We start from the raw sequence: 51,956 nt of genomic DNA on the forward strand, positions 1-51,956 counted from the left end.
GTGCCGCGGGCCCGGCCCTGCGGTGTCCCCGCCCGGCGGCGGGGACACCGGCCCCGCTACCGGCCGGCCACGACCTCCCGGAGGGCCGCCACCCAGTCGTCCGCCAGCCACCGGGCGGTGGCCTCCTCGAACAGCCGGGTGTCGTACTTCAGGAAGGCCTTGTAGCCGTCCTCGTCCCGGTAGACCTCCAGGGCGAGGGGATACTCCCCCGGGTAGGGCAGGTCGTCGAAGGCCCGGAGGTCCAGGTCGCCGGGAGCGGTGGGCGCCCCGTTGGTCAGCAGCTCCGCGCCGTCGAAGTTCTGGAACAGGAAGTTGGTCCGCACCAGCGGTCCGTCCCCGTCGCCCCGGGCCCGGACGATCTCGGCCAGCGGGTAGGCGCCGTGCTCGATCCCGGCCAGCACCCGGCGGTGGAGGGAGCGGAGCAGCCCGGCGACGTCCTCCGTGGCGGTGGACCGGATCGGCAGGCAGTTCGCGAACTGGCCGACGACGTCCTGGAACCGCTCCTCGTAGCGGGCGGCCGTGGTGACCCCCGCGATCAGGTCGTCCTGGCCGGTCACCCGGTGGAGGAAGCGGGTGTAGCCGGCGAGCAGCACGGTCGAGGCGCTGACCCGGTGGCTCCTGGCCGTCGTGGCGACCGAGTCGGCCAGCTCCCGCGGCAGCCGGGTCACGACCACGTCCGCGCGCGGCAGCCGCCCCGGGACCGGCGGGCGGTCGTACGGCAGGTCCAACCGCCCGTCCGCGCCGGCCAGTTCGGCCAGCCAGTGGTCCCGGTGCCGCTGCCCGCGCGGGCCGGCCAGCAGCTCCTCCTCCCAGGCGGTGTAGTCGCCGAACTCGGCGCTCCGCAGCCGTCCCCGGCCCCGGTAGGCGTCCTTGAGGGTGCGGACCAGCAGGGCCGTCGAGGTCCCGTCCAGCAGGATGTGGTGCGCGGTGACCAGCAGGAGCCGGCGGCCGTCGGGCAGGGCGGCCAGGTGCGCCCGGACCAGCGGACCGGCGGCCAGGTCGAAGGGCGCGCCGACCAGTTCGCGCAGCGCGGCCAGCCGGCCGTCCCGCGTGGTGGGCGTGAGGTCGACCCGTTCGAAGGACGGGCCCCGGGCCGGATCGACGTCCAGGTACGGGACGCCGTCCCGCTCGGCGACCACCGCGCCCAGCAGCGGGTGGATCCGGGCCTGCTCCCGGACCGCGCGTTCCAGCGCCGCCTCGTCCGGGTCGCCGTGGACCTCGAACAGGAGCGGGAGGTGGTAGGCGACGGAGTCCGGGCAGCGCACCTGGTCCCGGTACATGGTCAGTTGGCCGCGGGACAGCGCCCAGCGCCGGCCGGGTTCACCGGTGCTGTCGGTGGTGTCGGGGGCGCCGGCCAGGCGGGCGCAGAGGGCGTCGACGCTCTCGGCCTCGAACAGCAGGGTGGGGGAGACGTCCTCGCCGAAGTCCTCGCGCAGGGCGTTGGTGAGCTGGAGGACCAGGATCGAGTCCAGGCCGTAGTCGGTGAGCGGGGCCGAGGAGTCGATCCGCTCGGCCGGGATGCCGAGCACGGTCGCCGCCTTGGCCAGGACCAGCGCCGCCGGATCGGCCGGCGGCCGGGCGGTCAGGGTGTCCACCGGCCGGGCGGGCCGGGCGTCGACGGGCCGGCTGTCGACGGGCCGGGCGGGCCGGGGGTCGACGGCGGGCGCCTGCGGTCGGGCCGGCGGGGTGTCGACCACCCGGGCCGGCGGCCGGGCCTCCGAGCGTCGGTCGGGCGCCGCGGACGTCTCCCGTCCACCTCCCGCCGGTGCCGCCGGTGCCGCCGGCACCCGCTGCCGGGCCACCCCGTCGCTCTCCGCCGCGATCACCTGCTGCCCCAGCGGGAGCGCCCGGGACACCGGGAACACGACGGTGCGGAAGCCCTCACCGGCCAGCACGTCCCGCCAGTTCCCGGGCGACAGCGCCGGCGAGCCGGGGATCCGCAGCGACCGGTCGTCGAACAGCCACCAGCCCTCCAGCAGGCCGAAGGTCACATGGCTGAACAGGTCGAACGCCGAGAGCTCGTTCAGCAGCAGCCAACCGCCGGGCCGCAGCGCGGCCTTGGCGTTGCGCAGGGTGTTGCGGGTGTCCTTGGTCGCGTGCAGCACGTTCGCGGCGATGACCAGGTCGAAGGCGCCCTCGGCGACCTCCTGCCCGGCCAGCGGCCGTTCGATGTCGAGCAGCCGGCAGTCCAGGTACGGGACCTCCGGCCCGTACGAGGCCCGAGCGTGGTTCAGGAAGGCCTTGGAGACGTCCGTGTAGACGTAGCGCTCGATGCTGTCCCGGTACGGCTGGAGGGCGGCGAACATCCCCACGCTGGTGCCGCCGGTGCCCGCGCCGACCTCCAGGATCCGCAGCCGGGCGCCCGGGTCCCGGCGCAGCCGGTCGGCGACCAGACCGGCGGCGGTGGCGGCCATGGCGCGGTTGAACAGGTCGGCGGCGCGGTTGTCGCGGTAGCAGCCCTCCACCAGCTCCATGGAGCCGCGCGGGAACATCACGTCGGTGGGCCGGACGCGGCCGGTCAGGATCCCGGGCAGGGCCCCGAGCATGGCCGCGGCCAGGCGCAGCTCCGCCGCCCGGTCGGGGTCCGCGGACCACCGGGCGCACTGCCGCTCCCACCGGGCCAGCACCTGGTCCGCTGGCTCCGCCGGCGCCAGGAGCCGCTGGGCGTGCTCCCACCACTGGGCGTACTGCGGCAGGACCGCCGCGCGGTCGACGTCGGCCAGCTGGGCGGCGAGGACCTTGGCGAGCCACGGGTCCCGCTCGGCCCGCCGCCACCGGACGACCTCGTCCAGGGCGGCGTCCGTCTCGTCGACGCCGGCCGGCAGCGTGCCGGGGCGCGGCAGGACGGCCGGGCCGTGCGCGGAGACCCGGGTGGCGCGGTCGAAGTTGGGCAGGGTGTTGCGCCGGTCGGTGCGGACGTAGGCGAGCTGCCGCTGCGGGCCGCCGAGCAGGGCGGCCAGGGCGGCGAGCCCCTCCGGCGGTTCGATCGACACCAGCCCGACCCGGGTCATCCGCTCCCGGTAGAACTCGGAGGTGACGCTCCCGAGTCCGCCCCACCAGCCCCAGTTCATGACCCGGACCGGGGTGTCCCAGTGCTGCCCGAGGGCGTGCGCGTAGGCGTCGCTGAAGGTGCAGCCGGCCGCGTAGTTGCCCTGGCCGGCGGCGGTCGTGAAGGACTGCATGGAGGACAGCAGGACCGCGAAGTCGAGCGGTTCGCCGTCGAAGGCCTCGGCCATGGCGGTCGTCACGTCGACCTTGGCGGCCAGCGCGGCGCGCAGGTCGGCCTCGTCCATCCGCGCGACGGTGCTGTCCCGCAGCACCAGCGCCGCCTGGACGACGCCGTGCACCCGGGGGTGGCGGCGCCTGACCTCGGCCAGGACCCGGCGCAGCGCGGCCGGGTCGCCGGCGTCGGCCTGGAGGTAGCGGACGTGCTCCGGTCCTCCGGCGGAGCGGATCCGGTCCGCCACGGTGGCGTCGTGCGCCCGGCGGCCGATCCAGGTGACGTGGGCGCCGTGGTTCCGCACGACGTGCCGGGTCCACGCGGAGCCCAGCCCGCCGGCGCCGCCGATGACGACGTACACGCCGCCCTCCCGGTACACCGGCCGCTCCGGGGCCTCGCACGGGGCCCAGCGGCGGGCCAGCCACTGGCCGGTGCGCCGGACCCAGGAGTCGTCGGGGGACTGGGCGGGCAGGGCGGTGAGGTCCGCGGGCCAGCCGGAGCCGTCCAGGTCGACGCGGCGGACGGTCCAGTTGCCGTACTCCCGGCCCAGCGAGCCGAACAGGCCGTGCAGCCCGGCGTGCGCGGGCTGGACCTCGTCGTCCGCGTGGGTGGCGAGCGCACGGGTCGTCACCAGGGTGATCCCGAGCGGCCTGGCGTCGTAGCCCGCCGCGACCAGCGCCTTCACCAGGCGGAACGCGGCGACCACCCCGTCCTCCTGCGCGGCGGTGTAGCCGGCGGCGTCGGTGGGCGCGAGGTCGGCCTCGGGGGCGGCCCACACCAGGTGGTCGACCGGTCCGAGTCCGCGCAGCGCGGCGGTGGCCTCCTCGACGCTCGCCGAGGCCGGCAGCGGCCAGTGCAGCGCGCCGTCGAGCGGGGCCGGGCCGCCGACGACCAGGACGCGGTCCGCGCCGGAGGGCACCGGGGCGCCGTCCGCGGGGATCGGGTCCCAGACCGGGGCGTAGAGGGCCGGTTCGACGGCGGTTTCGACGGCGGCCTCGACGGCGCCTTCGACGGCGGGCTCGGGCCGGTCCGCGCCGGCCGTTCCGGTAGGGGCCTCCGGGCGGGGTTCGGTGCGGCTCCCGGTCCGGCGGGAGCTGTAGCCGACCAGCCGTACCCGGACCTCGCCGTCCTCGTCCACCAGATCGATGTCGAGCCGGCCGAGCGGTCCGGCCGCCAGGCCCCGCACCACGGCCGTCATGGTCGGGGTGCAGGGGGCGAACAGCTCGAGCCGCTCCAGCGCGAACGGCACGGCGGTGTCCCGCAGTTCGGTCAGGTGCGCCGCGACGGTGGCCTGGATCGCCGAGTCCAGAAGGGCCGGAGTGAGCGCGCCCGGCTCGGCCGCGTCGGGCAGGACCAGGTCGGCGAGCACCGTGTCGGGGCCCACGTGCGCCTGCCGGACGGCCCGCAGGCTCGGGCCGTGCTCGATGCCCATCGACCGCAGGGCCTGGTGGATCCGCTCGCCGGGCACCGTCTCCGGGCACCGCGCGCGCAGCGCGGCGAGGTCCACCCGGGCCGGGCGCGGGGCGTCGGAGGGGGCCAGGGTGCCCTCACTGCGGACCGTCCCGCCGGTCGACAGCGTGAACCGACGGCCGCCGCGGGCGTCGGTGCGCAGGTCGACCAGCACCTCGACGGGTTCCGGCCCGACCTCCAGCGGCCGGACCCACGTCACGTTGGTCATCCGGACGCGGGTGCCGCCCAGGGCCCGACGGGCCAGTTCCAGGTGGGCGACGGCGGGCAGGATGTGCCGGCCCTGCACGACGTGGTCCCGCAGCAGCCCGTCTGTACGGGACAGCGTGACGCGGTCGCGGTCGCGGTCGCGGCCCGCCGCCGGCCCGTGCCGGTCCGGGGCGAACGGGTAGGTCGGCAGCGGGACGAGGCGTCCCCCGGCCGGGGCCGGCGCGTCCCCGACCGGACGGGCGGGCGCGATGCCGTCGAGCACCGCGACCAGTTCGGCGGTGTCGCCCGCCAGGCACTCGAAGCGGTGCTCGAACCGCTTCCGGCCGACCCACAGGGTGTGGGCGAGGTCGCGCAGTTCCACCGAGGGGTGGGCCCGCAGGTGCGCCGCGAGCCGGCGCCGCTGCTCGGCGAGCTGCTGCTCCGTCCGGGCGGACAGGACCACGGGGTGGTCCGCCCTCGGCGCCGGGGGCCGCTCGGCCGACGGCGCCTCCTCGATGACGACGTGGGCGTTGGTGCCGCTGGCCCCGAAGGAGCTCACCACGCCGCAGCGCGGGCCGGCGGCGGGGGCCGCCCAGTCACGGGTCCGGGTGTTGACGTAGAACGGGCTGCCGGCCAGCGGGACCGCCTCGTTGGCGGTCTCGAAGTTCAGCGCGGCGGGGATCCGCCGGTGCCTGAGCGCCAGCAGGACCTTCAGCACGCCCGCGATGCCGGCGGCGAACTGGGCGTGTCCGATCGTGGTCTTCACCGAGCCCAGCGCGCAGTACTCGGTGCGGTCGGTCCGGGCGCGGAAGACCCGGTCCAGGGCCCGGAACTCGATCGGGTCGCCCAGCGGCGTGCCGGTGCCGTGCGCCTCGACCAGGCCGATCCGCTCCACGTCGACGCCGGCCCGCTCGTACAGCCCGCTGATCAGGCTCTCCTGGGAGACCGAACTCGGGGCGGTGATGCCGTTGGTGGCGCCGTCCTGGTTGACCCCGACGGCGGTGATCACGCCGTGGACGTGGTCCCCGTCCGCCAGCGCGTCGGCGAGCCGCTTGAGCACCACCACCCCGACGCCCTCACCGGGGACGAAGCCGTCCGCCCGGTGGTCGAAACTGTGGCAGCGCCCGCTCGGGGAGAGCATCCCCGCGCGGCCCGCGAGCCCGTACAGCCGAGGCGTGGACTGGACGAACACCCCGCCGGCCAGGGCCATCGAGGTCTCGCCGGACCAGAGGTCCTTGCAGGCCAGGTCGAGCGCCACCAGCGAGCTGGAGCAGGAGGTGTCGACGGCGATCGCCGGGCCCTTGAGGTCCAGGGCGTAACTGACCCGGCTCGGGATCACCGAGGCCATGTTGCCCCACAGGGCCTGGGCCGGCGCGTCCCGGTCGAGCAGCTCCAGGTAGTCCCCGGCCCAGGCGCCGACGTACACGCCGCACGGCCGCCGGTCCATCCGGCCGGCGTACCCGGCGTCCTCCAGGGCCTTCCACGACTCCTCCAGCAGCAGCCGCTGCTGGGGGTCCATCGCGGCGGCCTCGGTGCCGGAGATGTTGAAGAACAGCGCGTCGAACTCGTCGATCCGGTCGAGGAACCCGCCCCGGGTGCACGCGCTCAGGCCGTCGAGGCGGAAGCGGGTGGCGTCGGTGACCAGGTCGTCCCCGTTCTCCAGCCGGGTCCACAGCTCGTCCAGCGAGCCGGTGCCCGCGAACCGGCCGCTCATGCCGACGACCGCGATCGGGCCGCGGTCCACCGGGCCGGGGGCGGCCACCGGCTGTCCGGTGGCGGGACGGCGGCTGGTGGCGGGACGGCGGTCGGTGGCCGGGGCGCCGCCGTCGGCGGCTCCGGCGTTCGGCGCGGCGTCAGGCGCGGCGCCCGGTGTGGCGTCGAGCGCGGCCGAGGGCCGGGCCCCGCCGCCGGTCCGGGCCGGCACCATGGCGTCCCGGTGCTCGGCGAGCAGGTGCGCGGCCAGCCGGTCGACCGTGCTGTGGTCGAAGACCACGGTGGTCGAAAGGTCCAGCGAGAGCGCGGTGTTGAGCTCGTGGACCAGCCGGACGGCGAGGATGGAGTCCAGGCCCAGATCGGCGAACGCCGACCCGTCGAGGACCTCGCCGGCCTCCATCGCGAGGGCGGCGGCGACCTTCTCCCGCACCAGCGCGGGCACCAGCCCGTCCAGGTCGGCGGGTTCGGCCGGTTCGTTAAGACCGGCCAGCTCGTCCAGGTCGACCGGTTCGGCGGCCGCGGGGGGAACGGGTGCCGCGGGGGGAACGTCCCCGGACCGGGCCAGGTCGCCGATCCAGAACCGTTCCGCGGCGAACGGGTAGGTGGGCAGGGCGATGGTCCGCCGCGCCTCCCGGTGCGTGCTCCGCCAGTTGATCGCGACGCCGGACGCCCACAGGGCCGCGACCTTGGACAGCTCCCCGGCGGCGCTCCACCGCCGGACGAGCAGCTCCTGGAGCTCGCCGTCCGCGGTGAGTTCCGCGAGCAGCCCGTCGGGCGCCATCCCCGCGCTGCCCCGGAGCCCCCGGCCCTCGCGCAGCGCGTCCCGCAGCTCCCCGGTGGAGGAGACCACGACCGCGTACCGCTCGGCCATCGCCTCCCGGCCCACCTGGAGGGTGTACGCGAGGTCGGCCAGCGGGGTGTCCGGGGCCCGGTCGAGGAACGCGGCCAACCGGTCGACGGAGGCGGCGAGTCGGTCGGGGGTCCGGGCGGAGAGGACGACGACGTGTTCGGCGCCGTCCTCGGTGCCGTCTGCGGGTTGCACGGGGTACTCCTCGACGATCACGTGCGCGTTGGAGCCGCCGGCACCGAAGGAGGACACCGCCGCGATCCGCGGGCCCTCGCTGTGCCAGGGCGCCGCTTCGCGCTGGAGCCGGAAGGGGGACGACCCGAAGTCGATGTTCGGGTTGGGCTGTTCGGCGTTCAGGGTGGGGACCAGTTCCCGGTGCCCGAGCTGCAGCAGCACCTTGGTGAGGCCCGCCACGCCGGCGGCGGCCTCCAGGTGCCCGATGCCGGACTTCACCGAACCGAGCGCGCAGTACTGGCGGTCCTCGGTGTCCTGCCGGAACGCCGCGGCCAGGCCGGCGACCTCGATCGGGTCGCCCAGCTCGGTGCCGGTGCCGTGTGCCTCGACGTACCCGACCTGCCGCGCCGAGACGCCGGCCCGGTCGAGCACCTGACGGATCAGCGCGGCCTGGGCGGTCGGGCTCGGCACGGTGTAACCGGTGCTGCGCCCGCCGTGGTTGACGCCGGTGGCGCGGATCAGGCCCAGCACCCGGTCCCCGTCGGCCAGGGCCCGGGACAGCGGCTTGAGCAGCACGCAGCCGACGCCCTCGCCGGGGACGAACCCGTGGCCGCCGGCGCCGAAGCTGCGGCAGTACCGGTCGGGCGAGAGCATGCCGGAGCGGCACAGCTCGACGTAGTCCAGCGGGTGGGTGTAGACGTTGGCGCCGCCGGCCAGGGCGACCTCGCAGGCGCCGCTGCGGAGTTGCTCGCAGGCCTCGTGGATCGCGGTCAGCGAGGCCGAGCACATGGTGTCCACGGTCAGGCTCGGCCCGCGCAGGTCGAGCAGGTAGGAGACCCGGGCGCTCAGCGAGGCGAACGACAGCCCGGGGACGACGAGTTCACCCGAGGGCAGCCGGCCCGCAGGGTGCCGGGCGTGCCCGACCTTGGTGACGCCGGCGAACACCCCGACCCGGTGGTCGTGCTGCTCGGCGAGGCGGGCGCGGGTGTACCCGGCGTCCTCCAGCACCTCCCAGGCGGCCTGGACGAACAGCCGCTCCTGCGGGTCCATCGCGTAGGCGTCGCGCGGGGCGATGCCGAAGAACCTCGGGTCGAAGTCGGCGAAGCCGTCCAGGAACCCGCCCCACTTGCTGTAGCTGCGCCCGGTGGTCGCGGCGGTGGTGCGGTCGGGTTCGAAGAAGCCGTCCAGCGGCCACCGGTCGATCTCGCGGACGCTGTCGCGGCCGGCCCTGAGGTTCTCCCAGAACTCGCCCAGGTCGGCGGCGCCCGGGTAGCGGCCGCTCAGCCCGATGACGGCGATCGGCTCGTCGGGGCCGGCGGGGCGCCCGGCGGTACGTCCGACGGCGGGTTCCCCGGCGGGGACGGTCCGTCCCGAGGGGGCCGCCGGGGCGGGCCAGGTCGCCCGCTCCGGTACGGGTTGCGGTACGGGCTCCGGGCGGCGTGCGCCGCCGAGCCGGGCGGCCACCGCCCGCAGGTTCGGCTGCTCGTAGAACAGGGTCGAGGAGGCCTCGGGGTAGAACGGGGCCAGCGCACGGTTGAGCTGGATCACCATCACCGAGTCGAGACCGATGTCGACGAACGGCCGGTCCGGGTCCACCGCCTGCGGGGGCAGCTTGCTGACCTCCGCGAAGACCTCCCGCAGGTGGTCCAGCACGGCGCGGTCCGCGGTGCGGCCCCCGGACGGTGCGGGCGCGGGCGGAGCGGCAGCGGCAGCGGCCGGGGCGGGCGAGCCGTGGTGCACCCACACCCGGTCCGCCCCGGTGTGCCAGGCGTCGACCAGGGCGGCGAGGCCCGTCGGCGTCGGCATCGGGACCAGCCCCCGGTCCTCCCACAGGTAGGCCAGGGTGCGGTCGTCGACGGTCATGCCGCCGTCCTGCCACAGCGGCCAGGCCACGGAGAGCGTCCGGCCCCGCCGTTCCCCCCGGGCGACGGCCGCGTTGCGGGAGGCGGCGAACTCGTCGAGGAAGGCGTTGGCGGCCGCGTAGTCGCTCTGCCCGGGGTTGCCGGTGACGGCGGCGCCGGAGGAGTAGGCCAGGACGAACTCCAGCGGGCAGTGCGCGGTGGCCCGGTCGAGGTGGACGAGGCCGTCCGCCTTGGCGCCGAGCACCTCCTCCCACTGCGCCGCGGTCTTCTCCGCGACCAGGGCGTCGCGGACCACTCCGGCGGCGTGCACCACCCCGGTGACCTCGCCCGCCTCGGCGACGAGGTGGCGGACCTCCTCCCAGCGCGAGAGGTCGGCCCGCACGTAGCGCGCGACCGCGCCGGCCTGCCGCAGGTCGGCCAGCAGCGCCTCCACCCGCTCGTCGGCCGGCGACCGGCCCGCGAGGACGAGGGTGGGCCGGCGGACGTCGGCGGCGATCCGGCGGGCCGTCGCGGCGCCGATGCCGCCGGCGCCGCCGGTGACGAGGTAGACGCCGCCGTCCCGCCACGGCGGGGCGGAGCCGGTGGCCGGGGGAGCGACGGGGGTCCAGCCGAGGGTCTGCCGGACGCCGTGGCGGTAGCGGACGAGGTCGTCCGCGCCGTCGGCGTTCTCCGTGACCGCGGTGGCCGGGTCGACGCCCGCGGCGCCGTCCAGGACGATCACCTGGCCGAGGACCCCGGGGTCCTCCTTGGCCACCGAGCGCAGCAGGCCGGCCAGGGCCGCCGAGTCCGTGACCACCTGGACCAGCACCGTGCCCTCCTCGGCCGCCAGGCCCCGGACGGTCTCCAGCAGCTGCCAGGACAGGTCGCGGAACCGGCTCTCCGGCCGCTGTTTGGCGGTCTCCAGCCGGATCGCCCCGGGGACGTCGCCGTCGACCCCGCACAGCACGACCGCGCGGCGGTCGTGGCGGCGGCCCGGCGCGGCGGGGGCCGGAGCCCAGGCCGGGACGGACAGGACCGTGACGGCCTCAGGGGCGGCGCCGGGAGCGGCGGCCGCTTCGGTGTCCGGTGCCGCGACGGGCGCCGGGGCGGGCTCGGCCTCCGGGTGCCAGAAGCGGTCCCGGGCGAAGGGGTACCCGGGCAGGCGCACCCGGCCGGGCGTCGGCCCGCCGGTCCAGGCCGACCGGTCGAGGGCCTCGCCCGCGAGCCAGCGCGCCGCCGGACCGGCGGCCTCGCCCCGGTCGCCGGTGGCGACGAACGCCCGCAGACGGTCGGCGAGTTGGGCCACGCTGGACACCGTCCAGGCGATCCGCTCGGCCATCTCCTCCCGGCCGGCCAGGAGGGTCCAGGCGACCGAGCGCAGGGACACCCCCTCCGACCGCTCCAGGAAGGCCAGCAGGTCCCGGGCCCGGTCGGTCAACTGCCCCGGGGTGCGCGCCGAGAGCGGCACCAGGACGTCCCCGGCGGGCTCCTCCCGGTCCGCCCGGACCGGGACGTACTCCTCGACCACGACATGGGCGTTGACGCCGCCGAAGCCGAAGCTGCTCACCCCGGCGCGCCTCGGCCCGTCCCGGCCGTCGCGGTCGCGCGGACGCGGCCAGGGCTCGTTCTCCCGGACCAGGTGGAAGGGCCCGTCGTCGAGTTCGACGAACGGGTTGACCCGCCGCAGGTGCCGGTTCGCGGGCAGCACCCCGTGCCGGAGCGAGAGCAGCACCTTCAGCAGCCCGGCGATGCCGGCGGCGGACTCCAGGTGCCCGATGTTGGTCTTGACCGATCCCAGGCCGCACGCGCCGTCGTCGCTCCGGCCGAGCCGGCGGAAGGCCGTGCGCAGCGCGCGGACCTCGACCGGGTCGCCGAGGGCCGTGCCGGTGCCGTGGGTCTCGATGTAGCCGATGGTGTCCGGGTCGAGGTCGCCGACGGCCGCGGTGACCAGCTCGGCCTGGGCGTCGGCGTTCGGCGCGGTGAGCGAGTTGGCCCGTCCGCCGTGGTTGTAGGCGCTGCCCCGGAGCACGCCGAGGATCGCGTCGCCGTCCCGCTCGGCCGCCGCCAGCGGCTTGAGGACGACGGCCCCGACGCCCTCGCCGCGCACGTAGCCGTTCGCGTCGGCGTCGAAGGTGCGGCACAGGCCGTCCGGGCTGAGCATCCCCGCGCGGTGGGCGCTGACGAAGGTGCCGGCGTCGAGCAGGACGTTCACCCCGCCCGCGATCGCCAGGTCGCAGGCGCCGGACCGGATGGCCTCCATGGCGCGGTGCACCGCCACCAGCGAGCTGGAGCAGGCGGTGTCGATGGGCTCGCTCGGGCCGCGCACGTCGAGCAGGTAGGAGATGCGGTTGGCCAGGATCGAGTGGTTGGTGCCGGTCGCGGTGAAGGCGTCCGGCCGCACCCCGCGGGTGCTGAGCAGGGTCGCGTAGTCGTTGTTGGTGACGCCGATGAACACCCCGGTGTTGGAGGGGAGTTCGCTCGGCCGGTGGGCGCTGTCCTCCAGCGCCTGCCACACCGTCTCCAGCACCAGCCGGTGCTGCGGGTCCATCAGTTCGGCCTCGCGCGGCAGGATCCGGAAGAACGCCGCGTCGAAGGCGTCGACCTCGTCGAGGGCGCCCATCCGCCGGGGGAAGTCCAGGGCGGTGATGGCCCGGCGCTGCTCCTCGTCGTAGCGGTCCAGCGGGAAGGCGGTGACGGAGTCCCGCCCGGCCAGCAGGTTCGCCCAGAACTGGGTGAGGTCGCGGGCGCCGGGGAAGCGTCCGGCCGCGCCGATCACGGCGATCGGCGTGTCCGGGGCCCGTCCGGGCCGGTCCGGGAGGGGACGGCGCCCGGTGGCGGGGGCCGTCGCGGAGGCTGTCACGGGGGTCGTCACGGCGGCGGTCGCGGGGACGGCTGCCGGGACGGTCGCGGGGCGGGCCGCCGGTCGGCGCGGCGCGGCCGAGGCCCCGTGCTCCGCGACCAGGTGGGCGCCCAGCGCCTCCAGGGTGCTGAGGTCGAAGAACACGGCCGGGCTGACCTTGGCGCCGAAGCGCTCCTCGATCTGCTTGGCGAAGTAGACCAGGGAGATCGAGTCGAAGCCGAACTCGTCCATGCCGGTCCGGGGGTCGAGCTCCTCCGGCTCGAACTTCAGCAGCCCCGCCGCGATCTCGCGCAGCACCTCCACGACCCCGTCCGCACCCGAAGGTCCGGACGTGCCCTCCGCCGGCGCGGGAGTACCCGGCTCGGGGCGGAGTACGGCGGGCCGGGGGGCCCGGCGGGCCGCCGGTGGCGTCCCCCCGGTGCCGCACAGCACGCCCTCCAGCGCGCCGAGCACCTCGCCCGAAGCGTCGGCCAGGAGGATCCGGTCGGCGCCGAGGAGGACGTGGGCGACCGGCCCGCCGGACCGGACGGTGACCCGGTCGATCCGGTGCGGCGCGACCCGCTGCCAGTCCGGGTGCCCGGCCCGGCGGGCCGTCCACTGCACGCCCAGGGCGATCGCCGCGAGGACGGACGGTTCGACGGTCACGTTCCGCCGGGCGTGGTCCTGCTGGACGCCGGGGCGGGACAGGTGCAGGACGCTGCTGCCGTCCGGGGCGGCGGACACCGCGTCGACGGCGCAGGAGGCGGCCCGGGGGACGACGCCGCCCTCGGCCAGTTCGGCCAGGAGGCCCGCCCGGTCCAGCACCTGCCGCAGGCCGGTGAGGTCGATCCGGCCGGTGGGCGCGTCGGCCGCCCGGACGGTGAACTCGACGGCCGGCGGCCCGTCCCCGGCCCGCACCAGGCCGTGGCCGTCGGCGAACTCCGTGACGAGGCGGTCGGTGGCCGACCAGTCGACCGGCCGCAGCACCCGCAGGTCCTGGACGGCCGGCTCGGCCGCGTACCCGCTGACCTTCGCGGTGGCGAGCGCGAGGTCCACGGCGAAGGTGGACACCACGACGGGGAGCCCGTCCTGGCGGTAGGTGTAGTCCTGGAGGTCGTCGAGCCGCAGGTCCGCGGCGTAGCGCAGGCCGTGGACGTCGGACTCGTTGCGCCCCAGGAAGGGGTGCAGCCGCTCGCGGTGGGCCAGCGGGGCGAGCACGGTCGGCGCGTCCTGGTCCACCTCGACCCAGCAGCGCACCCGGTCGAAGGGGTACGGGGGCAGCGGGACCCGCCGGGCCGTGGGCAGCCGGTCCCAGTCGACGCTGCGGCCCGCGAGCCAGGTCCGGGCGATCTCGTGCTCCGGCAGGTCCCGGCGGCCCGCCGCCCAGCCGTCCAGGGCGGCCAGGGCGGCCGCCTTGTCGGCCGCCACGAAGGCCCAGCGGTGCGGCAGTTCGTTCCTGCCGACCCGCAGGGTGAAGGCGATGTCGGGGAGGTCGGCCTCGCGGGCCCCGGCGAGGTGGTCGCGGAAGACGGCCAGGTGGCGTCCGAGGGCGTCCTCGTTCATGGCGGAGAACACGAACAGCTGCTCGCCGAAGGGCTCCTGGCGCTCCGGCCGCGGCGGGTACTCCTCCAGGATGATGTGGGAGTTCATGCCGCCGGCGCCGATCGAGGTGAGGCCGGCCCGGCGCGGGTGGGTGACCTCCCGGCCGTCGACCGTGGTGACGACCGGCTGCCAGTCGGCGAGGGTCTGCTGGACCCGGAACGGGGTGTCCGCGAAGTCGATGTCCGGGTTGAGCTCCGCGCTGTGCAGGGACGGCACCAGCTTGCCGTGCCGCAGCTGGAGCAGCACCTTCGCCAGGCCCACCATCCCGGCGGCGGCGAGCAGGTGGCCCATGGTGGCCTTGACCGAGCCGAGGGCGCAGAACTGCCGGTCCTCGGTGTACTTCCGGAACGCCGAGGTGAGGGCGCGGACCTCGATCGGGTCGCCCAGGGCGGTGCCCGAGCCGTGGCCCTCGACGTAGCCGATCGTCCTCGGGTCGATCCCGGCGTCCTCGACGGCCTTCTCGATCGCGCGGGCCTGCATGCCGGGGCTCGGCACGGTGAAGCCGTTGCGCACACCGGCGTTGGACAGGGCGGTGCCCTTGATCACGGCGTACACGTGGTCGCCGTCGCGCTCCGCGTCGACCAGCGGCTTGAGCACCACCGCGCCGACGCCCTCGCCGAGGATGGTGCCGTCCACGCCGACGCCGAAGCTGCGGATCACGTCGGAGGTGCCGGTGGTGAAGTGCTCCTGCGAGGAGGTGATCAGGTTGTACGGGTGCAGCAGCAGGTTGATGCCGCCCGCGACCACCATCCGGCACTCGCCGGCCCGCAGCATCTGCACGGCCTGGTGGACGCAGGTCGAGGAGGCCGAGCACATGGTGTCCACGAAGATCGATGGCCCGGTCAGGCCGTAGAAGTAGGACAGCATGTTCGGGATCGTCCCGGTGTAGCTGCCGCTCTGCGGGGCGCCGCGGGTGAGGCTGTTCTGGAAGCCGTACAGGTTGTAGTGGTTGCTCATCGTCCCGACGAGCACGCCGACGTCGCCCTGGTAGCGGCGCCGGATGGTCTCCCGGGAGTAGCCCGAGTCCTCCAGCGCCTGCACGCCGGCCTGGAGGAACAGCCGCACCTCCGGGGACATCTGCTCGGCCTCGCGCTTGGAGATCCGGAAGTACCGGGGGTCGAAGGCGTCGATGTCGCGCAGGAAGGTCCCGGTCCGGATCACGCTCTTGCCGGGCACGGCCCGGTCGCTGTCGTGGACGACGCGGTGGTCCCAGCGGTCGGCGGGGACCTCGGTGAAGCTGTGCCGGCCGTTCTCCAGCAGCTCCCACAGCTCGTCGAGGGTGTCGGCGCCGGGGTAGCGCCCGGAGACCCCGATGATCGCGATGTCGTGCCGGTCGTCGCGGTCCCGGTGCGGGCCGGACGGCTCCGCGCGGGCCTCGGGGGCCTCGACGGCAGAGACGGCGCTGACGGCGGCAGGGGTCCGGGCGGGTACCTCGACGGGCTCCGGCTCGGGTTCGGCCCGCGGTGCCGCCTCGCCGAGGACGGCCTCCAACTGCTCCCGCCGGGACTCCACGAAGTGGGCGGCGACGTCGGCGATGTTGAGGTACTCGAAGAAGATGGTCTTGGACAGCGGCCCGAACAGCTTCTCCAGCTCGGCGGTCACGCCCATGATGCTCAGCGAGTCGATGCCGTACGCGACGAGGTCGGTGGCCGGGTCGAGGTCCTCCGGCCGGTGCCGGAGGACCTCGGCGACGATCCGCCGCAGCAGCTCCTCGGTCCGCTCGGTCAGGTCCCCGCCGTCGCCGCCGGGTACCGGGCCGGCGGGTGCGGCGGTCCGAACCGGTGTGCCCGGTACGGCGGTTCGGACCGGTGAGGCGGGCCGGGCCGCGAGCGTGGCGCCCGCGCCGTAGCCGACCACGACGTGCGCCGGGGCGTCGGCGCGCAGCGCCCCGCCGAGCGCGCGCAGCCCGTCCTCGGTGGGCAGCGGCTCCCAGCCCCGCTCGCGGCGCATCGCCTCCCGGCCGGCCGCGTCCATCGTCATGCCGCCGTCGGCCCACAGCGGCCAACTGACCGCGACGGTACGGCCGGTGCGCTCGCCGGCGTCGACCAGGGACTGCCGGTGCGCGGCGAACGCGTCCAGGAAGGCGTTGGCCGCGGCGTAGTCGGACTGGCCGGGGTTGCCGTACACCCCGGCGACCGACGAGAAGAGCACGAAGTGGTCCAGGTCGAGGTGGCGGGTGGCGGCGTCGAGGTTGAGCGCGCCGCGGATCTTCGGCGCGCCCACGGTGCGGACGTCGGCCAGGTCCTTGCGCACCAGGTACTGGTCGCGCAGGACGCCGGCCGCGTGGACGACGCCGTCGAGCGAGCCGTGGTCGCGCAGGATCGTCTCGACCGCGGCCCGGACCTCCTCGGCGTCGGCCACGTCCACCGGCAGGTGGTGGGCGTCGACGCCGTCGGCGCGCAGCTCGGCGAGCGGGCCGGTGGCGGACCGTCCGCTGAGCACCACCGTGGCCCCGGCGCGGCCGAAGTAGCGGGCCAGGTGCGGACCGAGGCCGCCCAGGCCGCCGGTGATCCAGTACACCCCGCCGGTCCGCAGCTCCGGGACGGCCGGGCCGGCCGCGAGCGGGGCGTCGACGGGTTCCAGCACCTGCCGGACCCCGTCGGCCCGGCGGCGGACCTCGCTGTCGGCGCCCTCGTCCGCGCACTCCTCGGCGACGATCCGCTCGACCGTCGCCGGGTCCGCGCCCTCCAGGCCGTCGACGCGCACCACCCGGCCGGTGACCAGCGGGTTCTCCAGGGCCACCGTGCGGAACAGCCCCGCCAGCGGCCGGTGGAAGTGCGCGGGGGCCCGCCCGTCGACCAGCACCACGAACCGGTGCTCGGTGGTGGGCCGGGTGAGCAGCAGCTCCCGGACGGCGGCGAACACCGTGTCCGTCATGGCCTCGACGCCGTCGGCCGGGGCCGAGGGGGCGACGCCCGGCAGCTCCGGGGTGTGCGGGGTGCGGGCCGGGCCGCCGGGGACGGCCGGCCGGTCCGTCCACCGGGTGGTGGCGGTGACGACGCGCGGGCCGGTGCCGGTGGTGCGCTGGGCGAGCCCCCGGACCGTGGCGTGCACGGTGCCCTCGTGGTCGCACAGGTCGATGTCGAAGGTGGCCACCGCGCCGGAGCCCCCGGAACCGCCGGTCCGCCGGATCCAGGCCCAGCTCTCGGCCGGGCACGGCCCGTGGACCAGGACCTCGTCCAGGGCCAGCGGCAGGGTCGGCCCGGCGGTGTCCGGCATCAGCGTGACGGAGACCTGGAAGGCCGCGTCCAGCAGGCTCGGCGGCAGCAGGTGTCCGCCGTCCTCGGGCTCGGTCGGCCGGATGCGGGCGAGTGCCCCGTCCGGGCCGGTGCGCAGCTCCCGCAGCGCGCGCATGGCCGGGCCGTACTCCAGGCCCTGGGCGTGCAGCCGCCGGTGGACGGCGGCGGGCTCGGCCGGGTCCGGGCAGGAGGCGCGCAGCGCGGCCAGGTCGAGCGGGGCCGGCGGCGCGGGCGGGACGAGCTCGGCGCGGCCGGTGCCGTGCTCCGTGCCGTCGCGTACGAACGCGACGGCGATCCCGTGGTCCCCGGGCGTCAGTTCGACCTGGACGTCGACGGGTTCCTCGTCGACGGTGATCGGCCGCACCCAGGCCAGGTCGTGCAGCCGGACGGTCCCCGTCCCGGTGGCCGAGAGCGCCACGGCGGCCCGGGCCATCTCGACGTAGGCGGCGGCGGGCAGCACCCGCCGGCCGCCGACCCGGTGGTCGTCGAGGAAGGGTTCGGCGCCGGTGAACGTCGAGGTGTAGCGCTGCTGCGCCAGGTCGGAGGTGTTGCGGTGGACGAGGGGGTGCAGCTGCCCGGCGGGGGCGACGGGCTCCGGCACGCGGTACCAGTGCCGGTCCCGCGCGAACGGGTAGGTGGGCAGCCGCACCCGCTGGGCGCCGGGGTGGTGCGGCCAGTTCGCGTCGCCGCCCGCCAGCCAGTCGGCGACCGCGGTCATCAGCTCGGGGCCGGCGCCGGCGGGGTTGGCGGCGTCGCCCGCCGGGAGCTCGCCGGACACCAGCGTCCCCAGCGCGGCGACGAGTTGGTCCCGGTCGGCGACGACGAGCGCGGCCCGGACGGCCAGCGGTTCGCGGCCCACCCGCAGGGTGTGGGCGATGTCGGCCGGCGACTGCTGCGGCAACAGCGCGGACTCCGGCGCGAGCAGGTGCTCGCGCAGCAGTCCGGCGAGCACCCGCAGCCGCTCGGGGCTGCGCGCCGACAGCGGGACGACGTACGGGCCCGGCGCGCCGGCCGAGGAGGTGCGGCGGTGCGGTTCCTCCATCAGCACATGGGCGTTGGTCCCGCCGAAGCCGAAGGAGCTGACGCCGGCCCGGCGGGGCGCGCCGTCCGCGGCCGGCCAGGGCCGGGTCCCGTCGACGATGTAGAAGGGGCTGCCGGCCAGGTTGATCAGCGGGTTCAGGTTCCGGAAGTTGACGGTCGCGGGCAGCACCCCGGCCGTCATGGCGGCGACGACCTTCACCATGCCCGCCACCCCGGCGGCGGATTCCAGGTGCCCGATGTTGGTCTTGACCGAGCCGATGCCGGTGGTGTCCGGGTCGGGTTCGGTCCCGGCGGCCTCGTGCAGGTTGCGGAAGGCGCGCTTGAGGCCGACGATCTCGATCGGGTCCCCGACCGGGGTGCCCGGCCCGTGCGCCTCGATGTAGCCGACGGTGCCGGGCGCGACGCCCGCCCGGGTGTAGACGTCCTCGATCAGCGCGGCCTGGGCGGTCGGGCTGGTCACGGTCAGCGAGTTGGTCCGGCCGCCGTGGTTGGTGCCGACGCCCTTGATCACCCCGTGGACCGGGTCGCCGTCCGCGATCGCCCGGGCGAGCGGTTTGAGCAGCAGGACCGCCCCGCCCTCGCCCCGGACGAACCCGTCGGCGCCCTCGTCGAAGGCCTGCGCCCGGCCGGTGGGCGAGAGCATGCCGGCCTTGCTGAAGGCCACGAAGTGCTTCGGGGACCAGCACAGGTTGACGCCGCCGGCCAGCGCCAGGTCGCAGTCCCCGTTGTTGAGCGCGGTCACGGCCTCGTAGACGGACACCAGGGAGCTGGAGCAGGCGGTGTCGTTGGTGATGCTCGGGCCGTGGAGGTCGAAGTGGTAGGAGAGCCGGTTGGCGACGATCGAGTACGCCGTTCCGGTCGGGAAGTAGGCGTCGGTCGCCACGTCGTCGCGTTCGATGAGTTCGGCGTAGTCGGCGTGGCAGACGCCCATGAAGACCCCGGTGCGGCTGCCCGCGAGCTCGCTCGCGCGGTAGCCCGCGTCCTCGACGGCCTTCCAGGCGAGTTCGAGGGCGAACCGCTGCTGCGGGTCCATCGTCTCGGCCTCGCGCGGGGAGATGGCGAAGAAGGCGGCGTCGAAGCGGTCCGCGTCCTCGATGAACCCGGCCCAGATGCTGTTGGTCCGTTCGCCGCCGTTGCGCGGGTCCCCGAAGTAGCGTTCCTTGGACCACCGTTCGGCCGGGACCTCGGTGATCAGGGAGCGTCCGGCGGCGAGGTGGTCGAAGAGCGTGGCGAGGGTGTCGGCCCCGGGGAAGCGCAGGGCGAGTCCGATGATGGCGATGCCGTCGGTGGTCACCGGGCCTCCTTTCCGGTCCGGACGGCGTGGCGCCGGTCCACGGTCACTTTCAGGTCGAGCGCCGGGGCGGCCGATCCGCCGTTCCGGCCGGCGCCGTCGAGCACGAACTGCCGGTGGAGCACGGCGGTGGTGAGCAGGTAGACGAAGGCCTGGTCCTCCTTGGTGCTCACGTCCTCGGCGGGCGAGGCCATGACGCGGTCCGTCAGGCGGCGGGCGAACCGCTGGTCCAGGAAGTCGAGCTTGCCCAACTCGGTGTCGGACAGGAGGAGTTCCAGGTAGTCCGGGCGGTGCTCCTTGAACACCTCGCTGCCCGGGGCGCGGTAGGGCTGCTTGGGGCGGTCCGTGGTCCACTGCGGCAGCTCGGCGCGGAACGCCTTCTTCAGGACGGCCTTCTCGTTCCACCCGTCGTCGAAGCGGAGGTTGACCGCGGAGGCGGCCCGGACCACCGCCGGGTCGAGGAACGGGCAGCGGTTCTCCACGCTGTGCGCCAGGGCGACGCGCTCGCCCTGGGTCGAGAGCAGGAAGCCGGGCAGCAGGGTCTTGTACTCCAGCCACTGGGCCTTCTGCACCGCGGACATGGCCTGGTAGCCCGGCGCCCGGGCGACCAGGTCGAGCAGGTCGGCGAACGGGTCCTTGCGGGAGGCGAGCAGCCGGGCCGCGAACCTGCCGTTCTGGTACCGCAGTTCGTGGGAGAACAGGCCGGGCAGCCGCTCGGTGGCGAACTGCTGGTACAGGCCGAGCAGGTGGCCCTGGTGGGCCGGGCCGAAGTGCGCCAGCTCCGGGTGCAGGGTGGCGAGTCCGGCGCGCCGCTCGGCGTCGGTGAGCCCGTGCCAGCGTTCGCGCAGCATGGTCTCCCGGAACAGGGAGTAGCCGAGGAAGGCCTCGTCGGAGCCCTCGCCGCTGAGCACGGTCTTGATGCCCGCGTCGCGGACGTGGCGGGAGAGCAGGAACATCGGGACGAAGGACGTCCGGAAGGCGGGCACCTCGGCGTGGTACACCGCCGACGGGAGGTTGTCGGCGATGTCCGCGCCGGTGACCGGGAGGGCGGAGTGCAGGGTGCCCAGGTGCTCGGCGACCAGCAGCTGGCTGTCGGACTCGTCGAAGTTCTTGTCCCGGAAGGCCACCGAGAAGGTGCGGACCTGGTGCCGGGACAGCTGGGTGGCGAGGCTGGTGACCACGGAGGAGTCGAGGCCGCCGCTCAGGTAGACGCCGACCTCCACGTCGGAGCGCAGGCGCAGCTCCACCGCGGTGCGCAGGCTCTCCCGGACGAACGCGACCGCCTCCGGCTCGGTGCCGTCGAAGCCCGGTACGTCGAAGGAGAGTTCCTCGTACGCGAGCGGCGAGCGCAGGCCGCCGCCGGCCTCCAGGTAGCAGCCCATGGGCAGTTGGCGGACACCGGCGAACGGCGTGCGGTCGGGCAGCGGCGTCCACACCGCGTAGATCGACGCGAGGTCCGGCGGGGAGAGCTCGAAGCGGAAGCCGGGGAACGCGCCGAAGGCCTTCGCCTCGGAGGCGAACAGGAGGGCGCCGCCGTGCTCGGCGTAGTACAGCGGGCGCTTGCCGTACCGGTCGCGGGCCAGGACGAGCCCGCCGGTGGCGGTGTCCCTGATCGCGAGCGCGAACGGGCCGTTGAAGCGGGCGAAGCAGGCCGGGCCCCACTGGATCCAGGCCTGGAGGGCGACTTCGGTGTCGGAGTGGTCGGTGCGGAACGGGCGGCCCAGGCCCTCCAGTTCCGCGCGCAGTTCGACGTGGTTGTAGATCTCGCCGTTGAAGCAGATCCAGTAGCGCTCCGTCGGGTCCGACATCGGCTGGGCGCCATCGGCGGGATCGACGATCGCCAGCCGTACGGTGCCCATCGCGAGCCCGTCGTCCAGGTAGTAGCCGGCCTGGTCCGGTCCGCGGTGGCGGATGGTCGAGAGCATCGAGGTGATGACCTCGTCGGGTGCTCCGGTCAGTGGTGGGTCCGCGAGGAACCCGGCGATTCCGCACATGGCAGTCCCCCTATTCCCCGGCGAGCTTCTTCTGGACGAATTCATCGATCGCGTTGAGCGATACGAGGACGTTCATGAGGATCTCGTCGCCGTCGAGGGCCAGCGAGAACTCGGACTCCAGGAAGCGCATCATCCTGACGTAGCCGAAGGAGTCGATGACCCCGGCCTTGAACAGGTCGGTGTCCGGGGTGGTCTCATCGTCGAACTCGAAGAGGAAGCGCTCCTCCAGGTACGTCCGGATCGTGTCCGTCGTCGATTCCATCGTTCAGGCTCCAGACGTGATTTTGTCGACCATGCGGGTGAGGGAGGTGCCCCCGATCTCGGTGAACTCCACGTCGTCGTCCCGGTCGAGGAGACTTCGTACGCAGTCGGTCCAGCGCACCGGGGCGACGAGCTGTTCGGCCAGCAGCCGGGCGGTCTCCTCCGGCCGGTGCGGCCGGGCGGTGACATTGGAGACGACCGGGGTGCGGGGTGCGGCGAATGCGAAGCCGGTGAGGAATTCCGCGAAGCGCACGCGGGCCGGCTCCATGTAGCGGGAGTGGAAGGGCGCGCTCACCCTCAGGCGGGCGACCCGGATCCCGTTCTCCTCGAGGCATTCGACCGCGGCGGCCAGCACGGGGGGAGTGGCCGCGATGACGAGTTGTGACGGGGTGTTCAGGCCGGCGATGTCGACGCCGTCGATCCCGTGGTCGGCGAGGAGCTCCAGCAGCCGTTCCTCGGGGGTGTCCAGGACGGCGGCCATGCCCCCGTCGGAGGCCGCGGCCATGAGCTCGCCGCGCTTGGCGACCAGCCGGAGCCCGGTCTCGAAGTCGAACACCCCGGCGGCCAGCAGGGCGTTGTACTCGCCGAGGCTGTGCCCCAGGTAGACGTCCGCCGGGCGGTCCTCCCGGTGGGTGCGCTCGAAACCGTGCAGGGCGTTGACGACGAAGATCGCCGGCTGGGTGTACTCGGTCCGGCCGAGCAGGCCGTCCGGGTCCTTGGTGCACAGGGTGGCGAGGTCGTACCCCAGCAGGTCGGAGGCGAATCCGACCAGTCCTGGGTAGCGTTCGAGGACCTCGGCGCCCATTCCCTTGTGCTGGCTGCCCTGGCCGGCGAAGAGCATGGCGAACACGGCATTCCTCCGACGGGTGTCGCGGGGATGAGGGGGTGTGGCGAGAAGGGGGCGCGCGCCCGGTCTCACAGACGGCAGGTCGGGACGACCGACCTGAGCACGTTCAGGACCGCGCGGCCGCGCCGGTCGAGGGCGAGGCCGGGGGCGGCGGCCACGCCGAGCGACGCGGTCGGCGCGTCCCCGGCGAGTTCGACCGAGCGGATCCGGCCGCCGTCCAGCGTCGTGGCCCGGTGGGCGCGCTGGTGGACGAGGGCGAACCCGCACCCGGCGGCCACCAGGCCGCGGACGGTCTCCGGCCCGGTGGCGGTGACCACCGGTGGCAGCGGGACGCCGACGTCGGCGAAGAACTTCTCGAAGTGGAGCAGCAGCGGCGGGTCGTCGAGGGCGACGAACGGCCGCTCGGCGAGCTCGGCCAGGCGGACGGGGTCGGCCCGGCCGCACGGGTCCTCGTCCGCGACGAGCGCCCGCATGGGCAGCTCGGCCAGCGGGACGAACCGGGAGCCGCCGCTCAGGAAGTCGTAGGTGACGGCCAGTTCGCACTGCCCGTCCCGGAGCAGGGCCAGCAGCCGGTCGGCCGGTTCCTCCCGGGTGGTCAGCCGCAGGCCCGCGTGGCGTTCCGCGGTGATCCGATGGGTCTGGGGGAGCAGGAACGGGGCGACCGGGGTGAGGAACCCGACGCCGAGCCGGCCTTCGATGCCGCCGGCCAGCGCGTCCCCCTGCTCCTGGAGGCTCCTGGCCTGTCCCAGCAGCGCGCGGGCGCCGAGGAGCAGGTCCCGCCCGTTCGGGGTGAGGGTGACCCCGCGGGCGTGGTGGCGCAGCAGCAGCTGCACGCCGAGTTGGCGTTCCAGCCGCATGATGGCCGAGGAGACGGTCGATTGCGAGGCTCTGAGCTTCTCGGCCGCTTCCGAGATGTTTCCGAGTTCGGCCGATTCCACGAAATAGCGCAACTGCGTGAGGCTGAAGTCCAGGCGGTCGGTCATTCTTCACGTCCGGAGTGATTTCTCGGTCGGTCGGATCGTGTGGGCGCGGTTCGCGCGCGTTCCGGCCGCTTCAGGTCCGGTGCGCGTTCCGGGGCGATCGTCTGGGCGTACGCGGCGCGGTTCCGGCGCCGGGACAGTGGAACCGTGGCAGGCGGTACCGGTCGTACGTGTGCGATGGCGACATGGCGGGGCTCTTCTCTGGCTTCGGGAGCGAGGAGAACACTGTCGAGCGGGTATCGCGAAACACTGTGTGTCATGCGCGTGTCAAGAAAGTAAAAAGCGCAGGCCGGAGGGTCGTGGCCAGGAGTGTGCAGGAAGGTTCAAGGGTGCACACGGAACGAAGCGCTTCGCTCACCTTAGGCGACAGGTTGACCGTGGAACAAGGTCGCCCTGGGGCCGGGATGTGAGGAACTCGCGGGCGTATCCGGTGGGCCGGATTCCGCGGGCCGGACCGTACGGGGGCGTCCGAGGCCGGACCGTCCGGGACCGTCCGGGGTCGGATCGTCCCGGGGTGTCCCGGGCGGAAACGGCGAGCGGCCCGCCCGGTGTCGTGGAGGACACCGGACGGGCCGCGTACGCACCCGAGCAACCCCTGCGCGTCAGTGCACCAGCACCGGCACGTCGTTCTCGGCGGCCGAGCCCGCGTCCGAGCCCGTCGAGGCACCCGGCCGGCCGGCGTTGATGAAGGTGAAGGCGACCACGCCGGCCGCCACCAGGATCCCGAAGGACACCCAGATCGCGGTCGAGAAGCCGTGCACCATGCCCTGGAACTGCAGCACCTTGGCGGCCTCCGGCGAGGCGGCGGCCGCGGCGGTGGCGTGCGAGGCCAGCCAGCCGGTGGTCGCGCTGGCCGCGATGGTGTTCAGCAGCGCGGTGCCGATGGCGCCGCCGACCTGCTGCGAGGTGTTGACCATCGCCGAGGCCACACCCGCGTCGCGCGGCTGGACGCCGTGCGTGGCGAGGCTCATGGCCGGCATGAACGCGGTGCCCATGCCGAGGCCCATCAGGACCAGGCCCGGCAGGATCAGCGCCGGGTAGGAGGTGTCCAGGCTGATGTGGGTCAGCAGGAACATGCCGGCCGAGGCGACCAGGAAGCCGGGCGCCATCAGGTAGCGGGCCGGGACCCGGGTCATCAGCCGGGCGCCGATCTGGGTCGAGCCGGTGATCATGCCCGCCACCATCGGCAGGAAGGCCACGCCGGTCAGCACCGGGCTGTAGCCGAGCACGATCTGCAGGTAGTAGGTCAGGAAGAGGAACAGACCGAACATGCCGATCACGGCCATGCCCAGCGACAGGTACACCCCGCCGCGGTTGCGGTCGAGCACCACGCGCAGCGGCAGCAGCGGGGCCTTGACCCGGAGCTCCACCAGCACGAAGGCGGCCAGCAGCACGGCGGCCGCGACGAACAGGCCGATGGTGGTGCCGGACGACCAGCCGTCCGACTCGGCGCGGGTGAAGCCGTAGACCAGCGAGACCAGGCCGGTGGTCACCAGCAGAACGCCGGGGACGTCCAGCCGGTTGCGGTTGCGGCCCTCGGCGGGCTCGCGGATCACCATCACGGCGCCGACGGCGGCCACGATGGCGAACGGGATGTTGACGAAGAAGGTCCAGCGCCAGTTCATGTACTCGGTGAGCAGGCCGCCGAGGATCAGACCGATGGCGCCACCGCCACCGGCGATCGCACCGTAGATGCCGAAGGCCTTGGCGCGCTCCTTGGCCTCGGTGAAGGTCACCGCGAGCAGCGACAGCGCGGCCGGCGCGAGCAGCGCGCCGAACACGCCCTGGAGTGCGCGGGCGCCCAGCAGCATCGCGGTGTTGGCCGCGGCGCCGCCGAGCGCGGAGGCCAGGGCGAAGCCGGTCAGGCCGACGATGAACGTCCGCTTGCGGCCCCAGAGGTCCGCGATCCGGCCGCCGAACAGCAGCAGCCCGCCGAAGGCCAGCGCGTAGGCGGTGATCACCCACTGGCGGTTGCCGTCGGAGATGCCCAGGTCCCGCTGTGCGGACGGCAGGGCGATGTTCACGATGGTCGCGTCGAGGACGACCATCAGCTGGGCGAGGCCGATGAATATCAGCGCCTTCCAGCGCCGGGGATCGGGCAGCGTCGCCGGTCGGGCGGCGTCGGTTCGAGACATGGGGGTACTCACTTCACGGTGCGTGTGGTGTGCGTGAACGGTCGGGTGCCGTGCTGCGGGCACGGCGGGTCGCCGCACCGGGAGGGTGCGGTGGCAGGGCGCGCCGGGGCACGGCGGCGCGCGCCCGGACGGCAGGTACTGGTCGGGCCCCTACAGGCAGGGGGTCGGTACTGGTGGGTCGGTCAGTTCTGGGGCTGGAAGTCCTCGAAGGTCGCGGCCCGGCCGGGCAGCACCGAAGGAGCCGGTGCGCGCAGGCCGTCCAGGAAGATCTGCAGGTGCCGGTGGACGAAGTCGTCGAGCAGTCGGCAGGCGGTGTTCGGCAGTGGCCGGGTCAGCTGGCTCATCGCGATGAACAGGTCACCGTGGTCGACGTCCGACCGCAGCTCGCCCGCGGCCCGGGCGCGCTCCATCAGCCCGCCCACGGCGGCCTGCAGGCGCTCCCGGATCTCGGTCAACTCCGGGTCGTACAGGTCGACATGGTTGCTGAACAGGGTGCACAGACCGCCGACCTTCTCCCCGACGGACGCGTGCGCGAACCGCTGGAGGGCGTCGAACGGCCCACTGCCGTCAGGGGCGTCCGCCTCTGCCGTCGCCGTCTCGGCGAGGGCCAGGATGCGGTTCTTGACGAGCACCGCCACCTCGCGGATCAGCGCCACCCGGTCCGGGAAGTTCCGGTACAGCGTGGCATTGCCGACCCCCGCCCGCTTCGCGATCTCGTCCAGCGGCGCGTCCGCACCGTACTCGACGAACGCCTCCCGGGCCGCCAGCACGATCCGCTCCCGGTTCCGGCTCGCGTCCGCACGCAACTTCGGCGTACGTGCGCTCCCCGCGGGACGGACCGACTCGGCGGTGGTGGTCACGACGACTGCTCCTCATCAGGATACCGGGGAAAATCTCCCCGCTTCTTCCAACGTACTCGGAAACGGGGAATCCGTCCCCGGAATTTCCCCTCGCCATGTGACCTGCGTCACATAACCCCCCTGCTCGCGGGTAGGGATGTCACACCCCGGCGCTACGGTCGCGGTATGTGCACGGCTCCTGACGCACCGCGCCGATCGCAGATGCGGCCCGAAGAGTTCGAGGAACTCGCGCGCCTGGCTTTCCGGGCGCTCGAGGGCCTCCAGTTGGAGTTCCTCGGCGGGCGACTGGGAGTGAAACCGAGGTCGGGCGGCAACCACGGCTGTGTGATCGAGTGGCTGGTGCGGAGCTGCTTCCAGGCGCGGCCGGAGCTGTGGCTGCACAGCCATGGCCTGAGGATGCGGGGAACCGACGGCGGACGGGTCCATCCCGATGGGACTCTGGCCCCCGCCGAGGCCTTCGTCGGGCAGGGGGAGTGGGTCGATGCGGATCGCGTGCTGATGGTGGTCGAAGTGACCGATGCGGACGTCGACGCCGATCGGCGCGCCCGGGTCGAGAAGCCCCGCGCCTACGCCGAGGCCGGCATCCCCGTCTACCTGCTGATCGACCGGGACTCCGCGGAGATCATCGTCCACAGTCAGCCCGACGGCGTCCGCTACGAGACCGTTCACACCCTGCCGTTCGGCAAGGCCGTCCGCCTCCCCGACCCGGTGGGCATCTCCCTGGACACCGAGCCCCTCAAGAACTGGGTGCGCTGATCCCGGGCATGGCTTCCCCGGGGCGGTGAGGGTGGCGCCCTAGGCTGTGGGCGTCCCGGGCGGCCGGTGGGCCGTGGGAGTCGGGAGGGGCCCGGCGGCCGGGTGGGCGGAGGAGGTTCGCGATGGGCAGCGGTGAGACGGTCGCCCGGGTGCGCTGTGTGGCGGCCGTGCCGTGCTGGGTGAGCCTGATGGCCCCGGACCTGGAGGACGCGAAGACGTTCTACGGCCCGCTGCTCGGCTGGGAGTTCGAGCCCGGGCCGGACCGCTTCGGCCCGTACGTGCACGCGGTGACCGGCGGGGAGGCGGTGGCCGGGCTGGGCGTCGCCGGTGTCGGGGCGGTTCCGCTCGCGTGGACCAGCTACTTCGGGACGGAGAGCGCCGACGCCGCCGCCGACGCGGTGCGGGAGCGCGGCGCGACCCTGGCGGTCGGCCCGCTGGCCTTCGACGCCGGACGGGTGGCCTTCGCGGCGGACCCGGCGGGCGCGGTGTTCGGCATCTGGGAGGGCCCGCTGGGCCGGGCCCGGAAGCTGGACCTGCCCGGGGCGCCGGTCTGGATCGAGCTGCGCACCCCGGACCCGTTCGCGGCGGCGCTGTTCTACGGTGAGGTGTTCCGCTGGGACGGCCGCGACCCGGAGCGCTTCGACGTCCGCTGGGAGCACGACCGGGTGGTGCTGCGCGCCGAGGGGCACAGTGTCGCGGCGCTGGCCAAGGAGCAGGCCGGCGGCCCGGCCGGGATGCCGCCGCACTGGGAGGTGTCCTTCGCCGTCCCGGACACGGACCGGGCGGTGGCCCGGGCCGCGGAGCTGGGCGGCGGGGCGCTCGGGCCGGCCTTCGACTCCCCGTACGGGCGGGTGGCCCGGCTGCGGGACCGCGAGGGCGCCCGGTTCGCGGTGATCAGCCCGAAGCATTGATCCGGCCCGGAGGAATGATCCGGCCTGAAGGAATGAGCGGGCTCGGAGGGACGGGCCGGCGGGAGCGCTGATCAGTCCGGGGCGTCCAGTTCGGCCCGCTCCGCCCGCAGCCGGTCGCCCAGCGCGGTGCGGGCGGCCGCGGGCAGGGCCTTGCGGGCGGCCGGGAACAGCTGCTCCTCCTCCCCGCGCAGGTGCCGCCGCAGGGTTTCGGCGAGGCCGCGCAGCAGGGTGTCGAAGGCCGGTTCGGCCGGTCCGAGCCCCTGGAGGTCGGCGAGGTACTGCCCGATCGCCAGGTGGTCGTGGATGCTGCGGAAGACCAGGGCCCCGCCGTCGGGCACGTCGTGCTGGACCACCGGGAAGAGGTGTTCCTCCTCGGCGGCGCAGTGGGTGAAGAGGAGGTCGGTCAGCCGGGCCACCAGCTCGCCGCGTCCGGGGTCGCCGGCCGGTGCGGCCTCGATCCGGTCGAGCAGTTCGGTGACCGCCCGGTGGTCGGCGGTGAACTCGCCGAGGATGTCAGGCCTGCGGCTCATGGCCCGCCCGCCTCTCGCACGGAAGACTTCCCCCGCTGTCTTCCAGTATCCGGCGCCGGGCCGCCCGCCCGGAGGCACGCGCCGCTCACCCCCCCCGTCGCGCCCGCTTACCCTCCGTCGGTCCCGCTCACCCCCCGTCCCGCCGCCCGGTGAGGGCGAGCAGCCGGGTCTGCGGGTCGGCGTCCTCGGGCACCGGCAGCGGCGGGTCGAAGAGCCCGCTGCCGGAGAGGTCCCCGTACCCGGCGAACTCGCCGAGCGCGAACCCGACGAGCCCGTCGGGGAGCCGGGTGTGCCGTCCGATGCCCTCGGCGAGGTCCCAGGAGTGGATCACCAGGTCGGTGGTGAGCTGGTCCAGGTAGTACTGCCCCGAGGTGTCCCCGAAGGAGAGGTGGACGGTCAGCTCGGTGGCGCCGGGGACGGCCCAGGCCTCCCGGGCGGCCGCGGCGGCGTCGGTCCAGGCGGTGACGGGGTCGTCGCCGAGCACGTCGCCGTCGAAGCGCTCGCCGACCTCGCCGACGGTGGCGCCCATCAGCAGCTCGGGCACCCAGAGCTGTTCGCCGGTGAGGTGGTTGACGAGGTCGCGGACGGACCAGTCGCTGCACGGGGTGGGGGAGTCCCACTGTTCGGGGGTGATCAGTCGGACGCGCTCGCCGAAGGCGTCCAGCGCCTCGGGGTACGGGGTGCCGGTCCGGGGCTCCCGTCGGTGTTGCCTGTGGTGGGCCATGTCTCCACCCTCTCCGGCCGGGGCGGGGCCCGCGAGTCGCCGACGGCCCGTCAGTTGTTCAAATTCGAACTTCGGGGTACGGTCGGTGAAGCGGCGGTTCAAATTTGAACAATGGCGCCGGGTGACGATCCCTGCCTGCCGCACCACCACAACCCTTGACCGTGTCCGGCCGCGCCGGACGACGACCGAACCCCGATCGATGGAGACGCGCATGCCGAGCAGCAGCCCGAGCACGACCGCCGCCACCACCACCGTCAGCCCGACCCGGGACACCGCCGGGTCCGCGACGACCTCCCCGCACGCCTATGACGCCGGACTCCTGCTCCTGCGCCTGGCCCTCGGCCTGACCATGGCCGCGCACGGCAGCCAGAAGCTGTTCGGCTGGTTCGGCGGCGGCGGGATCGACGGCACCGGTCAGTTCTTCACCATGAGCGGCTACCCGGCCGGCAACGCCATGGCCGTGGTGGCCGGTCTCACCGAGACGCTGGGCGGACTCGCCCTCGCCGTCGGCCTGCTGACCCCGCTGGCGGGCGCCGCGATCGTCGGCACGATGGTCAACGCGATAGCCGTCACCTGGGGCGGCGGCTTCTTCGCCCCGAAGGGCAGCGAGTACGAGCTGCTGCTGACCGCCGGTGCCGCCGCGCTCGCCCTGACCGGCCCCGGCCGCTACGCCGTGGACCGCTTCCTGCCGGTGCTGCGGGCGCACCGCCTGGCGTACGGCGCGGCCGCCGTCGTGGTCGGCCTGGTGACGGCGGGCGTGATCCTGCTGCTCCGCAAGTAGCCGGAATCCGGCGGTAGTCGGTTCCACCGATCCGCGGGCCCGAAGGGCATGGCGACGACGACGTCGCCATGCCCTTCCGCTTTTCCGGATGGGTAGGGCTTGGGTAAAGGCCTTCACAATGATGTGTGATGTGTGCAATATTACATGGCACATCCCCACTGTTTCCACGACGGACCCGCCCCACGGGTCCCGTCGCGGACGGTCCTCGCTCCCCCGTAGGCCGCGCCCCAAATCGCGGCCGATGACGGCCCGGAGGCCCCCACGTGAATGGCCAACGCTTACTGCGAGTCCCGCGGTTGGCACGACTGTTGACGCTCGTCCTGTCCCTGTTCCTGACGGTCGGCCTGTTCGCCCCGCTCAGCCAGGCCGCCCCCGCCGGCCCCACCCCCGGCGGAACCACCCCCGGCGGCACCCCCGCCGGTACGCCCGCCGGCACGGCGCCCGCCCACCTGGCGCCGCCGCCCGCGATCGGCGAGAGCCGCGCCGACACCACCCCGGCGAAGCCGGACGGCCGCAAGCGCCTCAGCCCCGAGGACCTGGTGCCCCAGGCGCCGACGGCCCCGCTCACCGGCCTGCCGACGGCCGGGCAGCCGCAGGCCAAGGCCTTCGGCCTGGACGCGGCCGCCGCCCGGCCCTGCAACGTCGGCGACTTCACCAGCCGGACCGGCAGCGCGCTGGTCCAGCAGATCAAGTCCGTCGACCTCCAGTGCGTCAACTCGCTGTTCAAGATCGGCCGCGGCGACGCCGCCAACGCCTTCCGCGAGTCGCAGATGGTCACCGTGGCGAACGCGGTGCGCGACGCCGCCAACGGCTACCAGGGCAACGACAGCGGCTCGATCGCGGAGCTGATGCTCTACCTGCAGGCCGGCTACTTCACGCAGTTCTACAACCCCGACGTGGTGGGCCCCTACGGCAGCGGCCTGAAGGACGCCTCCCGCGCCGCGCTGGACGCGTTCTTCGCCAACCCCCGCTCGCGGGACGTCACCGCGGACAACGCGAGCCCGCTGGCCCGCGCGGCCACGCTGATCGACAGCATCAAGGACAGCGCCCGCTACCTGCCCGTCGTCAAGCGCCTGCTGTCCGACTACGACAGCGCCACCTGGAACCCGAACGGCATGGTCTACGCGGTGACCCCGGCGCTCACCGCGCTGTTCGCCGGCCACTGGGAGGCCGACTTCCTCCCCGCCGTCAAGGCCGACCCGAGCGTGCTGGACGCCCTGTTCACCTTCATCTCCCGCAACCAGGGCCTGCACGGCGGCACCTACGGGCGGACGGTCTACGAGGCGACCAACGAGCTGACCCGCTTCATGCAGTACCCGGACCTGCTGCCCCGGCTGCGCCCCTACGCGCGGGCCCTGGCCCAGCAGTCCGCCCCGACCGGCCCCACGATGTACCAACGCGGCTCGGTGACGCTCGCGGTGAACTGGTGGGACAAGGGCAACTGCTCGTACTACGGCACCTGTGACGACCCGGCGAAGTTCAAGGCCGCCAACCTGACGGTGAAGCACAGCTGCAGCCCGAGCATCGTCATCCTGGCCCAGGCGCTGGACGCCGCCCAGCTGAACACCGCCTGCACCAGCCTGAACGGCCAGGACGCGTTCTTCCACGCGGTGGCCAAGGACAACGGCCCGGTCAAGGACGACAACAACAAGACGATCGAGGTCGTGGCCTTCCACTCCTCGCTCGACTACCAGGTGCTCGCCGCGGTCATCTACGACATCAACACCAACAACGGCGGCATGTACCTGGAGGGCGACCCGGCGGCGGTCGGCAACCAGCCGCGCTTCCTCTGCTACGAGGCCGAGTGGGCCCGTCCGTCCTTCGAGATCTGGAACCTCAACCACGAGTACACCCACTACCTCGACGGCCGGTTCAACGTGTACGGCGACTACGACGCCGGCCAGGTCCAGCCGATCGACTGGTGGGTCGAGGGCTTCGCGGAGTACGTCTCCTACTCGTACCGCAAGGTCGTCAACGACGGTGCCATCGCGGTCGCTTCGCAGCACGCCTACCGGCTGAGCGAGCTGTTCGACACCGTCTACGCCACCAGCAGCCAGGACCGGGTCTACCGCTGGGGCTACCTGGCCGTGCGCTACATGCTGGAGCAGCACCGCTCGGACCTGGACGCGGTCCTCGCCAAGTACCGCGCCGGTGACTGGAACGGCGCCCGCGCCATCCTGAAGACCACCATCGGCACCCGCTACGACGCCGACTTCGACAGCTGGCTGACCAAGTGCGCCGCCGGCGCCTGCGCCACCGACACGCCGGGCCAGCCGCAGCTGCCGGAGTGCGCGGGCAACGACGTCCGGCTGCTTTCGGCCAACTGCGTGCGCGGCAACGTCGCGGCGACCACCGGCAACTACGCGCACTTCTACCTCCTGGTGCCGGCCGGCACCAAGCAGATCAAGGTCACCAGCAAGGGCGGCACCGGCAACGGCGACCTCTACTACAACCCGACGAGCTGGGCCTACACCAACGCGTACGTCACGCGCTCGGCGGGTCCGGACAACGCGGAGACGCTGACCGTCACCAACCCGCCGGTCGGTGGCTACGTCTTCTTCAGCCTCTACGCCCAGCAGGGCTTCAGCGGGGTGAGTGTCACGAGCGAGATGTGAGCCGACCCCGGCTGACCCCAGACAGGTGACCGCCCCGGGCGGAGCGCTACGGCGCCCCGTCCGGGGCGGGTCTGTTGACGGACCGTCACCACGATCCCTCCGTGAATTCCCCGCAAACTGCGCACAACGCCCCGGGTTCCCAAGGCCATGTGAGATGTGCCATGGTACATGTCACACCCCCCACCGTGCCCGACGGAACCGCTCCCCACGCGGCGCCGTCACCAACGGTCCTCGACACCCCCCACCGGCCGCGCCCCAAATCGCGGCCGACGACGGCCCGGAGGCCCCCACGTGAGTCCTTCACGTCTGCTGCGACTCCCGCAGCTGGCACGATTGCTGACGCTCGTCCTGTCCCTGTTCCTGGCGGTCGGCCTGTTCGCCCCGCAGTCCCAGGCCGCCCCCGCCACCCCCACCCCCGGCGGCTCGCCCGCGCCCGTCCCCACCGGGCCGGCCCCGCAGCCCGCCACCGGCGCAGCCGAACGAGCCGACAGCGGGCAGCAGTTGGCCTCGGTCGACCAGCGCGCCCCGCTCCCGGTCGACACCCGGCCGGCCGAGGTCCGGCCGACCGCCAAGGCCCTCAGCCTCGGCGCGGCGGCCGAACAGGCCTGTACCGTCGGCGACTTCAGCGGCCGGACCGGCAGCGACCTGGTCCAGCACATCAAGAGCGCGGACATCAACTGCATCAACAGCCTGTTCCAGCTCACCGGCGGCGACGCGCGCGGCGCGTTCCGCGAGGAGCAGATGAACACGGTGGCCTACGCGCTGCGCGATGCTTCGGCCAACTACCCCGGTGACAACAGCACTTCGGTCGAGCAGCTGGTGCTCTACCTGCGCGCCGGCTACTTCGTGCAGTGGTACCACAAGGAGGACGTCGGCGAGTACGGCGCCGGCCTCAAGACCGCGATCCAGTCCGGGCTGGACGCCTTCTTCAACAGCGCCCACTCGCGCGACGTCGCCTCGGGCAACGCGCCCATCCTGGGCGAGGCCGTCACCCTGATCGACAGCGCGCAGGAGAACGTCCGCTTCCTGCCGGTGGTCAAGCGGCTGCTGGGCGACTACAAGGCCGACACCTGGAACCCGGCCGGCATGGCCTGGGCGGTCAACCCGGTGTTCACCGTGCTGTTCCGCGGCCACCAGGTGCCCGGCTTCGACGCGGCCGTCGAGGCGGACCCGAGCGTGCTGGACGCGCTGTCCGACTTCGCGACCCGCAACAACGCCCTGCTCGGCGACAGCTTCGGCGTGCTGGTCTACAACGCGACCAAGGAGCTGACCCGCTTCCTGAAGGACACCGCCCTCCAGGCCAAGGTCCGTCCGCTGGCCAAGACGCTGGTCGAGAAGTCGGAGCCGAAGGGCCGCACCGTCTACCAGTGGGCCGCGGTCGCGGAGGCGGTCGACTACTACGACCAGGGCAACTGCTCCTTCTACGGCACCTGTGACAAGTCCGCCCAGCTCAAGGCCGGCGTGCTGACCGTGAAGCACACCTGCAGCCCGAGCATCACGCTGCTCGCCCAGGCGCTGGACGCCACCCAGCTGAACACCGCCTGCACCAGCCTCAACGGCCAGGACGAGTACTTCCACTCGGTGGCCAAGGACAGCGGCCCGGTCAAGGACGACAACAACAAGACGATCGAGGTCGTGGCCTTCCACTCCTCGCTCGACTACCAGGTGCTCGCCGCCGCGATCTACGGCATCGACACCAACAACGGCGGCATGTACCTGGAGGGCGACCCGACCAAGGCCGACAACCAGCCGCGCTTCCTCTGCTACGAGGCCGAGTGGGCCCGTCCGTCCTTCGAGATCTGGAACCTCAACCACGAGTACACCCACTACCTCGACGGCCGGTTCGACATGTACGGCGACTTCGAGGCCGGCATGAAGACCCCGACCGTCTGGTGGGTCGAGGGCTTCGCGGAGTACGTCTCCTACTCGTACCGCAAGGTGAACAACGACGGCGCCATCGCGGCGGCCGCCCGCCACACCTACAAGCTGAGCGACCTCTTCGACACCGGCTACGGCGACCAGGACCGGGTCTACCGCTGGGGCTACCTGGCCGTGCGCTACATGCTGGAGCAGCACCGCTCCGACCTGGACGCGGTCCTCGCCAAGTACCGCACCGGTGACTGGGACGGTGCCCGCACCATCCTGAAGACCACCATCGGCACCCGCTACGACGCCGACTTCGACAGCTGGCTGACCAAGTGCGCGTCCGGCGGCTGCGCCACCGACGGCAGCGGCAACCCGCCCACCACGCCGGGCACCCCGCTGCCCGAGTGCACCGGCACCGACACCCGGCTGCTGGCGGCCAACTGCACCCGCAGCAACGTCGCGGCCACCACGGGCAACTACGCGCACTTCTACCTCCTGGTGCCGGCCGGCACCAAGCAGGTGAAGATCACCACCAGCGGCGGCACCGGCAACGGCGACCTCTACTACAACCCGACGAGCTGGGCCTACACCGACACGAACACCGCGCGGTCGACCGGCCCGGACAACTCCGAGACGCTGACCGTCACGGACCCGCCGGCCGGCGGCTACATCTTCTTCAGTCTCTACGCCCAGCAGGGCTTCAGCGGGGTGAGCGTCACGAGCGAAATGTGAGCCGAGTACGGCGAACGGACAGGTGACCGCCCCGGGCGGAGCGCTACGGCGCCCCGCCCGGGGCGGGTCCGTTCCGTACGGGCGCCCTACGCGCCGACCCGCACCAGCGCCAGGGTGATGTTGTCCGGCCCGCCGGCCTCGATCGCCGCCTTCCACAGCTCGAACGCCGCCCTGCCGTCCGAGCGGTCCGCCCCCTCGAACGACCGCTCCAGCAGCCCGGCCAGCTCCTCCTCGGGCACCGGGTCGGTCAGGCCGTCGCTGCACACCAGGTACCGGTCCCCGGCGGCCAGCGGCACGGCCCGGACGTGCGGCTCGACGAAGGTGAGTCCGAGCGAGCCGCCCAGGGTCTGGGTGACCACCGAGGTGGTGCGCCGTCCGGGCGGCAGCGGCGGGCTGTCGTCCACGCTCACCCGGCGCAGCCCGTCCCCGGTGATCCGGTAGACCCGGCTGTCGCCGACGTTGAAGGCCAGCGCCCACTCGGGCAGCAGCACCAGCCCGGCGACGGTGGTGCCCATCGCGGCGAGCTCCGGCTCCTCGGCGGCGGCCGCGTAGACGGCCCGGTTGCAGGCCAGGAGCTCCTCGCGGACGGCCTCCTCGCCGTCCAGCGCGCCCCCGTCGGCGGCGAGCCGGCGGGCGACCAGGGCGCTGGCCACCTCGCCGCCGGGGTGGCCGCCCAGGCCGTCGGCGACCGCGATCACGCAGGGCGGGCCGAGCGGGAAGAGCAGGGTCTGCGGGTTGGTGGTCACGGTGGCGCAGAGCGTCCACGGCCCGACCGTGAGGCTGTCCTCGTTGTGCTCCCGCACCAGGCCCTCGTGGCTCAGCGCGCTCACCGCGATGTACGGACCCATCGTCCGCCGCCCTTCCGGAGCCTTCCCTGGCCGCCCGCGCCGTCCCTTGCCCACCCGCGCCTTCCATTGTCGTCGCAGGGAACGGGAGGCGACGAGGGGGAATAACGGGCCCCACCCGGATGCTAAGGTGGTTGAAAGTTGGACTACCTGGGATGTGGTGATCAGCATGCAGTTCGGAATCTTCTCCGTCGGCGACGTGACGACCGACCCGACCACCGGCCGCACCCCGACCGAGCACGAGCGGATCAAGGCGATGATCGCCATCGCCCGCAAGGCCGAGGAGGTCGGCCTGGACGTCTTCGCGACCGGCGAGCACCACAACCCGCCGTTCGTCCCGTCCTCGCCGACGACCATGCTCGGCTACATCGCCGCGCAGACCGACCGCATCATCCTCTCCACGTCGACCACGCTGATCACCACCAACGACCCGGTGAAGATCGCCGAGGACTTCGCGATGCTCCAGCACCTGGCCGAGGGCCGGGTGGACGTCATGATGGGCCGCGGCAACACCGGCCCGGTCTACCCGTGGTTCGGCCAGGACATCCGCCAGGGCATCCCGCTCGCGATCGAGAACTACGCGCTGCTGCACCAGCTGTGGCGCGAGGAGGTCGTCGACTGGCAGGGCCGCTTCCGCACCCCGCTCCAGGGCTTCACCTCCACCCCGCGCCCGCTGGACGACGTCCCGCCGTTCGTCTGGCACGGCTCGATCCGCAGCCCCGAGATCGCCGAGCAGGCCGCCTACTACGGTGACGGCTTCTTCGCGAACAACATCTTCTGGCCCAAGGAGCACTTCAAGAAGCTGATCAACCTCTACCGCGAGCGCTTCGCCCACTACGGCCACGGCACGCCCGAGCAGGCGGTCGTCGGCCTCGGCGGACAGGCGTTCATGCGGAAGAACTCCCAGGACGCGGTGCGCGAGTTCCGTCCGTACTTCGACAACGCGCCGGTGTACGGGCACGGGCCCTCGCTGGAGGAGTTCACCGAGCAGACCCCGCTGACCGTGGGCAGCCCGCAGGAGGTCATCGAGAAGACCCTGACCTTCCGCGAGTCCTTCGGCGACTACCAGCGCCAGCTGTTCCTGATGGACCACGCCGGCCTGCCGCTGAAGACGGTGCTGGAGCAGCTGGACCTGCTCGGCGAGGAGGTCGTGCCGGTGCTGCGCGAGGAGTTCGCCAAGGGCCGCCCGGCCGGGGTGCCGGACGGGCCGACCCATGCCGCGCTGGTCGCGGCCAAGGACGAGAAGGACGAGAACGCCGTGGAGGTGGCCAAGTGACCGCGTTCAAGCTGGTGGTGGTGAGTGCCGGGCTGAGCAAGCCGTCCTCGACCCGGCTGCTGGCCGACCGGCTCGCCGACTCGACGGTGCGCCGACTCGCCCTGGAGGGGCGGGAGGCGGAGGTCACCGTGGTCGAACTGCGGGACCTGGCGGTGGAGATCGCCAACAACCTCGTCACCGGCTTCCCCGGCGCCGGGCTGCGCGCGGCGATCGAGGCGGTCACGGAGGCGGACGCCCTGATCGCGGTGACACCGATCTTCACGGCCTCGTACAGCGGCCTGTTCAAGTCCTTCTTCGACGTGGTCGACAACGACGCGCTCACCGGCAAGCCGGTGCTGATCGCCGCCACCGGCGGCACGCCCCGGCACTCGCTCGCCCTGGAGCACGCCGTCCGCCCGCTGTTCAGCTACCTGCGCGCGGTGGTGCTGCCGACGGCCGTCTACGCGGCCACCGACGACTGGGGCGCGGCGGGGGACGGGCTCACCGACGGCCTGCCGCGCCGGATCGACCGGGCGGCCGGCGAGCTGGCGGCCCTGCTGGCCGGGCGGGCCCCGGCGGCGCCGGCGCTGCCCGACCAGGTGGTGCCGTTCGCCGAGCAGCTGGCGGCCCTGCGGGTCTGAGCCGGCCTCGGCCCCCGGTCGAACGGCCCCGTCGGGACAGCCTCCGACGGGGCCGTTCGGCGCGTCCGCTCGGCGGGCCCGTCCGGTGAGCCCGTCCGGCGGGGTCGTCCGCCGATGCCGTTCGGATGCGCGTCGGCCGTGCCGGATTGTCCGCTTTGCGGTGTAATCATTCCCATGATCAGATTAGTGCTGGTCCGTCCCCCGTTCGGCGTCCCCGCACCGCGGCGGGGGCGGCTGCCGTGAGCCTGCTGCGGGAGAACCCCGTCCTCGCGCTGTTCGTCTGCCTGGCGCTCGGCTACCTGCTCGGCAAACTGCGCGTCGGGCCGATCCGACTCGGCGGAATCTGCGGCACGTTGATCGTCGCCATGCTGATCGGCAGCCGGCACGTCAGCGTCAACGCCGATGTCAAGAACGTCGCCTTCGCGCTGTTCATCTTCTCGCTCGGCTACATCGCGGGCCCCCAGTTCTTCGCCAACCTCAACGCCAAGGGCCTGCGCTTCGCGGTGCTCTGCGTCATGGAGGCGGTGCTGGTCGTCGGGATGGCCTACGGCATCGGCAAGGCCTTCGACCTGGACGTCGGCACCGCGGCCGGCATCCTGGCCGGGGCGGCCACCGAGTCGGCCGTGGTCGGCACCGCCCAGGAGGCGATCGCCAACCTCTCCGGCATCAGCGCCGACCAGTCCGCCCAGCTGCAGAACCACGTGGCCGCCGCCTACTCGGTCTGCTACCTCTTCGGACTGGTCTCCATCGTGCTGCTGACCAGCCAGATCTTCCCGCTGGTCATGCGGATCAAGCTGCCCGAAGCCTCCCGGGAACTGTGGGAGGGGCTGCGCGGCGGCAAGGGCGCGCCGGCCGCCGACGAGCAGCCCGCACTGCCCCCGCTGGTCGGCCGTACCTACCTGGTCTCCCAGGGCGAGGGCTCGGCCATCGCCCGGGTCGAGGAGGTCCAGCCCGGCCTGGTCACCGTCGAGGGCGTCCGGCGGGACGGCCGCACCCTCCACCCCGACCGGGACTTCCGGCTGCGCCGCGGCGACCTCGTGCTGCTGGTCGGCCGCCGCGAGGCGGTCATCGACACCGGCCACGAACTGGGCCCGGAGACCTCCGGCGTGCCCGGCCTGGACAGCCCGCTGGTGGTCCGCGACATCGTCCTCACCAACCGGGACTTCGTCGGCCGGACGGCGGGGGAGCTGGCCGAGGAGCAGCCGTCCACGACCTCCGGGATCTACCTGACCGACATCCAGCGGGTCGACCAGCACCTGCCCGCGATCGCCGACACCGAGCTGCACCGCGGCGACACCGTGACCGTCACCGGCGCCCGTTCGGCCGTCGACCGGTTCGCCGCCAAGGCCGGCGTCGGCATCCGCAAGGACGCCATCGACTACATCTACATCAGCCTCGGCATCTGCGTCGGCGTGCTGATCGGCCTGGTCACCGTGCACGCCGGGAACGCCGCGCTCTCGCTCGGCACCGGCGGCGGCTGCCTGGTCTCCGGTCTGGTCTTCGGCTGGCTCCGGGCCCAGCGGCCCACCTTCGGGGCCTATCCGCCGGTCGCCGCGCAGACCGCCAAGGACCTCGGGCTCTCCGTCTTCATCGCGGTCACCGGCCTGGCCGCGGGCCCGGACGCGGCGGCGCTGCTCAAGGACCACCCGGTGCTGCTGCCGCTGTCCGGCATCCTCATGGTCACCGTCCCGGCCGTGCTCTCGCTGTTCGTCGGCCGCAAGCTGCTGAGGATCGAGCCGCCGATCCTGGTCGGCGCCATCGCCGGCCAGCAGTGCAGCACCCCGGCGATCACCGCCGTCACCAACGTCGCGCAGAGCAGCATCCCGATGCTGGGCTACACGATCACCTACACCATCTCCAACTTCCTGCTCCCGCTCACCGGACCGATCCTGGTCGGCATGCTGGGGAGCTGATATGACGGACCGTCACATCATCGCGTCGAGCGCCGGCGCCGCCGCCGTGCGGCGAGGAGGGCCGTCCGGGGCGCCGCCGCCGTCGCCCTGCCGGGCCGAACGCCCGTCTTCCCGAGGAGAGTCGAGAACGCCATGACGAAGCCCACGACCGGCCGCGAGGAGATCCGCCGACTGGCCCGGCTCAGCCCCTTCGAGCTCAAGGCCGAGTTCGTCCGGCTCGCCGAGGCCTACCAGCGCGACGAGCCCGGGCAGAAGGGCAAGTCCACCGCCCACATGCTCAACGCCGGTCGCGGCAACCCGAACTGGGTCTGCACCGGCCCCCGCGAGGCCTGCCTCGCGCTCGGCCACTTCGCGCTGGCGGAGAGCCGCCGGGTCTGGACCGCCGACGACCTCGGCGGCATGCCGGAACGGTCCGGCATCGCCGGCCGCTTCGACGCCTTCGTCCGCGGCCACCCCGGGCTTCCCGGCATCGAGCTGCTCCGGCGCAGCGTCGAACTCGCCGTCGACCGCTTCGGGTTCGAGCGCGAGGCCTTCCTCCACGAGCTCGCCGACGCGAGCATCGGCGACAACTACCCCGTCCCCGACCGGATGCTGGTGCACGCCGAGCGGATCGTCCGCGGCTACCTCCAGGAGGAGCTGATGGACCGGCGGCCCCCGTCGCCGCAGCAGCCCGAGCTGTTCGCCACCGAGGGCGGCACCGCCGCGATGTGCTACGTCTTCGACTCGCTGACGAAGAACGGCCTGCTGCACAAGGGCGACCGGATCGCCCTGATGGTGCCGGTGTTCACCCCGTACATCGAGATCCCCGAACTGGACACCTACGGCTTCGAGGTGGTCCGGATCCAGGCCGACAAGCTGGTCGAGACCGGGGTGCGGGAGTGGCGCTACCCGGCGGACGAGGTCGCCAAGCTGGCCGACCCCGGGATCAGGCTGGTCTGCCTGGTCAACCCGAGCAACCCGCCCTCCCTGGCGCTGTCCCGGCAGGTCACCGACCAGATCAAGCAGATCGTGGCCACCACCAACCCCGACCTGATGATCGTCACCGACGACGTGTACGGCACCTTCGTGGACGGCTTCCGCACCCTGGCCGCCGAACTGCCCCGCAACACCCTGCTCGTCTACTCGTACTCCAAGCACTACGGCGCCACCGGCCACCGCCTCGGGGTGATCGGCCTGGACCGGGACAACGTGATCGACGACCTGATCGCCGCCCTCCCCGCGGAGTGGAAGGAGCGCCTCGCGCGCCGGTACGGCACGCTGAGCCTGGAACCCGGGAAGCTCCGCTTCATCGACCGGCTGGTCGCCGACTCCCGGCAGGTCGCGCTCAACCACACCGCCGGCCTCAGCCTGCCGCAGCAGGCCCAGATGGTGCTCTTCTCGCTGTTCGCGCTGCTGCCCGAGGGCAAGGCGTACAAGGCGCGGGTGCAGGGCATCGTCCGCCGGCGGCTCGACCTGCTGATGGAGGGCTCCGGCATGAAGATCGCGGACGACCCCGGGCGGGCCGGCTACTACGTCGAGCTCGACCTGCTGGCCGAGGCCGAACGGGTCGCGGGCAAGGACTTCGCGACCTTCCTGGAGAAGAACTACGAGCCCACCGAACCGCTGTTCCGGCTCGCCGAGCAGACCGGCGTGGTGCTGCTCAACGGCGGCGGCTTCGACGGGCCCGAATGGTCCGTCCGGGTCTCGCTGGCGAACCTCGACGACCTCGACTACCTGAAGATCGGGCACCACCTCAAGCAGATCTTCGCGGACTACCGCGCCGAGTGGGACGCCTCCCGGGCGTCCTGAGAAAAGCCACGACGACGAGGAGATCCACCACCATGCAGGCCGAATCGCAAGCCGTCCTCTCCCCGCTGACCAGCGCGGCCGTCTTCCTGGTCCTCACCGTCGAACCCGGCCGCGAGGCCGCCGTCCGCGAGCTGCTGCCCGAACTCGCCGGACTGCGCCGCGCGGTCGGCTTCCGGGCCCCCGAGGGCGGCCTCACCTGCGTCACCGGCATCGGCTCCGAGCTCTGGGACCGCCTCTTCACCGGCCCCCGCCCGGCCTCCCTGCACCCCTTCCAGGAGGTCGCCGGCCCCCGCCACCGCGCCCCGGCCACCCCCGGGGACCTGCTGCTGCACCTGCGGGCGGAGCGGATGGACCTCTGCTTCGAACTGGCCGCGCAGCTCACCGGCCGGCTCGCCGGGGCCGCCACCGTCGTCGACTCCGTCCAGGGCTTCAAGTACTTCGAGGACCGCGACCTGCTCGGCTTCGTCGACGGCACCGAGAACCCGGAGGGCCGGGCCGCCGAACGCGCGGCCCTGGTCGGCGCGGAGGACCCGGGGTTCACCGGCGGCAGCTACGTCCTCGTCCAGCGGTACGTGCACGCCATGGACAAGTGGAACGCGCTGAGCGTCGAGCAGCAGGAGGGGGCGGTCGGCCGCACCAAACTCGACGACATCGAACTGTCCGACGACGCCAAACCCGCCGACTCGCACGTGGCACTCACCGTCATCACCGGCCCGGACGGCGAGGAACGGAAGATCGTCCGCTTCAACATGCCGTACGGCACCTTCGGCTCCGCGGACCGAGGCGGCGAGTCCGGCACCTACTTCATCGGCTACGCGGCCGACCCCGGGGTGACCGAGCAGATGCTGCGCAACATGGTCGTCGGCAACCCGCCCGGCACCACCGACCGGCTGCTCGACTTCTCCACCGCCGTCACCGGCGGGCTGTTCTTCGTCCCGACCGCCGACTTCCTCGACTCCCCGCCCCCGGCGCCCTCGGCGGCCCCCGCCTCCCGCCCCGGGGACGGCTCGCTCGGCATCGGCAGCCTCAAGCAGACCCCCTGAACAGGACCCCGCCCATGGACAATCTCCACCGCGACCTCGCCCCGATCTCCGCCGCCGCCTGGGAGGAGATCGAGGAGGAGGCCCGCCAGACCTTCAAGCTCCACATCGCCGGCCGCCGGGTCGTCGACCTCAACGGCCCCGAGGGCGCCACCCTCGCCGCCGTCGGCACCGGCCACCTGACCGCCATCGACCCCCCGACGGACGGCATCCAGGCCCGCGCCCGCACCGCCCAGCCGGTGGTCGAGCTACGCGTCCCCTTCACCGTCCGCCGCGACGCCGTGGACGACGTCGAACGCGGCTCCCGGGACTCCGACTGGCAACCCGTGAAGGACGCGGGCCGCAAGCTCGCCCTGGCCGAGGACCGCGCCGTCTTCGAGGGCTACCGCGCGGCCTCCATCGACGGCATCCGCGCCGCCTCCACCAACCCGCCGGTCCAACTCCCCGAGGACGTCCGCGAATACCCGGAGGCCGTCAGTCGCGCCCTCACCGCCCTCCGCCTGGCCGGAGTCGGCGGCCCCTACTCACTCCTGCTCGGCGCCGCCGCCTTCACCACTGTCAATGAGGCCAGCGACCAAGGTTTCCCGGTCCACAACCACCTCGCCCGCCTCCTGGACGGCGAGATCATCTGGGCCCCGGCCATCGAAGGCGCCTACCTGCTCTCCACCCGAGGCGGCGACTTCGAACTCCACCTCGGCCAGGACGCCTCCGTGGGCTACCTCTCCCACGACGCCGAAACGATTCAGCTCTACCTTCAGGAGACGCTGACGTTCCGCGTGTACACGGGAGAGGCGGCCGTCGTCCTACGCGGCTAGCACCAGAGCGGGCTCGACGTGAAGATCCCGATGGCGATGTGGGCTATGTAGACAAACGTGCTCATGGCGCTCTTGCTTCCTGTCCCGGTTCGGTCGGCAGCGGCCGCTTGTGGCGTAGAGCGTCGCATAGCCAGGCGGGAAGATCCAAATCGTTATCCGAGTATCGAACTCCACTTCGATGAATGGTGATCATATGAAGATTACGATCAAACGTCGTCGATCGCCGATTGGATCCGTGCAACCTCGTCCGCGATACCGACCTTCTCGGCCAAAGTGAGGGCCGATGTCAGATGGGCGAGCGCGGCAGACCGGTTTCCGGCTGCCGCCTCGCACGTGCCCAAGCCGCGCATGGCGGCCGCTTGCTCGCGGGCGGTGCCGATGGAACGTGCCAGCTCCAGGGCGAGCAAGTGCTGTTCCAGGGCCTCCTCGCGCCGACCGGCGGCGAGCAGGGCCCGCCCGAGCCCGTTGCGGCCGTCGGCCTCGTGGCGGACGGTTCCGAATTCACGGAAAGTCGTCAGGGCCGACCGGTAGAGCGCGAGGGCGGGTTCGAGTTCACCCGGGATTTCCAGCGTTTCCGCAAGATTGGCGCGGGCCACGGACAGGTCCAGCGGGGGGATTGCCTCGCCTGCGCCGTCCAGAATCCGCTCGAATACCTTCCGTGCTGTCGAATTTCGTCCGGCACTGAGGTGGAGCTCGCCGAAGTTGTTCAGGATCCGGAATTCGAGAACCAGGTCATTGAATTTACGGGCCAGTGGTAACGCGCTGGTGTAGACGGCGTGCGCTGATTCCGAGTCGCCCACCGACCGGTGCAGGATGCCGATGTTGACGAGGCAGCGGGCGACGTTCCACTGGTCGTCCTGTTCCTCTCGAATGGCCAGCACTTCTTGTTGTACCGTCAGCGCCTCATGGAGTCGGGTCTGCTCCCAGTGCAGCCGGCTGAGCAGGTTGAGACCGTTCGCCGCCGCGTCGAGTTCGCCCTGCGATCGGGCGAGCGCGAGCCCGTCCTCCAGGGTCTCGATCGCCGGTTCGTAGCGGGAGGCGTAGGCGAGCGTCGCGCCCAGATCGATCAGCGCCCGTGACTCCTGCCGGTGGTTCGCCTGCGACCGCCAGTACGCCGCGGCCGCCCGGTGCATGTCCTGGGCCTCACCCCAGTAGGCTTCGGCGTTCAGATGGCCGGCCAGGACGTGGGCGAGCCAGGCACCGCTCTCCGCGAGCCCGATGCGGTGTGCGTGCGAGGTCAGCGCTACCAGGCTGGTGTGCTCCGCCTCCAGCCAAGTCCTGGCACATTCATGCGAGTTCATGTCCATATCACCCAAAAGTTCTTCCAGGTCGTCGAGTTGTCCGACCCCTGGAAGTGATGCTCTCGATCTGTGTGGATAGAGCAGGCGGTCGGCGCGGTCGGCGACGTACAGGGTGAAGCGGAGCAGTCTCCGGGCCGCCGATTCCCACTGATTCCGATCGACCCCCAGGGCAACTGCGAACTCCCTTAGAAGATCGTGTAGTTGATAGCGCTCTGGCGCGATCTCCTGGATCAGGTGGCAGTTCAACAATGCCTCCAGAACCTCATCAGTCTCATCGACACTCCGCCCGAGCAGGGCCGCTGCCGCATGGACGCCGAAATCCGGTCCGGGGTAGAGGCCGAGCAGCCGGAATGCCGACCGCTGGCTGGCGGAAAGGTACTGGTAGGAGACCTCGAAGACCCGGGCGATGCTGGAGGTGCCGCTGCGGATCTCGGCGAGCCTGCCGTTCTTCCGGGAGAGGCGCCGGGCGAAGTGGGCGAGGGTCCAGGACGGGCGGCCCTTGAAGCGGCTGGCGGCGATCTCGATGGCGAGGGGCAGGTGGCCGCAGCGCTCGACGATCTCGATGATGCTCTGCGGGTCCGTCGAACGCTCGGGGCCGACCACGTTGGTGAACAGGGCCACGGCGTCGTCCACTGTCAGCACGTCCAGGAACACCGGCCGGGCGTCCGGGAGCTCCGTCAGCCGCTGGCGACTGGTGACGAGTACCAGGGCGGACGGGGCGGGCGGCAGCAGCGGGCGGACCTGAGCGGCGTTCGAGGCGTCGTCGAGGATGACGACGGCGCGGCGCGAGGACAGCGCCTCGGCGCACAGTGCGAAGACCTCGTCGGCGTCGAGCGGGATGGTGCTGGCGGGCACTCCCAGGCGTCTGAGCAGCAGGGCGCCTGCGGCCTCCGGGGTGAGCGGCGGCTGGTTGCCGACGTGGGCGCGCAGGTTGAGGTAGACGTAGCCGTCCGGGAAGTGCTCGCGCATCAGGTCGGCGGCGTGCAGGGCGAGGGTGGTCTTGCCGACCCCGGGCATGCCGAGGATCGCCGAGACGGTGACGACGCCGCCGCGGGCGAGCCGGGTGTCAGGGCCGGGCAGGACGCGGCGGAGGTCGTCCTCCCGGCCGATCAGCCGGTGCCGCCCGGGGATGTCGGCGGGCGGCACGGCCTGGGGGGCGGGGGTCAGTACGGCCTCGTTCCGTACCGGCGGCCCGGGGAGCGGGTCGCCGTGCAGGATGAGCTGGTGGAGGCGGGTGAGCGGTTCGCCGGGCTCGGTGGCGAAGTGGGCTCGGAGCAGACGGGCGACGGCGGGGTAGACGGCCAGCGCGTCGGTCTGTCGGCCGACGGCGTAGAGCGCGGTCATCAGGTGGCCGGCGAGGCGTTCGTCGGTGGGGCGGTGCTCGCGCAGGGCGGTGAGTTCGGGGATCAGTTCGGCGAAGTGGCCGATGCGCAGGTCGATCTCGATCCGGCGCAGCGTGGTGGTGAAGTGCTGGTCGGCCATGGCGGCGCGGGTGTTCTGGGCCCAGGTGCCGGGCAGGCCGGCCAGGGGTTCGCCGCACCACAGGTTGGTGGCGCGGCTGAGCACGGTTCTGGCCTGGTGGTCCTGTCCGTTCTCGGCGAGTAGTCCGGCTTGGTCGGAGAGGTCCAGATATCGGTGCCAGTCAATCAGCAGTGGGTCCGCCCGCAGAATGTACGTGTGCGATTGGGTGTCGATCGTGGGCACGTCCCCGGTGGCATTCGCCCCCGAGGCCTGCGCCGCCCGCCGCAGTAGTGCGCGCAGGTGGGAGACGTGGCTGTAGAGGCTGGTCAGTGCGCTGGGCGGAGGTTCCTCGCCCCACAGTCGGTATGCGAGCGAGTCGTGGGAGAGTGGCCTTCCGACCTCCAGGGCCAGGGCGGCCAGCAGTTGCCGTCGCTTGTCGGACGGAATCGCCAATGGCTCTCCGTTCACCGACAGTTCAACTGAACCGAGGAGATGAACCTTCATCGTGACGTCCCCCGCCGGTTGGCTACCAGCTTGCTGTGTCGCGGGTGAGCATCGCATGCGTCCGGGGCAACCGGCTATACCACTGTGGGGTTCCGGGGCCGTACTTTTGGGAATAATCTCGACTTGACGATACGTCATGTGATAGCGCCGCACCGATAATTCGTCCGAGGCTGGGGGGCCAGTGACAGGATCGACCGTGCTCGGCGGGTGCCCGTGAACGACGTCAACCTGCCGTACGGAGTGGTACGGAACTCGCTGGCCGGTGCCGCGACGGTCTCCGGCCCGGTGGTGCAGGCCGGCGCGATCCACGGCGGGTTGCACCTGCACGGGTCGTCGGCGTTGCCGACGCCGCGGCAACTCCCGCCCTGCCCTCGCAGGTTGGTGGGGCGGGAAGCCGATCTGGAGGCGCTGGACGATTCCTTGGCCGCCGAGGCGGCGTCGGCCGACGTCACCGTGGTGGTGACCGGTCCGGCCGGGGTCGGGAAGACGGCGCTGGCCGCGCAGTGGCTTCGTGGCCTGGCCGGCCGTTTCCCGGACGGCCAGCTCTACGCGGACCTGCGCGGTTACGCACCCGGAGGCCCCGCCGACCCCGCCGAGGCCCTGGGCGGCTTCCTGCGGGCCTTCGGGGTCTCCCCGGTGCCCGGGAGCATGGCGGAGGGTGCCGCGCTGTGGCGCTCGCTGGCGGCGGGGCGCCGGATCGCGGTGCTGTTGGACAACGCCTCGACGGCCGCCCAGGTGCGGCCGCTGCTGCCCGGTTCGGACCACACGGTGGTCGTGGTGACCAGCCGCCGCCGGCTCACCGGGCTCGGCATCGACGGCGCGGTGTTCCGGTCCTTGGGCCCGCTCGCCGCGGAGGCCTCCGCCGAGATCCTTGCCGAGCGGGTCGGCCGGAGCCGGGTGGTGGACGAGCGCGATGCCGCCGCCGAGGTGGTGAACGCCTGTGCCGGGCTGCCGTTGGCGATCTGCCTGGCGGCCGCGCGGATCGCGGCCCGCCCGGTGCAGTCGCTCGCCGCGACGGCCGAGATCCTGGGGCGCGGCGCCGACCGCCTCGGGGCGTTGCACGCGGACGGCGAGGCGGTGCGGGACCTGCTGGACGCCTCCTACGACGTGCTGCAGCCGGATGCGGCCCGGTTGTACGGACTGCTCGGACTGCTGCCGTTCGCCGAGTTCACCGTGGAGGCGGCCGCCGTGGTGGCGGACGTGGACCGGGTGGCGGCGGACCGGCTGCTGGACGAACTGATGGACGTCCACCTGCTGGAGGAGGTGCTGCCCGGCCGGTTCCGCTTCCACGACCTGGTCCGGCTGCACGCCCAAGGGCACGGCGCCGGACTTCGCGACGCCCAGGTCGGCCGCGCCGCCACCGACAGGATCGTCGACTGGTACCTCGCCTCGACGACCGCCGCCGAGGCGGTCGTCTCCCCGAGCCACCGCACGCTGCCGCGCGAGTACCGGACCCTGCCGGTGCACCCGGCCCGGGAGTTCGCCGACGACACGCAGGCGCTCGGTTGGCTCGACGAGGAGCGCGACCGCCTCGCCGACCTGCTGCGCTGGGCGCCCGCCTGCGGCCGGAACGCCGCCACCTGGCAACTCGCCGACGCCATGTGGCCGTTGTTCCTCCGGCTGCGTCCGGCCAGGCTCTGGGTCGAGGCCCACCGGATCGGCCTGCGTGCGGCCCGGGCGGACGGCGACCGCCGTGGCGAGCTGCGCATGCTCACCTCCGGCGGGAACGGTCTGCGGAACGCCGGCGAGGCGGCCGAGGCGGCTCGTTGGTTCAATGAAGCACTCGACCTCGCAGGGGAGTTGGCGCAGCCGCTGGCACAGGCCGACGCGCTGTACGGGCTCAGCCAGACTCACCGGATGACCGGTCGTCTGGACGAGGCCGCCGACTGTCTGCGCGAGGTGGTCCGGATCCGGGAGGCCCAGGACTACCTGCGGGGCTCGGCACTGGCCCGGCTGGCGCACGGGGAGGTGCTGTTGCTCGCGGACCGGGCGGCGGAGGCCGTCACCTCCATCGAGCGGGCGCACCGCGAGTTGGCCTCGATCGGGGACGACTACGAGGCGGCCCGGGCGATCGCCTTCCTCGGGGTGGCCCATACGACGCTGGGCGGGTACGACCGTGCCGACCGCTGCCTCCAGGAGGCGCTGGCCGGCTTCCGGGCCCGGCTGTCGGGGCATTGGGAGGCCCGGACGCTGGAGTTCGCCGGAGAGCTGGAGGAGCGGCGCGGCCGCCCCGCCGCCGCGCGTGCCCGGTTCGAGGAGTCGCTGGCCCGCTACCGGGAACTCGCCGCGACGGCGGAGGCGGCCCGACTGGCCGACCGCCTCGCCGCCTACGACACGGACTCCGGCCCCCTGGCTACACCCGACCGCCCGGCCGGTCCACGGCCCTGAAACAGGACCGCGGGAACACCGGGGAATGCCACCCGAGCACGTCGACCCGGGCCAGTTCGGCCAGCCGGCGGCCGAGTGTGAGCCAGGCGTGGGCCATCGAGCCGACGGCCAGCGGCGGGACCGCTTCGCCGGCCGCCCGGGCCGGCTGCAGGACCAGCGGCGCCCCGTCCCGGGCCAGGAGCAGCAGTGCTCCGGCGCGGTGCTCGGCGGTGGCCAGCGCACAGCCCGGGTAGGTGGCCAGGACCGCCCTGAGCCGGGCGAGGACGCCGTCCGTCGTCAATCGTCCGGCGTGCAGCACGTCCGCCTGGTGGTGCCAGCGTGCCGCCGAGGTCCGGGTGAGGTCGAGCGCGAGGTGCTCGTCCACGTATCCGGGGCCTGCCGCTGCGGGCCCGGATCCGGCGGGCAGTTCCGCCGCCAGCAGCCCGTGCACGGTGCCGACGGCCGAACTCACCTGCGCCTCGAACAGCACCGCGGTCCGTCGGACGTCCATCGGCCCGGCCCCCGGAGCGGCCCCGGTCTCCGCCCGAGCGGGCCGTTCCGCCCCGGTGGGCCCGGCCGCCCCCGCGACCGACGCCAGCCGCACCCTGTGCACCGCCGCGCTCATCCGTCCCGCCGCGACCCGGCCGCCGCGATCGCGTCCAGCGGGTCGGGCAGGTGCAGCGGCTCCGGGCCCGGGACGTGGGCGGGCTGGCCCAGCCTGAGGACGCGGTACAGCAACCGACGGGCGTTGCGGTCGAAGCGGCCGGGCTCGGAACTGATCCGGGCGGCGATGGCGGCGTACTCCTCCGGGCGGTACTGCTCGGCGGCGTAGCCGAGCTGGTCGACGAGGGGGTGTCCGGGGGCGAGTGCCGGAGCGGTGGCGGCCAGCTGGGCGGCCGGCGACCGCGGGTTGACGTGGCGGTGGGGGTACTCGGCGAGCAGGACGGGAGCGCCGGTCATCGCTCCGTACAGGGTGACCGAGCCGTGGTCCCCGATGATGAAGTCGGCGGCGACGAGCAGCGGCCGCCAGTCCGTCTCGGGCGGGATGACCGTGACGGCCCCGCGTGCGGTGGCCCTCGCCCAGGAGTGCACGGCGTAGGAGCCGTGCGCGGCCGCGATGTTGGGGTGCGTCAGCAGGACGGTCCGGTAGCCGTGCTGGGGCAACTCGGAGGTCAGCCGGGGCAGCACGGCGTCGAGCCGGGTGAAGAGCGAGCCGTTGCCCCAGGTGGAGGAGACCAGCACCAGCTTCTCCTCCGGCCGCAGTCCCAGTGCTGCCCGGTAGCGCTCCCGGTGCGGCACCGCGGCGGCGATCCGGTCGTAGCAGGGGTCGCCCACCACTTCGGCGATCGGGACGGCCTCCGGGCAGGTGCGCCGGAGTTCGAGCAGTTCCTCCTCGTGGGCGAGCGCGAAGGAGGCGGGGACGAGCCGCCCCTCCCAGCACAGGTAGTCCGGGCCGAGGCCGATGGCCGCCCGCTCGCCGTCCGGCGTGCTGCGCCGGGACAGTTTGATGTTGCCGGCGCCGTGAGGCAGCCGGACGACCGGGCCGTGCAACTGCTCCATCCCCTGGGAGCCGGCGGCCAGGATCAGGTCGAACTCCTGCCGGACGGCCTGCTCCCACGGCAGGACCGTGCCGCCCAGTGCCCGGAGGACCTCCGTGGCGCCCCTGTTGAACACGTGCGGTGCCACCGTGAACTGCACGTGGACCCGCAGGTCCGAGGCGAGCAGCGAGTAGAAGTCGTGGAGCCGTTTCGCGTACACCATGGTCTGGGCGACCACCAGCACCTCCTTGCGGTCCTGCAGCGTCTCCCACGGCCCGTTGTTGCTCCAGGCCGTGCTGCCGCGTTTCCCGCGGGGTGGCGTGGTGTCCTGTTCCCCGTGTACCAAGGTCATCCTTCTCCCCCTCCTTGATCCCAGGTCTGGCCCTCGACGGGCCCCGTGGCCGATGGTCCCCGGACGCCCTGGCGGAATCCATGAGGGGATCTGGCGGGTGCTTGCGGAAACCTTGTGTCCGCTTTCCGCGCCCGCTCGTCCGGCCCCGGGAGCGGGAAGGGTACTGAGTTCCTTTACGAGGGGTACTGAGTGCCGTATTCTCTCCGTGGAGCCTCTGACGCCAGTCGACGGGAGTCGACACGGTCTGCCGGTCCAGGTGGCGCTTGCGGTGCGCGGGTCGTGCCCGGGCCGGACTTGGCACTCAGTACCCTCGGCATGCCTGAGGCCATGGATCAGTGCACCCGTGCACCCGTGACAGGAGAACCGCTCATGAGCTTGAGGATCGTCGTCTGTGTGAAGCACGTCCCGGACGCGACGGGTGACCGTCGTTTCGCGGACGACCACACCACCGACCGGGAGGGTGTGGACGGCCTCCTGTCGGAGCTGGACGAGTACGGCGTGGAGCAGGCGCTGCGGATCGCGGAGGCGAACGAGGGCGCCGAGGTGACGGTGCTGACGGTGGGGCCGGACGACGCGAAGGACGCGTTGCGCAAGGCGCTGTCGATGGGTGCGGACAAGGCCGTGCACGTGAACGACGAGGACATCCACGGTTCGGATGTGGTCGGGACGTCGGCGGTGCTG

General features: G+C 73.2%; 26 protein-coding genes. 13 read left to right on the top strand and 13 right to left on the bottom strand.

What is annotated here, in order from left to right:
- Positions 1-56 precede the first annotated feature (56 nt).
- From ACWDCZ_RS21990 to ACWDCZ_RS22020, 7 genes are all read right to left on the bottom strand, one after another.
- Complete coding sequence (locus ACWDCZ_RS21990; protein ID WP_449816733.1) at positions 57-19,466, bottom strand: SDR family NAD(P)-dependent oxidoreductase; 19,410 nt, start codon at positions 19,464-19,466, stop codon at positions 57-59.
- Complete coding sequence (gene asnB / locus ACWDCZ_RS21995) at positions 19,463-21,457, bottom strand: asparagine synthase (glutamine-hydrolyzing) (RefSeq protein ID WP_449816734.1); 1,995 nt, start codon at positions 21,455-21,457, stop codon at positions 19,463-19,465. The genes ACWDCZ_RS21990 and asnB overlap by 4 nt, the downstream gene beginning before the upstream one ends.
- 10 nt (positions 21,458-21,467) lie before the next feature.
- Positions 21,468-21,719 carry an acyl carrier protein gene (locus tag ACWDCZ_RS22000; RefSeq protein WP_049651481.1) on the bottom strand — a complete coding sequence of 84 codons (252 nt, stop codon included), beginning with the start codon at positions 21,717-21,719 and terminating at the stop codon, positions 21,468-21,470.
- Between the two features lie 3 nt (positions 21,720-21,722).
- Complete coding sequence (locus tag ACWDCZ_RS22005; protein ID WP_241852886.1) at positions 21,723-22,559, bottom strand: ACP S-malonyltransferase; 837 nt, start codon at positions 22,557-22,559, stop codon at positions 21,723-21,725.
- 74 nt (positions 22,560-22,633) lie between these two features.
- The gene (locus tag ACWDCZ_RS22010) at positions 22,634-23,548 is read right to left on the bottom strand and encodes a LysR family transcriptional regulator (protein ID WP_416874947.1); all 915 of its coding nucleotides are present in this window, start codon (positions 23,546-23,548) and stop codon (positions 22,634-22,636) included.
- A gap of 599 nt (positions 23,549-24,147) precedes the next feature.
- Entirely contained in the window at positions 24,148-25,680 is a 1,533-nt protein-coding gene (locus ACWDCZ_RS22015) for an MFS transporter (RefSeq protein WP_049651484.1), read from the bottom strand.
- A 182-nt stretch (positions 25,681-25,862) separates the two neighbouring features.
- On the bottom strand, positions 25,863-26,540 hold the full coding sequence (locus ACWDCZ_RS22020; protein WP_049651485.1) for a TetR/AcrR family transcriptional regulator: 678 nt from the start codon (positions 26,538-26,540) through the stop codon (positions 25,863-25,865).
- A gap of 165 nt (positions 26,541-26,705) precedes the next feature.
- On the opposite strand from ACWDCZ_RS22020, the gene ACWDCZ_RS22025 reads away from it, so the two are divergent.
- Positions 26,706-27,296, top strand: a complete 591-nt coding sequence (locus ACWDCZ_RS22025; protein ID WP_049651486.1) for a Uma2 family endonuclease — start codon at positions 26,706-26,708, stop codon at positions 27,294-27,296.
- Between the two features lie 122 nt (positions 27,297-27,418).
- Positions 27,419-28,207 carry a VOC family protein gene (locus ACWDCZ_RS22030; RefSeq protein ID WP_049651487.1) on the top strand — a complete coding sequence of 263 codons (789 nt, stop codon included), beginning with the start codon at positions 27,419-27,421 and terminating at the stop codon, positions 28,205-28,207.
- Positions 28,208-28,278: 71 nt separating this feature from the next.
- Here ACWDCZ_RS22030 and ACWDCZ_RS22035 read toward each other — a convergent pair whose 3' ends face one another.
- Both ACWDCZ_RS22035 and ACWDCZ_RS22040 read right to left on the bottom strand, forming a co-directional pair.
- Positions 28,279-28,737, bottom strand: coding sequence for a hemerythrin domain-containing protein (locus ACWDCZ_RS22035; RefSeq protein ID WP_074002297.1), 459 nt, complete (start codon positions 28,735-28,737; stop codon positions 28,279-28,281).
- 127 nt (positions 28,738-28,864) lie between these two features.
- Positions 28,865-29,461 (bottom strand): TIGR03086 family metal-binding protein, encoded by a 597-nt coding sequence (locus tag ACWDCZ_RS22040; RefSeq protein WP_449816735.1) that lies wholly within the window; start codon positions 29,459-29,461, stop codon positions 28,865-28,867.
- Positions 29,462-29,672: 211 nt separating this feature from the next.
- Between ACWDCZ_RS22040 and ACWDCZ_RS22045 the strand changes: the two genes are divergently transcribed.
- The 3 genes from ACWDCZ_RS22045 to ACWDCZ_RS22055 all read left to right on the top strand — a co-directional run bounded on the left by ACWDCZ_RS22045 (position 29,673) and on the right by ACWDCZ_RS22055 (position 35,455).
- Entirely contained in the window at positions 29,673-30,242 is a 570-nt protein-coding gene (locus tag ACWDCZ_RS22045) for a DoxX family protein (RefSeq protein WP_049651490.1), read from the top strand.
- Positions 30,243-30,538: 296 nt separating this feature from the next.
- Positions 30,539-32,857, top strand: a complete 2,319-nt coding sequence (locus ACWDCZ_RS22050; protein ID WP_449816736.1) for a M9 family metallopeptidase — start codon at positions 30,539-30,541, stop codon at positions 32,855-32,857.
- A gap of 291 nt (positions 32,858-33,148) precedes the next feature.
- A complete protein-coding gene (locus tag ACWDCZ_RS22055) occupies positions 33,149-35,455 on the top strand; it encodes a collagenase (protein WP_449816737.1) in 2,307 nt (768 codons plus the stop codon).
- Positions 35,456-35,541: 86 nt separating this feature from the next.
- Here the strand turns inward: ACWDCZ_RS22055 and ACWDCZ_RS22060 are convergent, their stop codons facing one another.
- Positions 35,542-36,303: a PP2C family protein-serine/threonine phosphatase gene (locus ACWDCZ_RS22060; RefSeq protein WP_380739782.1), complete on the bottom strand. Its 762-nt coding sequence runs from the start codon at positions 36,301-36,303 to the stop codon at positions 35,542-35,544.
- A 166-nt stretch (positions 36,304-36,469) separates the two neighbouring features.
- Here ACWDCZ_RS22060 and ACWDCZ_RS22065 point away from each other — a divergent pair, with 166 nt between their 5' ends.
- The 6 genes from ACWDCZ_RS22065 (at position 36,470) to ACWDCZ_RS22090 (ending at position 43,752) form a co-directional block, all read left to right on the top strand.
- On the top strand, positions 36,470-37,576 hold the full coding sequence (locus ACWDCZ_RS22065) for an LLM class flavin-dependent oxidoreductase (RefSeq protein ID WP_449816738.1): 1,107 nt from the start codon (positions 36,470-36,472) through the stop codon (positions 37,574-37,576).
- Positions 37,573-38,196, top strand: a complete 624-nt coding sequence (locus tag ACWDCZ_RS22070) for an FMN reductase (RefSeq protein ID WP_074002300.1) — start codon at positions 37,573-37,575, stop codon at positions 38,194-38,196. The genes ACWDCZ_RS22065 and ACWDCZ_RS22070 overlap by 4 nt, the downstream gene beginning before the upstream one ends.
- A gap of 239 nt (positions 38,197-38,435) precedes the next feature.
- Positions 38,436-40,109 (top strand): aspartate-alanine antiporter, encoded by a 1,674-nt coding sequence (aspT, locus tag ACWDCZ_RS22075; RefSeq protein WP_449816739.1) that lies wholly within the window; start codon positions 38,436-38,438, stop codon positions 40,107-40,109.
- Between the two features lie 132 nt (positions 40,110-40,241).
- A complete protein-coding gene (locus ACWDCZ_RS22080; RefSeq protein WP_049652684.1) occupies positions 40,242-41,897 on the top strand; it encodes a bifunctional aspartate transaminase/aspartate 4-decarboxylase in 1,656 nt (551 codons plus the stop codon).
- Positions 41,898-41,929: 32 nt separating this feature from the next.
- Positions 41,930-42,940 carry a Dyp-type peroxidase gene (locus tag ACWDCZ_RS22085; protein ID WP_449816740.1) on the top strand — a complete coding sequence of 337 codons (1,011 nt, stop codon included), beginning with the start codon at positions 41,930-41,932 and terminating at the stop codon, positions 42,938-42,940.
- Between the two features lie 14 nt (positions 42,941-42,954).
- The gene (locus ACWDCZ_RS22090) at positions 42,955-43,752 is read left to right on the top strand and encodes a family 1 encapsulin nanocompartment shell protein (protein WP_375875189.1); all 798 of its coding nucleotides are present in this window, start codon (positions 42,955-42,957) and stop codon (positions 43,750-43,752) included.
- A gap of 206 nt (positions 43,753-43,958) precedes the next feature.
- On the opposite strand, the gene ACWDCZ_RS22095 is transcribed toward ACWDCZ_RS22090, so the two are convergent.
- Entirely contained in the window at positions 43,959-47,018 is a 3,060-nt protein-coding gene (locus ACWDCZ_RS22095) for an AfsR/SARP family transcriptional regulator (protein ID WP_449816741.1), read from the bottom strand.
- Between the two features lie 213 nt (positions 47,019-47,231).
- Here ACWDCZ_RS22095 and ACWDCZ_RS22100 point away from each other — a divergent pair, with 213 nt between their 5' ends.
- Complete coding sequence (locus ACWDCZ_RS22100) at positions 47,232-49,406, top strand: ATP-binding protein (protein WP_449816742.1); 2,175 nt, start codon at positions 47,232-47,234, stop codon at positions 49,404-49,406.
- Here ACWDCZ_RS22100 and ACWDCZ_RS22105 read toward each other — a convergent pair.
- Positions 49,372-49,896 carry a hypothetical protein gene (locus ACWDCZ_RS22105; protein WP_449816743.1) on the bottom strand — a complete coding sequence of 175 codons (525 nt, stop codon included), beginning with the start codon at positions 49,894-49,896 and terminating at the stop codon, positions 49,372-49,374. The two genes, ACWDCZ_RS22100 and ACWDCZ_RS22105, sit on opposite strands and share 35 nt — an antisense overlap.
- 110 nt (positions 49,897-50,006) lie before the next feature.
- Positions 50,007-51,275: a hypothetical protein gene (locus ACWDCZ_RS22110; protein WP_241852862.1), complete on the bottom strand. Its 1,269-nt coding sequence runs from the start codon at positions 51,273-51,275 to the stop codon at positions 50,007-50,009.
- A 369-nt stretch (positions 51,276-51,644) separates the two neighbouring features.
- Between ACWDCZ_RS22110 and ACWDCZ_RS22115 the strand changes: the two genes are divergently transcribed.
- A partial coding sequence (locus ACWDCZ_RS22115) for an electron transfer flavoprotein subunit beta/FixA family protein (RefSeq protein ID WP_449816744.1) occupies positions 51,645-51,956 on the top strand: 312 nt, incomplete at its 3' end.

This window comes from Kitasatospora sp. NPDC001225 (assembly GCF_053597855.1).

What these genes read in the sequence shown, in the direction of transcription:
- asnB (WP_449816734.1), bottom strand. Translation starts at nt 21,457, where the DNA reads ATGTGCGGAATCGCCGGGTTCCTCGCGGACCCACCACTGACCGGAGCA.
- ACWDCZ_RS22000 (WP_049651481.1), bottom strand. Translation starts at nt 21,719, where the DNA reads ATGGAATCGACGACGGACACGATCCGGACGTACCTGGAGGAGCGCTTC.
- ACWDCZ_RS22005 (WP_241852886.1), bottom strand. Translation starts at nt 22,559, where the DNA reads ATGCTCTTCGCCGGCCAGGGCAGCCAGCACAAGGGAATGGGCGCCGAG.
- ACWDCZ_RS22010 (WP_416874947.1), bottom strand. Translation starts at nt 23,548, where the DNA reads ATGACCGACCGCCTGGACTTCAGCCTCACGCAGTTGCGCTATTTCGTG.
- ACWDCZ_RS22015 (WP_049651484.1), bottom strand. Translation starts at nt 25,680, where the DNA reads ATGTCTCGAACCGACGCCGCCCGACCGGCGACGCTGCCCGATCCCCGG.
- ACWDCZ_RS22025 (WP_049651486.1), top strand. Translation starts at nt 26,706, where the DNA reads ATGTGCACGGCTCCTGACGCACCGCGCCGATCGCAGATGCGGCCCGAA.
- ACWDCZ_RS22030 (WP_049651487.1), top strand. Translation starts at nt 27,419, where the DNA reads ATGGGCAGCGGTGAGACGGTCGCCCGGGTGCGCTGTGTGGCGGCCGTG.
- ACWDCZ_RS22035 (WP_074002297.1), bottom strand. Translation starts at nt 28,737, where the DNA reads ATGAGCCGCAGGCCTGACATCCTCGGCGAGTTCACCGCCGACCACCGG.
- ACWDCZ_RS22040 (WP_449816735.1), bottom strand. Translation starts at nt 29,461, where the DNA reads ATGGCCCACCACAGGCAACACCGACGGGAGCCCCGGACCGGCACCCCG.
- ACWDCZ_RS22045 (WP_049651490.1), top strand. Translation starts at nt 29,673, where the DNA reads ATGCCGAGCAGCAGCCCGAGCACGACCGCCGCCACCACCACCGTCAGC.
- ACWDCZ_RS22060 (WP_380739782.1), bottom strand. Translation starts at nt 36,303, where the DNA reads ATGGGTCCGTACATCGCGGTGAGCGCGCTGAGCCACGAGGGCCTGGTG.
- ACWDCZ_RS22065 (WP_449816738.1), top strand. Translation starts at nt 36,470, where the DNA reads ATGCAGTTCGGAATCTTCTCCGTCGGCGACGTGACGACCGACCCGACC.
- ACWDCZ_RS22080 (WP_049652684.1), top strand. Translation starts at nt 40,242, where the DNA reads ATGACGAAGCCCACGACCGGCCGCGAGGAGATCCGCCGACTGGCCCGG.
- ACWDCZ_RS22085 (WP_449816740.1), top strand. Translation starts at nt 41,930, where the DNA reads ATGCAGGCCGAATCGCAAGCCGTCCTCTCCCCGCTGACCAGCGCGGCC.
- ACWDCZ_RS22090 (WP_375875189.1), top strand. Translation starts at nt 42,955, where the DNA reads ATGGACAATCTCCACCGCGACCTCGCCCCGATCTCCGCCGCCGCCTGG.
- ACWDCZ_RS22095 (WP_449816741.1), bottom strand. Translation starts at nt 47,018, where the DNA reads ATGAAGGTTCATCTCCTCGGTTCAGTTGAACTGTCGGTGAACGGAGAG.
- ACWDCZ_RS22105 (WP_449816743.1), bottom strand. Translation starts at nt 49,896, where the DNA reads ATGGACGTCCGACGGACCGCGGTGCTGTTCGAGGCGCAGGTGAGTTCG.
- ACWDCZ_RS22110 (WP_241852862.1), bottom strand. Translation starts at nt 51,275, where the DNA reads ATGACCTTGGTACACGGGGAACAGGACACCACGCCACCCCGCGGGAAA.